Source organism: Pseudomonas sp. B21-040 (genome assembly GCF_024748695.1).
GTDB lineage: Bacteria > Pseudomonadota > Gammaproteobacteria > Pseudomonadales > Pseudomonadaceae > Aquipseudomonas.
In genome coordinates this window covers 3,741,848-3,799,086 of sequence record NZ_CP087176.1, presented here as the reverse complement: position 1 = coordinate 3,799,086, position 57,239 = coordinate 3,741,848, and the positions used below count along the sequence as shown (strand labels likewise).

Genomic DNA, 57,239 nt, shown 5'->3' with positions numbered 1-57,239 from the left:
TCAATGGTGGCGGGTCCGAAGAAGCCATAGAACACAAGAATGGAGGGCAGCATCAAGCACAGAATGGCGCCGCCACCGATTTCCTTCAGGATCGGCAGACGTGAGCCCAGTTGGCCAAAAAACACGCCCATTGTCATGATGATGGCGAGGCCGCCGATCATGTTCTTAGGCAATAAACCCAAGTGGGCTGACAGATAAACGATCACCGCGATGCCGAGAAAAACCGGTAGCGGGATAACACCAATTTCATAGGCACACAGACTGCGCAAGCGCTGACGAAACCCGGTATCGCGGGTGTCCTCGATTTTTAGAGACGGCTCATAAGACTTGTTCATGGTGCTATTTCCTCATGTTGTTTTTATCGAGGATTCAGAAACTCACGGTTAACCAGGTGCTTGTTTCCACTCGGTAGTTCGATGCTATCCTTCGCAAATAACGAGATAAATAGCGGAACTATGAGGCGTATGAACACGAATCGTGATCAATTTCCCTTGCCGGAAGATCTCAAGGTCTTTCTCACCGTCATTCGAAAAAATGGCTTTGCCAGTGCCGCAGAAGAGCTCGGTTATTCACCGGCTTACATCAGCAAGCGTATTTCAGTATTGGAGTCGACGCTGTCTACAAAGCTGTTGCACCGCACGACAAGACGTATCGCGTTGACCGACGATGGCGAAAGAACCCGACTATGGGCAGAAAAGCTGCTGGGTGACCTTGACGATTTTGTGGGTGAAATATCTGAAGCGCGGCATGAACCCACGGGTTCCTTGCACATTTGCAGCAGCTTCGGTTTTGGACGCAACCACGTAGCGCCCGCCCTCTGCAAACTGTCGCAGACCTTCCCGAAACTCGACATCCGCCTAGACGTGTTTGACCGCGTCGTCGATATCGTCGGGGAGGGGTTCGACCTGGAGATCCGTGTGGGGGATGACCTGCCGGGTCAGCACTTGGGGCGAAAGCTTGTGAGCAACCGACGAGTGCTGTGTGCGACACCGGAGTACCTGGCGCGCAGAGGCATGCCTCGCTCACTGGATGACTTGAAAAACCATGATTGTCTGGTCCTGAAAGAGCGCGATAACGCATTTGGCGTCTGGAACCTGACAAAGGACGGACAGGAAGAGTCGGTGCGAGTCAGCGGCCCGTTGTCTTCCAACAATGGCGAGATCGTACTGGAATGGGCGTTGAGCGGAGGAGGGATCCTGTTGCGGTCGATGTGGGACGTAAAGCCGATGCTGGAACAGGGGCGTTTGGTGCAGGTACTTCACGAATACACCCAGAGTGCGAACGTTTGGGCGGTGTACCCCACAAGGCTCAGCCAGTCAGCGAAGTTGAGGGTTTGTGTCGAGTTTCTCGAAGAGTATTTTCGCAAGCTGTCACTTGATTGAGGTGTCGGCGGAGGACCAATTGGCAGTCCACCGCCAGCCCCTGATTGCGATTACAGCCAGGGATTTTCCGACAGGTGCCGGAATTCAAAACTTCTAATTTGCTCTGCACGCTGCAGGGTGGTGCCGATGGCATCAAGCCCCAGCAGCAACGATTGCTTGCGCAGCTGATCGATCTCGAAAGCAACGACCGATCCGTCAGCCAGTCGGATTTCCTGCTCGGGCAAATTCACGCTGATCTTCGCGGTTTCCGCGACGCTGATGCCCCCCGCAATGTGTTTCAGTTGGGCCTCAGACACTTGAATGGCGAGTACGCCATTGCGTTGGCAATTATCGTAAAAAATACCGGCAAAGCTGGTGCCGATAAGCGCGCGGATACCCACCTGCTTCAGGCCCCAAACAGCGTGCTCGCGGCTTGAACCACAACCAAAGTTAGGCCCGACCACTAAAAACGCCGCATCGCTCCACGCCGGTTGGTTGAGGATGAAATCGGGGTTCGGCGCCCCTGACTCAAGGAACCGCAGATCGAAAAACAGGCCTCGGTCCAACCCTTTGCGATCAATGCCTTTGAGGAACTGCTTGGGCATGATCACGTCGGTGTCGATGTTGGAAGCCAGAAACGGCGCGGCGCTGCCACTCACGGTATCGAAAGGTTGCATGTTTCAAGCCTCCAGGGCGAATGAACGAACGTCGGTCAAGTGCCCGGTGATCGCCGCAGCGGCCACCATGGCAGGGCTCATCAAGTGAGTACGAGCCCCCGCGCCCTGACGTCCTTCAAAATTGCGATTGGTACTGGATGCGCAGCGATCACCGGGTGCAAGCACGTCGTCATTCATGGCCAGGCACATCGAGCAGCCCGATTGACGCCACTCAAAACCGGCGTCAAGGAAAATTTGTGCAAGCCCTTCCTCTTCAGCCTGGTTGCGGACCAAGGTTGAGCCGGGAACGATCATCGCGCGTACATGAGTCGCAACACGCTTGCCGCGCACAACGCGAGCGACATCCCGCAAGTCTTCAATTCGAGCGTTGGTGCACGAGCCAATGAATGCGTGGCTGATCACCACATCGCTCAGCGGCATTCCCGGGGTTAGCCCCATGTAGTCCAGCGCTCGTTGCATGCCTTGGCGAAGAATGAAGTCTGGCTGTGCGGCGGGGTCCGGCACATGACCGCCCACGGGCGCGGCCTGGTCCGGACTCGTTCCCCACGTGACCATCGGCTCCAGTGCATTGACGTCGAGCGTCACTTCGCGATCGAAGTGCGCCCCTTCGTCACTGTGCAGCGCTCGCCATTTGACGACTGCCTTTTCCCACAACTCACCTTGAGGCGCGCGTGGCTTGAGTTGCAGGTAGGCAAATACCTTGTCATCTGGTGCCATGAAGGCGCCCCTCGCGCCGGCTTCAACGGCCATGTTGCAGATGGTCATTCTGGCTTCGACGCTGAGGTCTGTGATGGCCGGGCCGGCAAACTCGATCGCGTAGCCGGTGGCACCTGATGCACCGATGTTTTCAATCAGCGCCATGATGATGTCTTTGGATGTCACGCCGGGCCCAAGTATCCCGTTCACCGTGACGCGCAGAGTCTTCAGGCGCTTGTAGACAAGCGTCTGCGATGCCAGCAAGTGCTCGATTTCAGAAGTGCCAATGCCGAAACCGAATGCCCCCAATGCACCATAGGTGGTGGTGTGGCTGTCACCCGCGGCGACCACCATTCCGGGCAATATAAAGCCTTGCTCGGGCGCGACAACGTGTTCGATACCCTGGCGCTTGTCGAGCACGTCAAACAGTTCGATACCGAAGTCACGGCAGTTTTCTTCGAAGTACGACACCTGCTGTGCGCCACCTGAGTCCGGCATGGTCGCAATGCGAACGGGGGTTGTCGGGTTAACGTGGTCGACAACCGCCAGCGTTGCACTCGGGCGCCAGACGCTGCGGCCCGCTTCACGCATGCCGCTGAATGCCTGCGGACTGGTGTATTCGTTGGCGACTTGTCGGTCTATGTACAGGAGCACATGACCTTCATCATCAAGAGGGCAAACGGTGTGGCTGTCGATGTGCTTCTGATAGAGGGTTCTGGGGCTATTCATGGGGACGGGCTCTTTCTCTGTCTTATGCGAGATCACGGATTCAACCTGTGAACAGCATATTCATCGCAGATATTGCATCAAGAGCACTAAAGTGAAGGCGTTACACACGTAATGTGAATAATCAACGCCCCCATCCGACTGGCTACACCCGCTTCGCCATCAACAACACCGAAGCCGCCGCCGACAGCAACCCCGCGCAGCACCGGTTAAACATCCGCTTGCCGGAAGGCTCGGCAAACCAGCGACGCATGTGCAAACCCATGTAGGCGTACGCACTGATCGCGATCCATTCCAGTACCAAAAACAACGCACCGAGCAACGCGAATTGCGGCGTCACTGCGCGGGTCGGATCGACGAATTGGGGCAGGAACGCGGTGAAGATCAGGATGGCCTTGGGATTGCCGGCCGCCACCAGGAACTCCTGCCGCGCCAGGGCCAGTACACCGACGGGCGCGCGGGTGTCGACACGCTCGGCGCCAGGGTCGGCGCGCCACAATTGCCAGGCGAGGTAAAACAGATAGGCCGCGCCGAGAATCTTGATCCCGTAGAACAGCAGCTCGGAGGTTTGCAGCACCACCGCCAACCCGGCGGAGGCGAGGGCGATCATCCCGGCAAACGCCAGCAACCGACCGATCCCGGCCACGCAGGAGGCGCGATAGCCGTAACGCGTCGAGTTGCTGACCGACAGCAGGTTATTCGGGCCGGGCGCCATGTTCAGGGCAAAGCAGGCGGGCAAAAAAAGCGTGAGGGTGGCGAGGTCCATGGCGAGTCTCCGGGAGCGAGAGCGCTATTTTTATCATGGAGGTTGTACGGTTTTCCCCGTACAGCCGTGGACGCAAGCCGCAGTACACTTTCGTTACTTGGCAAATTTTCTCGCGCCCGCCACACAGAAAATCACCGCTACCGTAACCCCGAGCATGCCGATGCTGACCTGTTCGTGCAGTAATGTCGCCGCCAGCGCCAAGCCAAAAAACGGCTGCAGCAGTTGAAGTTGTCCCACCGCCGCAATCCCGCCCTGCGCCAGCCCGCGATACCAGAACACAAAACCGATCAGCATGCTGAACAGCGACACATACGCCAGGCTGAACCAGGCCGGTGTGCTGATGTGGGTGAACGAGGCGGGCAGGCGCCACCAGGTCAATGCCGCCATGACCGGCAACGCCAGCACCAGTGCCCAGCTAATCACTTGCCAACCGCCGAGCGTCCGGGACAGCTTCGCGCCTTCGGCATACCCCAGGCCGCAGGCGAGGATCGCCAACAGCATCAGGATGTCGCCTTGCGGCGAGGCGGTCAGGCCCTGTAACACGGCGAAGCCGACCACCAACAGACTGCCCAACACCGAGAACAGCCAGAATACCGGTCGCGGCCGCTCGCCACCGCGCAAGACCCCGAACACCGCAGTCGCCAGCGGCAGCAGGCCAACGAACACGATGGAATGCGCCGACGTCACGTATTGCAGGGCCAGCGCGGTCAACAGCGGAAACCCGACCACCACGCCCAGTGCCACGATGATCAAGGGCAGTAATTGGCTTCGTGCCGGGCGCTTTTCCTTGAATATCAGCAGCAGGCAGAGCGCCAGAAGGGCGGCGATGGTGGCACGGGCGACCGTGAGGAAAACGGGGTCGAATTCCAGTACCGCCACCCGTGTCGCGGGCAGCGAGCCGCTGAAGATCACGACTCCGATCAGGCCATTGATCCAGCCGCGGGTCTGATTTTCCAGGGGGCGGTTAACCAGCGTCCGGTTTTGCAGCTCAGAAGTGCGTTCCATTTCATTCACGCTCAAGGTCGGGTTGCATGAAACCCATCGTATGACCGAGTATCGATACAATCAAAAAATTGTCATGGATACATCCCGACATGCCGCGCTCCCGATACAAGTCGCTGGTCGACACCTTTGCCGCTGATATTCGCGCTGGCCGTCTACCTCCTGGTACGCGCTTGCCCACGCACCGGCAACTGGCTGCCACCGAAGGGTTGGCATTGGTTACGGCCAGCCGGGTCTATGCAGAGCTCGAAGCCATGGGGCTGGTCAGTGGTGAAACGGGGCGGGGCACGTTCGTCCGGGAAACCTCGCTGTTGCCCGGCCAGGGCATCGAACAACCCGACGTGGCGGCGGGGATGATCGATCTCAATTTCAACTATCCCTCGGTGCCGGGGCAGGCGGACCTGTTGCGCCAGGCATTGCGCCAACTCGCGCTGTCCGGTGACCTGGAGGCGCATTTGCGCTACCAGCCGCATGCAGGCCGCCTGCATGAGCGGGCCTCGATTGCGCGGCACTTGTTGACGCGAGGACTGACGGTCGAGGCCGAGCAGATTCTGATTGTCAGTGGGGCTCAGCATGGATTGGCGGTGACCCTGATGGCGTTGCTCAAACCCGGTGACGTGATCGCGGCTGACGCGTTGACCTACCCCGGGTTCAAGCTGCTGGCCGAGGCGTTGCATCTTGAAGTGGTGCCCATTCCTGTCTCCGATCAGGGGCCTGATCTCGATGCCTTCGCCGGGCTCTGCCGCAGCCGCTCGGTGCGCGCGGTCTACACCATGCCGACGCTGCACAATCCGCTGGGATGGGTGATGCCGGCGGATCAGCGCGCCCGGTTGGTGGCAATTGCGCGTCAGCATGACCTGCTGATCATTGAAGACGCTGCGTACGCGTTTCTCGCAGAAGAGGCGCCACTGCCCATCGTCGAGTTGGCACCGGAAAGAACGGTCTACGTTTCAGGGTTTTCCAAGAACATCGCCACCGGGTTGCGCGTCGGTTTCGTCGCCGCGCCTGCGCACTGGGTGGAGGCATTGAAGCGCACGATCAAGGCCACCACCTGGAACACCCCCGGCGTGATGACAGCCATCGCCTGCGCATGGCTCGACGATGGAACCGTCAGTACGCTGGAAGCGCAAAAACGCGCGGATGCCCAGGCCCGGCAGACTTTGGCCGGTGAGGTGTTGGCGGGGTTGCGCGTGGTCAGCCATCCCTCGTCCTATTTTCTTTGGCTGCCGCTGGCGGAGGATGCAAGGGCGGACCAGATCGCCATGGCCTTGATGCGCGAGCACGTGTCGGTGTCCACCGCCGAGCCGTTTGCCACCTCTGTTCATGTGCCCCATGCGATCCGCCTCGCACTCGGCTCGGTGGGCATGGACACGCTGCGGGAGGCGCTGATGGCGGTGAAGCGAGTAGTGGGGGCTTATACCTGACGAAACTGGCCGAACGGCGTTAGTTTTGCAATTGAGAATGATCTAGACTTCGTTTTCATTTGCCGGAGGTCCGTCGCGCGTGGAAGTTCTGATGTTTTTTTATGATTATTTGTCCCGATGGGTGATTGAGCCGGTCGCCGACCAGTTTTTCGGCATTTTCGATTTGAACGGCCGCTTCGGCCTGCTGTTTCTCATGACTTCCTACAGCGTCGCCTATGGGCTGTTCTGCTACCGCAAATCCCGTGGTTTGACCGACGCCTCTACGTTCTGGCAATTCATCGGTGGCCGCCGGGTTCACCTGCATCGCTCGGCGTTGCTGGATTACCGCTACTACTTCGTCCGCGCCATTTTGAAAGTCATGCTGGTGCTGCCCATCTTCGGCCTGGTGGACGCCTATATCCTGCGCTCCGGCGACTACGTGCATTTTTTCACTGAGCTGTGGGGCGCGCGCCTGCAAGTCGAGGAACACCCCGTGTTGTCGCTGACCTATGGCCTGGGTGTGTTCATGGTCAAGGATTTCGCCAACTATTGGGGCCATCGCGCCTTTCACTCCCGCTGGCTGTGGGACTTTCACAAGGTCCATCACTCGGCGCCGGTGCTGGTCCCGGCAACCGCCAGCCGAATCCACTTCGTGGAAAAAATAGTCGAGAAGGTGACCAATACGCTGTGCATCGGTGCCTTTGCCGGGATCTTCTGGTACGCCTGTGGCGGCGAAATCAGCCGCTACACCTTGTTTGGCGTGACCTGGATGGTGCTGATCCTCAACGGCTTTGCGGCCAACCTGCGCCATACCCATGTCTGGCTGTCGTTTGGGCCGGTGATCGAACATGTGCTGAACAGCCCGGCCCAACACCAGATTCATCACAGCGATGCGCCGAAACACTTCAACAAGAACTTTGGCATCAACCTGTCACTCTGGGACTGGATGTTCGGCACGCTTTACGTCACCACCCCCCAGCCCGAAGCGCTCCGCTTTGGCACTGGCGATGCGGATCACCAGCGTTACCTGACGGTGTACAGCCTGATCGTGACGCCTTTCATGGACATCGCCCGCAAAATCGGCCTGGCGAAGCGTCCGAGGGCCGCTGTGCCAGAGGCTGTCGACGTACCTTAGGGGGGGCCTCTTCGGTAAACGCACACCACCTATCAAAACCATGACCTACGCTTGTTCACAGACGCCTGTTCAGTGAGCAACACTTGCGCTTGGGCGAGAGTTAATCAGCACTCACAAAAACAAGATCAGGAGACCGCTTATGTTTGCTGCGATCCGTCGTTTCAATTATGCCGTTGCCGTGGCTATTACCGCTGCCGCGCTCTCGACACCTGCCATGGCGCTGGACACCGTTAAGTTCATGGCCCCGGGGTCGGTCGGTGGCGGCTATGACCAGACTGCCCGCCAGTTGGGCAAAGCCTTGATCGAAGCCGGTGTCGCCAAAAGCGCCACCTACGAAAACAAGGGCGGCGCCGGCGGTACGCTGGGGCTGGCGCAGTTTGCCAATAGCACCAAGGGTGATGGCGAAGCGTTGCTGGTGGTCGGCGCAATCATGGTCGCGGGCATTGAGCAGAACAAACCGCAAATCACCTTGAAGGACGTGACGCCGATTGCCCGACTGTTCACGGAGTACAACGTGATTGCCGTGCGCAAGGAATCCGAGTTCAAAACCCTTGAAGAGCTGCTTGCAGCCTTTAAAGACAAACCGACCAGCATCACCTGGGGTGGCGGTTCCAAGGGCTCGATCGATCACATCGGGATCGCCGAACTGGCCGGCAAAATGAATATCCCGGTCGATAAGGTCAACTACATCGCTACCGGCGGTGGCGGCGAAGTGGTTGCCCAGGCATTGGGCGGCCAGATCAAAGTGATCACCGGGGGGTATGCGGAGTTGGGCCAATACATCAAGGCCGGTCAGTTTCGTGTGCTCGCCATTGGTGCTCCGGCACGCGTTGCCGGGATCGATGCACCGACCCTCAAGGAGAAAGGCTACGACGTGACGATCGGCAACTGGCGCGGTATCTACGGTGCCGGGGGCTTGAGCCCCGAGCAGCGCCAGACGCTGACCGACGCCGTGGTGGCGGCCGCCAAGAGCAAATCCTGGCAGGACAATATTCAAATCAACGCATGGTCGCCGAGTATTTTGACCGGCGATGAATTCGGCAAGTTTGTTGACGAAGAACACGTGCGCCTACGGGAGATGCTGGTCAAAGTCGGGCTGATTTGACATGAGCGGACCCCGTACCATCGTGGTGCCACAGTTGGCGATTGGCCTTGGCCTCATCGCCATCAGTGGCGTTCTGGCGTTCGGTGCCTGGCGGTTTCCTCCTGAAAGGGGCTTCGTGATTTTGGGCGCTCATGTCTATCCCATGGGGCTGGCGGTGTTCCTCGGTGTCGTCGGTTTGCTCTTGAGTTACCAGGCCAGTACGGGTGGGTTTCGCGAATTGGCGGACCACAATGACGAGTCGGCCAAGGTGCTGCCCGACGGCAAGCTCGGTGCCGCCTGGGTGACGGCGGGGCTGGTGGGGGTTGCGTTGTTGATTAACCTCATCGGCTTCGTCCTCTCGGCCGGGTTGCTGTTTGCCTGTTCGGCACGTGGGTTCGGCAGTCGCCATCCGCTTCGGGACCTGGCCATCGGCATTGCCTTGACGCTACCGATTTACTGGCTGTTCAACGTCGGGCTCGGCGTTTCCCTGCCGCCCCTTATCAACGCCTGGCTCTGATCCGGCCCGAAGGAGTGCAATCCGGTGGATATTCTTGCAAGCCTGGCGATGGGGTTTTCCGCCGCGTTGTCGCCGATCAATTTGATGTGGGGATTTATCGGCTGCCTGCTCGGTACGGCGATCGGCGTGTTGCCCGGTATCGGTCCGGCACTGACGGTGGCGCTGTTGCTGCCGATCACGGCCAAGGTTGATCCCACCGGAGCGTTGATCATGTTCGCCGGTATTTACTACGGCGCACAGTTTGGCGGCTCGACCACCTCCATCCTGCTCAACACGCCGGGGGAGTCGTCCTCCATGGTCACAGCGCTGGAAGGTAACCTGATGGCCCGCAACGGTCGGGCCGGGCCGGCACTCGCCACCGCGGCCATCGGTTCATTTGTCGCCGGAACCATCGCCACCATCCTGCTGACGCTGTTTGCGCCCGTGGTGGCCACGCTGGCGCTGAAATTTGGTCCAGCGGAATATTTTGCGATCCTGGTGCTGTCGTTCACCACCGTGTCGGCGGTACTCGGCGCATCGATGCTGCGCGGTTTTGCCTCACTGGGGGTTGGCCTGACCATCGGGCTGATCGGCCTGGACTCGACCTCTGGCATCGCCCGCTACACGCTGGGCGTGCCGGAACTGGTGGACGGCATCGAAGTGGTGTTGGTGGCGGTCGGTTTGTTTGCGGTGGGGGAGGCGTTGTACAGCCTGCTCTACCAGAGAGAAGAAACCAGCGGCCGGCATCGCATGTCTTCGTTGTGGATGACCCGCGCCGACTGGAAACGCTCGGTTCCGGCCTGGCTGCGCGGCACGTTGATCGGTTTTCCGTTCGGCTCGATTCCGGCGGGTGGTGCCGAGATTCCGACGTTTCTGTCCTATTCGGCCGAGCGCAAGCTGAGTAAATACCCGAAAGAGTTTGCCGGCAGCAAAGGCGAGGGCGCGATTGAAGGGGTCGCCGGCCCAGAAGCGGCCAACAATGCCAGCGCGACCGGTTCGTTGGTGCCGCTGCTGACCCTGGGCATCCCGACCTCCGCCACAGCGGCGATCCTGTTGGCCGCGTTCCAGAACTACAACCTGCAACCGGGCCCGATGTTGTTCCAGACCTCGGGCGACCTGGTCTGGACCCTTGTCGCCTCGCTGTACATCGGCAACGTCATCCTGCTGGTGCTGAACCTGCCGCTGGTGGGGCTATGGGTCAAGTTGCTGCAAATCCCCCGGCCCTATTTGAACGCCGGCATCCTGGTGTTTGCCACCATCGGCGTGTACGGGATGCGCCACTCGTCATTTGATTTGCTGCTGATGCTTGGCATCGGTTGGGGCGGGGTGCTGATGCGCCGTTTCGACTTTCCCGTGGCGCCTGTGATCGTGGGCATGCTGCTGGGGCCGATGGCGGAGAAGCAGTTGCGCAACGCCTTGTCGATCAGTCAGGGCGACTGGACGACCTTCTTTACCCAACCCATCGCCGCGTCGTTCCTCGCATTGACGCTGCTGGTGCTGGTCGTTCCGCATGTGCTCCATGCCCGGGGCATCAAGCTACACGAGGACGATTGAGTCAACGCCCGTCCCTTGTAGCAGCTGCCGAAGGCTGCGTTCGGCGGCGCAGCCGTCGTAAAACCTGAATGCACGTCGTACCTGAAACACCGAGTCGTCGGGTCTGACGACGGCTGCGCCGCCGAACGCAGGCTTCGCCAGCTGCTACAAAAACGTGCCAATGCTTTAGGCAGTTTTCTTCAATACGCAGGGTTGGGTGCTCGTTACCGTGGGCGCTGATTTCCCTGAATTGAAGAAGGTGTGCGATGAGTCTGATTATCTCCATGGCAACGTTTGCCCTGGTCGCGTCGATAACGCCGGGGCCGGTGAACATTGTGGCGTTGAGTTCGGGCGCGCAGTACGGCTTTCGCGCCAGTCAACGGCATGTCGCCGGGGCAACGCTGGGGTTCGTTTTGTTGCTGGTGCTGATGGGGCTGGGGTTGCATGAGGTCTTGCGGTTGTGGCCGGCGCTGACGCGGGTGGTGCAACTGGCGGGCGTGGCGTTCTTGTTGTTCATGGCCTGGAAACTGGCGGCGGACGATGGCCGTCTCGACGCCAACGCGACGGGCCGGGCGCCGTCGATGTTATACGGCGCAGTCATGCAATGGCTCAACCCCAAGGCGTGGCTGGCGTGTGTGGCGGGGATGGGCGCCTTCGTCGCGGACGGTGAGGCACGGTTGGTGTGGCAGTTCGCGGCGGTGTATCTGGTGATCTGTTATGTGTCGGTGGGTTGCTGGGTGTATGCCGGGACATTTTTGCGCGGCTACTTGAGCAACCCGGCGGGCATGCGCCTGTTCAACCGGACCATGGCGGTGCTGTTGGCCGTGTGTGCGGTGTATCTGTTACTGCCCTGATCAGCCGCGATACTGTCCCGGTGTCGCGGCCAGGTGCTGTTTGAATGCCCGCTGAAAATGCGCCTGATCAGCAAACCCGGCTTCCAGCGCGACATCGGCGATCAACTTGCCGTTACGCAATTGATCCCGGGCGAACTGGATACGCCGGTTGACCAGGAACGCGTGAGGCGTCATGCCGTAATGCTGTTTGAAGGCGCGGATCAAGTAGGACGGTGACAACTGCGCCGCTTCGCAGATGTCTTCAAGCTTGAGCAGGTGCGTGCAGTTGTCGCGGATGTAGTCGGCGGCCCGTTCGAGCTTGAAATTGGGTTCGCGCAACGGGAGGTCGAGCGGTTCGAGTCGCTGTTGCACATCGGTAAAAAACTCCACCGCCGCACTGTGTTTTCGCAGCACATCCTGTTCGGGATCGACCAATATTTCGTAGAGCTTTTGCAGGCCGACAAACAGCTGTGGATCGCGGGTATGGGTGGTGGAAAACCGCCGGAACGCCGAGTCCTGGTTGAAGCCGAGCTGATGCTGCAAATCGGTCAGCCACGGCGTCTCGACATACAGCATCAGGTACGACCATGGCTGATCGTCGATTGGATTGCAGGCGTGCACGTCATGGGGATTCATCAGCACCACGGTACCGGCGCTGACCTGAAACGCCGATTGCTCATGGTGGTAAGTGCTGCACCCGGCGGTAATCGCACCGATGGAAAAATGCTCGTGGGCGTGTCGGGTGTAGCAGACTTCGCGGCCGTCGGCGATCGCGCGGGCCTCGATGAAAGGCAGGGCTTCATCACGCCAGAAGCGCGGGGCTTTGTCGGCGTTTTTGGCAGCAGCGTGCTTCATCTTCGGCGTCCTCGACAGGTCAGCCCTGGAGTGTATTAGCTCTCGCCGTCAAAGGCTCGTTGCAGCTCGGCAATGTCGAGTTTTTTCATCTGCATCATGGCCTGCATGGCGCGCTGGGACTTGGTCGTGTCCGGATTATTCAGCATCTCCATGAACGGAATCGGCACGATTTGCCAGGACAGGCCGAATTTGTCCTTGAGCCAGCCACACTGCTGGGCCTGTGAGTCGCCGCCGTTGGAGAGCTCACCCCAGTAGTAGTCGATTTCCTCCTGGGTCTGGCAATTGACCTGGAAGGACACCGCTTCATTGAACTTGAAATGCGGGCCGCCATTGAGGCCGGTAAAAGGTTGCCCGTCGAGCTCGAAGCTGACCGTCAGCACCCACCCTTCGGGCATGCCGTGAACCTCCTGGCCGGCCTTGCCGTAATGGGTGGTGCCGGTGATTTTTGAATGATCGAAGATCGAGCAGTAATACTTCGCCGCCTCTTCGGCCTGAGTGTCGAACCAGAGGCACGGAGTCAGTTTTTGCACGCGATGCATGGTGGCGCTCCTCTACGGGTTACTCATGCTGGACTATCAGCGTAGTCAGCCTGTCGCCACTTGGTTGGACCGTAGATCGACAACTGGCTGAAAAAATGAAGTCATATTGACTTGGATCATGGTCATATCGACTAATTTGTGCCGTGGTCGATATGACTCGTATTTCTTCAAGTCATTGATTTTAAATGGGTCACTACTTGGCGCGAGACTTGATACGTCCTACGTACAACTGATCTGATTCAGGAGTACGACAAAATGTTCGATTTTTTCAATAACCCGCTGAACGTTCTGCACCTGTCGAGCAAAGTGCTGGGTGCTGGCCTGACCATGCTGTTTGCCGGTATCTACGGCGCCTATCTGTACGCCGGTCCGATGTCGATTGTGCTGCTGGTGTCGATGCATGCCATGACCATCATCGGGCCTACGTTCCTCAAGATTGGCTACGTCATGCGCCTGCTGGCCCAATATCGGTTGAGCAAAGGCCTGACTCCTGCGGTGGTTTGAGGCCGGCTGGCAAGCCCGAAACTAGCGGTTGAGGACACGCTGGTCGGCGATCCACCGGGTGGCCAGATCGAAGAAGGCGCGCAGTTTTGGCTGTGTCTGCGTACGGCTCGGAAAGTACAGGTACAAGGCCGTGCTCAGAGGGATAAACGGTTGCAGCACGCGCTCCAACTGACCCATCGCCAATTCGTCGATGATCTCCAGATCGCAGGCATACGCCAATCCCTGGCCATTGCGGGCGGCAGAGATCAGCAGCCGGCGATCATTGACCGTCAACCCGCCCTCGACGCCTACCGTAAAATCTCGTTCGTTACGGCGAAACTCCCAGCGGTGAGCGCTGCCGGAGGTCGAGAAGCGAAATCCTATGCATTCATGTCCGGTCAGTTCTTCGGGGCTGAGTGGTTTTCCAGCCTTGGCGAAATAGTCCGGCGAGCCCACCACCGACCACTGCAAATCCGATGTCAGGCGCACGGCGATCATGTCTTTCTCTATGGACTCACCGAGTTAGATCCCCGCGTCGAAACCGCCGGTCATCAAGTCGACGGTGGCATCGTCCAGGGAGATATCGAGGCTGACTTGCGGATACGCCTGGCGAAACAGCGGAATCAGCGGCTCGATCAATAAAGCGCCGGACAACCGTGGCGCGGTGATGCGCAGCGTGCCCATCGGTTGATCGCGGAAACCGCCGAGCATCGCCAGCGCTTCATCGATCTCGTTGGCCGCCGGACGCAAGCGAGCAAACAGATTGGCACCGGCCTCGGTCAAGGCGACCCGGCGTGTGGTGCGCTGAAACAACAGCACACCGGTACGACGTTCCAACAGCTTGATCGCATGGCTGACTGCCGTCGCCAATACCGCCATTGAACACTTCGGGCGCATTGACGTGCTGGTCAACAACGCCGGTTACGGATTGCTCGGAGCGGTCGAGGAAGCCAGTGCCGATGAAGTCCGGCGCCTGTACGAAACCAATGTGTTCGGCCTGTTGAATGTCACCCGTGCCGTTCTGCCCCACATGCGCGCCGCTCGCAATGGACATGTGATCAATCTCTCGTCCGTGGGTGGCTACGCGTCGGGGCCGGGTTTCGGCGTGTATTGCTCGACCAAATTTGCCGTCGAAGGCTTGAGCGAGGCGTTGCATGCCGAGTTGGCGCCGCTGGGCATCAAAGTGACCGTGGTGGAGCCCGGCTACTTCCGTACTGAATTCCTCGAAGGTAATTCATTGGTCGAATCCCCGTCCTCGATTGGCGACTACGACGGCACGGCGGGTCAGGTGCGCCAAATCGCCAAGGCTGTGACCCTCAATCAGCCGGGTGATCCGGACAAACTCGCGCAGACCATGATCACCTTGGTGGAATCACAAAATGCGCCGCTGCGCCTGCCGCTGGGCAGTGACTGTGTGGCGGCGATTGAAGCCAAAAAAACCTTTGTTGCCGCAGAGCTGCAGGCATGGCGTGAAGTGTCGGTGTCCACTGACTTCTAAACCCCCCGTAGCAGCTGCCGAGCCCGCGAGGCTGCGTTCGGCGACGAAGTCGTCGTGAAGCCAGACACTGCGGTGTATCAGTTACACCGTGCTCGCAGTGATTACGACGACTGCGTCGCCGGACGCAGCCTCGCGGGCTCGACAGCTGCTACAGAGCCGGATACTTCGGTCTTACTGCGTGACCGGTGGTCGATGAACCGGTCTCGCCCGGCAATTTGCGCTTAGCTGAAGGGATAACCCAAAGGCGCGCGTAGACAGTCGACCGTCACAGCGACGCCCTTCAGGACACCGTGAGTCTGAGGAACTTCGCCATGTTGACCCTCAACATCAATGGTCAGGATCAGGAACTGGATGTCCCGGCGGACATGCCGCTCCTCTGGGTCCTGCGTGATGTCGCGCATCTGACCGGCACCAAATTCGGCTGTGGAATGGCCCAGTGCGGCGCTTGTACCGTGCACGTCGACGGTGCGCCGTTGCGTTCCTGCATCACACCCGCCACCGCTGTGGCCCATGGGCAGAAAATCCTCACCATCGAAGGCCTGTCCACCGACGGTTCGCACCCGGTGCAGCAAGCGTGGGCCGAGCTTGATGTGGTCCAGTGCGGGTACTGCCAGTCCGGGCAGATCATGTCCGCCGCTGCATTGCTGGCGAAGATCCCCAAACCCACTGACAGCGACATCGATCAGGCGCTCTCCGGCAACATCTGCCGTTGCGGCACGTACCCAAGGATCCGCGCGGCAGTCAAACGCGCCGCCGAGATAGGTTGATGCCAGGCTAGGGGAGTCCGAACAATGAACAGCATCCTGGAGAGTTCACGTCGCGGTTTTCTCAAGGGCAGTGCCCTGTTGGGCGGTGGTCTGGTGGTGGCGTTTGTCATCCCCGGTGCCCATCGTTTTGCCTTGGGTGCGGAGAATCAAGGCGATGTATTTGCGCCCAATGCCTTTTTGCGGATCGGCAACGACAACAGCGTCACGGTGCTGCTGGGTCACTCGGAAATGGGCCAGGGTATCTGGACCGGCCTGACCATGTTGATCGCCGAAGAACTGGACGCTGATTGGTCGAAAATCCGCGTCGAACACTCACCGGCCTCTGCGGCCGAGTACGGGATGCCCGCTTTCGGTGGCATGCAAATCACCGGCGGTTCGACCTCGACGTGGATGGAGTTCGACCGCTATCGGCAGGCCGGCGCAGCCGCCCGCCTGATGCTGGTTGAAGCGGCGGCCAAGCGCTTCGACGTCGCGCCTTCGCAAATCCGTACCGAGTCCGGTGTGGTCTTTGCCGGCGATCAGCAAGCAACCTACGGCGAACTGGCCGATGACGCCGGCAAGTTGCCAGTGCCGGACCCTGCCTCGATCAAGTTCAAGGAAGCCAAGGACTGGAAGGTCATCGGCAAACCCACCAAGCGCCTGGACACGCCAGAAAAAATCACCGGCCGCGCCAAGTTCGGCATGGACGTGCAGTTCGACGGCTTGATGACGGCCATGGTTGCGCGTTCGCCGTACTTCGGCGGGAGCGTCAAATCCTTTGAAGGCGCCGAAGCGCTGGCGGTGCCCGGCGTGCATAAAGTGGTGCAAGTGCCCACGGGCGTCGCGGTGATTGCCGATCACTACTGGGCTGCAAAGCTGGGGCGCGACGCACTGAAGATCGACTGGAACCCGGGGCCGAACACGGGGCTCGACAGCCAGAAGCTGCTGGAAAGCTTCCGCAAACTGGCGGCCACGCCCGGTATTTCCGCCAGCAAGGCCGGCGATGCCAGCGCGGCGTTGAGCAAAGCGGTCAAGTCTGTCGACGCCGAATACAGCGTGCCGTACCTGGCCCATGCGCCGATGGAACCGCTCAATTGCACGGTGAAAATAACCAAGGACAAATGCGAGATCTGGACCGGCACGCAGTTTCAGACGCTGGACCAAATGATCGCCGGCAAAATTACCGGGCTCAAACCCGAACAAGTTGAGATTCATACCGAGTTCCTCGGTGGCGGCTTCGGGCGTCGGGCCAATCCGACCTCGGATTTTGTCGCCGAAGCGGTGCAGGTCGCGAAAGCCGCAGGCGCACCGGTGAAAACCGTGTGGGCGCGCGAGGATGACATTCGCGGCGGTTACTACCGTTCGATGTTCCTGCATCAGGCAAAAATCGGTCTGGATGCCGACGGCATGCCGATCGCCTGGAAACACGCGATGGTCGGGCAATCGATCATGGCCGACACCCTGCTTGAAGCCACCATGGTCAAGGACGGCATCGACAAAACCTCGGTCGAAGGTGTCGCCGACAGCCCGTATATCGAAGACCTGGCCAATCACCAGGTGGATTTGCACTCGCCGAAAACCGGAATCAGCGTCTTGTGGTTACGGTCGGTGGGGCACACCCACACGGGGTTCGTCATGGAGTCATTGATCGATGAACTGGCCGACGCAGCGGGCAAGGACCCGGTGGAATACCGACGGACCTTGCTGAAAAACCACCCGCGGCACTTGGGGGTGCTGAACCTGGCGGTCGAGAAAGCCAACTGGAAGGCACCATTGCCGGACGGCCACGCCCTGGGCGTGGCGGTGCATGAATCTTTCGGCAGTTACGTTGCGCACGTCGCCGAGGTGTCTCAGGACAACCTGGCCATCCGGGTCCACCGCGTGGTGTGCGCGGTGGACTGCGGGATTGCCGTCAACCCGATGAGCATCGCGGCGCAAATGGAATCCTGCGTCACCTTCGGCCTGAGCTTCGCCTTGCACAGCAAACTCACGCTCAAGAACGGGCAAGTGGTGCAGTCCAATTTCCACGACTATCAGGTGCTGCGGCTCAACGAAATGCCGGTGGTCGAAGTGCATATCGTGCCGAGCACCGAACGCTCTGGCGGCATCGGCGAGACCGGTGTGCCGCCCGTTGCACCGGCGGTGGCCAACGCGGTGTTTGCCCTGACCGGGCAGCGTCTGCGGGAATTGCCGTTGCAGTTGTCGGGGGTGTGAGATGAAACGACATCATTGGTTGCTTGGGACGGCGATCCTTATCTGTCTCGTAGCCTACGCCTCGCACGTGTTCGCCGATGACCGCGAGGCCTTGCAGGCGTTTGAAACCGTGCAAAAAGTCTTCCAGAGCCCCCGCTGCCAGAATTGTCATATCCCTGGGGATTCCCCATTGCAGTTCGACGCGGGTACGCCTCACGCGATGAATGTGGTGCGCGGGATGGATGGTAAAGGCGCCGCCGGGTTGCCCTGTGCGACCTGTCATGCCGAAACCAATGCGCCCGCCAGTTACGGGCCGCATACGCCACCGGGGGCGCCGCACTGGAGCCTGCCGCCCGCCGCGCACAAAATGGCCTGGATCGGGCTGCCGGCCGACAGGCTCTGCGCATTGATCAAGGATCGCGCGAGCAATGGCGACCGTGATTTTACGGCACTGATTAAACATGTCAGCGAAGACAAACTGGTGCTTTGGGGCTGGAATCCGGGAATGGGGAGGCCGCCGGTGCCGGTGCCTCACGATATTTTCGTCACACAGTTCAAACTGTGGGCGGAGGCTGGAGGGCCGTGTCCGCTGGTGGGCAGTTGACCGGCGGTCCGTAACGGGGAGTCAATGCCGGTATGGCCGACTCTAAAGACCATACCCGCCAACGGAGTGAGTCATGCTAATTCCAGGCAAACCGGTCAAGCCAGGTGCTGGCGCCGTTCCCGTACGCTCGCCGCAGCAAGAACGCGAATGGCTGCGTGACCTGGCCCGCAAGGCCGAGCAAGAGCTGACGGGCGTGCAGATGGCGAGCATGGACGAGCTGACCTTGCTCCCCAATCGCCACGGGTTTACCGCGCTGGCCCAACAAGGGCTGGACGCTTGCCAACAACTGGAGAAACCGGCCACGTTGTTGCTGTTCAACCTTGATGACTTCAAACGCACCCACTACCTGTATGGCCGGGCCGCGAGCGATAAAGCGCTGAAAATCTTCGCTGATGTGCTGCGCATTGCCTTCCGCGAAAGCGATGTGATCGGTCGCCTCGGCAGCGATAAGTTTGCTGCGTTGCTCACCGGTTCAGGCGCGGTCGACAGGGAAGCGATCGAGGCCCGTCTTGAAGAAATCCTTGCCGAGCGCAATGCCGCGGCCCATCGCGCCAACGACATGCGTTTCAGTATCGGCCAGATCGAATACGACGCCCTGCGTCACGGCTCAATCGAAGGGCTGCTGGCCGAGGCGGACGTATTCACTTGGCAAACAACTGACTCAGGTCCTTGAATGCCTTGAATTCCAGCGCATTGCCGCAAGGGTCGAACAAAAACATCGTCGCTTGCTCGCCCACCAGCCCCTGAAAGCGAATGCCGGGTTCGATCACGAACTGCGTGTCCAACGCCGTCAAACGCTGCGCCAGCGCCTCCCATTCACCCATGCTCAACACCACGCCGAAATGCGGAACCGGCACGTTATGGCCGTCCACGGCGTTGGTGTGCGCCGCTTCCTGAGAGGCGTTTTTCGGCGCAAGGTGAATCACCAATTGATGGCCGAAAAAGTTGAAATCGACCCAATGATCGCTGGAGCGACCTTCTTCCAGACCAAACACTTCGCCGTAGAAAGAGCGCGCAGCGCTCAGGTCATACACTGGAATCGCCAAGTGAAAAGGGGACAGTTGCATCGCACAGGCCTCAGATAGTCAGGAGTTGAGGCAGAGTTTAGCGCTGTGCTTTTTCATTGAAAGACGATAGTTTTTGCGTCGAGCTCAAATTATTTCGATCAATCGAGACTGCCATGCTGCGGGAATTGAGAACCTTTATTGCCGTCACGCGTTACGGCACTTTTGCGGCGGCCGGCATGCACATTGGCCTCACCCAATCAGCGGTCAGCGCGCAAATGCGCAATCTTGAGCAGGCGTTGGGTATCCGTTTGTTCGACCGTACCGGTCGTCAGGCGATTCTCAATGCCGCCGGGCAACGGGCATTGCCGATGGCTAAGGAGATGCTGGACACGTTCAACCGCATGGCGGTCAGTGACGATGTGAGCGAGTTTCGCGGTGAGTTGAAAATCGGTGCGGTGGCCACCGCCCAGACTGGATTGTTGCCCCAGGCACTGTTGCGATTGCGCCAGCAAGCGCCGCTTTTGGAGCCGAAACTGGTGCCGGGTGTGTCGTTGAATCTGTTGAGTCAGGTGGACACCGGTGAAGTGGATTTGGCCATTCTGATCAAGCCGCCGTTTGAGCTGCCCAAGGAACTGTCGGCACAGGTCATTCGCCGGGAGCCGTTTGTGTTGATCGTGCCGACGGCGCTGGAGGGCGATGACCCGTTGCAGATCCTCGCGAGCCATCCCCATGTGCGCTATGACCGTAACTCGTTCGGCGGTCGCCTGGTGACGCGGTTTTTGCGCGAACAGCAGATTGACGTGCAAGTGGCGCTGGAACTGGATGAGCTGGAAGCGATCGTGAAAGTGGTCGAGTGCGGGCTGGGCGTATCGCTGCTGCCGGAGGCGGGGCTGTGGCTTGAGTATGGGGCGAAGGTCCGGATCATCCGGTTGGGCGAACTGACGTTCTATCGGGAGATGGTGTTGTTGCAGCGTTACAGCCAGCGGATGCAGCCGATTCAGCAGTTGTTTGCCGATTGCCTCACTAACGACTAAACACATAACCCCTGTGGGAGCGGGCTTGCCCGCGATAGCAGTGTGTCAGTTGGCATCCATTTTGATCGTGAGTCCGCCTTCGCGGGCAAGCCCGCTCCCACAGGGGATTCATCAACCCTGAAATCCCAGGCATAAAAAACCCGCCGGGGCAGGCGGGTTTTTCAATGGCTAAACAAAGTGCAGTTGTTTGCGCATGGCTGCATCAGGTTACAACTATATCCCCTGTGAGAAACTGATTTACTAAATCGAAAATTAAAATTTAAAGCCTGTCTACTGTTATTTATGACAGTAGACGGCGTTGCTGCTCAGTGCTCAGATGTGACCTGTACCAATACTTCCCATATTGCCTAGGTTGGTAGTCTTTCTGACTGAAGTTCCAGCTAACTTTCCAGAGGATTGAAAGATGGCTCAATCAGAAAAACACACACCTAAAAAAGCAGGGGATCTGGATCCAGACTTCGCCAATAACGGCAGGATTATAGTTTCCGACTTAGGACACGCAAAAGTAGCCATAGAAGATGAAGGTGGCATTGTCTATGTTGTAAACGTATCAAAGGAATGTCGTTTGCGTCGCGCCTTTGCGGATGGTTCACCTGATCTGAGCTTCGGGGTCAACGGTGCTGTGACCTGGCAGTTTGAACGTGGCGAGACGTCATTGGCGTTTCAGCTGTTACGGCAGCAAGATGGAAAATTGTTGGTGATGGGTATCTCACAAAAGACAATTTTTATGTGGCGTACCGCTATCACGCGATTTCACCCCAATGGCAGTCCTGATTTGATCTTCGGTACGAGATTTCTTCCATTTCCCGAAGACCCAGAGCACGTTCGCATGGGTCTTTTCGAACCCACTGCGCGCCTGCAGGTCGACGGCAGGATCTTGCTGGTATCCAATTATCAGGTAGTTGACGAACACGGGGATTCCATCTATCAAGCGGGACGACTGCATCGCCTCAATGACGACGGTTCGCCAGATCTGACATTCGGTGTTCGGGGTTATATTGACGTAAGAGTTAATGGCCAAGACACGGAAGTAAGAAGCATAGCCGTTCTGCAGGACCAGAAAATAATCGTCGGCACAACCCTTAACCGAGTCTTGGGCCATGAGGCGAACTCAAGAGCATCGTTGGCATGTTACATGCCTAATGGCAGACTTGATCAGGGTTTTGGCAAGAGTGGTTATTGGGAGGAGTCCATCTTTAGCCAAGCTTATAAAATGATTGTGCATGAAAACAGAATCATCGTGTTAGGAACACATCTTCGCCCATCCGAGAAAAGTCTTGTCTTGGTAACCAGGTTGACAGCCGAAGGTTTGCTGGATCCGACATTTAACAATGCGACTACCCTGTTGATCGATCTTGATCAAGTAGCGAATTACCCAGAGGTTCTCTCGGTTCAGTCAGATGGGAAAATTATCCTGGCTGTTACGACATATGAGGGGCAATGGTGGCCTCATCTTATACGTGTAAAAAATGAAGGAGTCCTTGATGAAGAGTTTGGCGATCAGGGCATCGTCAAATATGGTGAAGGTTCGGTAGGAGACGGCTTTATACAAAGTAACACTCAAAGAATTATCATGGTTCATATGGCGGACGCCTATAGTTCCTTTATTCTTGGGATTCAAAGTTGACAGTTATTTAACTCATGTGTCTAGCCGCATGGGGTATTACTCTGGGAGAAGGGTTGACGTTGGGTATCGCGCATAAAAAAGTGCCCGTATCTAGCGATACGGGCGCTTTCTTTAACCAGCCAACAAATCACCAGACTTTCACACAGCCTGATTGTTGGCGAGCCTTTGAGTGGCTAGCCGAAGATTACTCTTCGAGGCTACCCATTGCAGTGGTGTTGAAGCCACCGTCAACGTACATGATTTCGCCGCTGATGCCGGACGCCAGGTCCGAGCACAGGAAGGCGCCGGCGTTGCCGACTTCGTCGATGGTGACGTTGCGACGCAGCGGGGTTTGCGCTTCGTTGGCGGCCAGCATCTTGCGGAAGTTCTTGATGCCGGAAGCGGCGAGGGTGCGGATCGGGCCAGCCGATACGCAGTTGACGCGGGTGCCGTCCGGGCCCAGGGAGCCGGCCAGGTAACGCACGCCTGCTTCCAGCGAAGCCTTGGCCATGCCCATTACGTTGTAGTTCGGCATGGTGCGCTCGGCACCCAGGTACGACAGGGTCAGCAGGCTGCCATTGCGGCCCTTCATCATTTCGCGACCGGCCTTGGCCAGGGCCACGAAGCTGTAGGCACTGATATCGTGAGCGATGCGGAAACCTTCGCGGGTGGTGGCTTCGGTGAAGTCGCCGTCCAGTTGGTCGCCCGGGGCGAAGCCGACGGAGTGCACGATGCAGTCCAGGCCGTCCCACTTCTTGCTCAGTGCTTCGAAGACCTTGGCGATTTCTTCATCGCTGGCCACGTCGCACGGGAAGCACAGTTCAGGGCTCGAGCCCCAGCCTTGTGCGAATTCTTCGACACGACCTTTCAGCTTGTCGTTCTGATAAGTGAAGGCAAGCTCAGCGCCCTCGCGATGCATGGCGGCAGCGATGCCGGATGCGATGGACAGCTTGCTGGCGACACCGACGATCAGTACGCGCTTACCGGCGAGAAAACCCATGTGTTGCTCCTCTTTCAGGTTATTGCGCAGTGGCTGGTGCCAAAAAAGCGGCTTCCAGCAACTGCTGTGTATACGGATGTTGGGGGGCGGCAAAGATACTTTGCGCGTCTCCCTGTTCGACCACTTGGCCATGCTTGACCACCATCAACTGGTGGCTCAGCGCTTTAACGACAGCCAGGTCATGGCTGATAAACAAATACGTCAGGTTGTACTTGGTTTGCAGTGAACGCAGCAGCTCCACCACTTGGCGTTGTACGGTGCGGTCGAGGGCCGAGGTCGGCTCGTCCAGCAAAATCAACGCCGGTTTTAACACTAATGCCCGGGCAATGGCGATTCTCTGCCGTTGCCCGCCGGAAAATTCGTGGGGGTAGCGGTGCCGGGTTTCCGGGTCCAGACCTACCTCCTTGAGCGCTTCAATAATCGCTTGTTCCTGTTGCGCCTCGGTGCCCATCTTGTGGATCCGCAGGCCTTCGCCGACGATCTGGCTCACGCACATCCGTGGGCTCAGGCTACCAAACGGGTCCTGGAACACCACCTGCATCTCCCGCCGCAGCGGCCTGACCTGTTGCTGCGTCAGGCAGTCTAGCTGCTGGCCTTCAAAACGGATGGCGCCTTTGCTGCCGATCAGCCGCAAAATCGCCAGACCGAGCGTCGACTTGCCCGAACCGCTTTCACCGACAATCCCCAGGGTCTGCCCCTGCGGCAAGCTGAAATTGATCCCGTCCACTGCCTTGATGTGGTCGACGGTCTTTTTCAGCAAACCTTTCTTGATCGGGAACCAGACTTTCAGGTCCTCGACTTGCAGCAATGGCGGCCCGACTATATTGGTCGCCGGCGTGCCGCTGGGCTCCGCTGCCAGCAGTAACCGAGTGTACGGATGCTGCGGCGCGCGGAACAACTCTTCGCACGATGCCTGTTCGACGATGCAACCGCGCTGCATGACACATACGCGATGCGCAATTCTTCGCACAAGGTTCAAATCATGGCTGATCAGCAGCAGCGCCATGCCCAATCGGGCCTGTAATTCCTTGAGCAATTCGAGGATTTTCAGCTGAACGGTCACGTCCAGTGCGGTGGTCGGCTCGTCGGCGATCAGCAGTTCCGGCTCGTTGGCCAGGGCCATGGCGATCATGACCCGCTGGCGCTGGCCGCCGGACAATTCGTGGGGCAGGGCCTTGAGGCGTTTATGCGGTTCGGGGATGCCGACCATCTCCAGCAGTTCCAGAGTGCGTTTGGTCGCCACTTTGCCAGTCAGGCCTTTGTGAATGCCCAGCACTTCATTGATCTGCTTTTCGATGGAGTGCAACGGGTTGAGCGAGGTCATCGGCTCCTGGAAAATCATCGCGATCCGGTTGCCACGGATATGGCGGATGGACTTTTCGCCCATGTTCAGCAGGTTTTTGCCAGCGTACTCGATGGTCCCGGATGGATGCCGGGCGAGCGGGTAGGGCAGCAGTCTCAGGATCGAGTGGGCGGTGACCGATTTACCGGAACCGCTTTCACCGACCAGCGCCAGGGTTTCGCCACGCTTGATATCAAAGCTAACGCCTTCGACCACGCGCTGTACCCGTTCGCCGATACCGAACTCGACGGCCAGGTCGCGCACTTCGATCAGATTGTCCTGATTCATTTCACTTCCTCGGGTCGAAGGCATCGCGAGCGGACTCGCCGATAAACACCAGCAAACTCAACATCAGCGCCAGCACCGCGAACGCGCTGATGCCCAGCCACGGCGCTTGCAGGTTGGATTTGCCCTGGGCCACCAGTTCGCCCAGTGACGGGCTGCCTGCCGGCAGGCCGAAACCGAGGAAATCGAGCGCCGTCAGGGTGCCGATGGCGCCGGTCAGGATGAACGGCATGAACGTCATGGTCGAGACCATGGCGTTGGGCAGGATATGGCGGAACATGATCGCACCGTTCTGCATGCCCAACGCCCGCGCCGCGCGCACGTATTCAAGGTTGCGGCCACGCAGGAACTCGGCGCGCACCACGTCCACCAGGCTCATCCATGAAAACAGCAGCATGATCCCCAGCAGCCACCAGAAATTCGGCTGTACGAAGCTGGCGAGGATGATCAGCAGGTACAGCACCGGCAGCCCGGACCAGATCTCCAGGAAACGCTGCCCGGCCAGATCCACCCAGCCGCCGTAAAAGCCCTGCAAGGCCCCGGCGATCACGCCAATGATCGAGCTGAAAATGGTCAGGGTGAGGGCGAACAACACCGAAATCCGGAAGCCGTAAATCACCCGCGCCAGCACGTCCCGACCCTGGTCGTCCGTGCCAAACAGGTTATCCGCCGACGGCGGTGCCGGGGCCGGGACCTTCAGGTCGTAGTTGATGCTTTGATAGCTGAACGGAATCGGTGCCCACAGCACCCAGGCGTCCTTGGCCTTGAGCAGTTCGCGGATGTACGGGCTCTTGTAGTTGGCTTCGAGCGGGAATTCGCCGCCGAACGTGGTTTCCGGGTAGCGCTTGAGCGCCGGGAAGTACCAACTGTTGTCGTAATGCACCGCCAGCGGTTTGTCATTGGCAATCAGTTCGGCGCCAAGGCTCAGGCCAAACAGCAGCAGAAACAGCCACAGCGACCACCAGCCGCGCTTGTTGGCCTTGAACAGTTCGAAGCGTCGTCGATTGAGCGGGGACAGGTTCATCTCAATGCTCCCGGCTTTCGAAGTCGATGCGCGGATCGACAAAGGTGTAGGTGAGGTCGCCGATGAGTTTCACCACCAGGCCCAGCAAGGTGAAGATAAACAGCGTGCCGAACACCACCGGGTAATCGCGGTTGATCGCGGCTTCAAAGCTCATCAAACCGAGGCCGTCGAGGGAGAAAATCACTTCCACCAGCAACGAGCCGGTAAAGAAGATGCCGATGAAGGCCGACGGGAACCCCGCGATCACCAGCAACATCGCATTGCGGAACACATGGCCGTAGAGCACGCGATGACGGGTCAGGCCTTTGGCTTTGGCGGTGACCACGTACTGCTTGTTGATTTCATCGAGAAAGCTGTTTTTGGTCAGCAGGGTCATGGTCGCGAAGTTGCCGATCACCAGCGCCGTGACGGGGAGCGCCAGGTGCCAGAAGTAATCGAGGACCTTGCCGCCCATGCTCAGCTCATCGAAATTGTTCGACGTCAGGCCGCGCAACGGGAACCAGTCAAAATAGCTGCCGCCGGCGAACACCACGATCAGCAGGATCGCAAACAGGAAGGCCGGGATTGCGTAGCCGACGATGATCGCCGAACTGGTCCAGACGTCGAAGTGGCTGCCATGCCGGGTGGCCTTGGCGATCCCCAGCGGGATCGACACCAGGTACATGATCAGCGTGCTCCATAACCCGAGCGAGATCGACACCGGCATCTTTTCCTTGATCAGGTCGATGACCTTGGCGTCGCGAAAGAAGCTGTCGCCGAAATCCAGTGAGGCGTAGTTCTTGACCATGATCCACAAGCGTTCCGGCGCCGACTTGTCGAAGCCGTACATGTGCTCGATTTCCTTGACCAGCGCCGGGTCCAGGCCTTGGGCGCCGCGATAGGCGGAACCGGCCACCGACACTTCGGCACCGCCACCAGCGATGCGGCTGGTGGCGCCTTCGAAGCCTTCGAGCTTGGCGATCATCTGCTCTACCGGGCCGCCGGGCGCGGCCTGGATGATCACGAAGTTGATCAGCAAAATGCCGAACAAGGTCGGAATGATCAGCAGCAGTCGCCGAAAAATATACGCCAGCATCTGATTACTCCGTGCCCACAGGGTCGGCTTGCAGTTTGATTTCGACTTCTATTGCCGGTTTCGCATCCGGCTTGATCCACCAGGTGTTGATGCCGATGTCGTACTTGGGTGAAATTTTTGGATGACCGATGTGGTTCCAGTACGCCGCGCGCCACGTCTTGATATGCCAGTTGGGGATCACGTAATAACCCCATTGCAGGACGCGGTCCAGTGCGCGGGCATGGGCCACCAGGCTTTTGCGCGAATCGGCGTTGATCAGTTGCTCGACCAACTGGTCCACCACCGGGTCTTTGAGGCCCATCGAATTGCGACTGCCGGGTTTGTCGGCGGCGGCCGACATCCAGAATTCACGCTGTTCATTACCCGGAGAACCGGACTGCGGGAAGCTGCCGACGATCATGTCGAAGTCGCGTGAGCGCACGCGGTTGATGTATTGCGAGACGTCGACCCGGCGGATGACCAGGTCGATCCCCAGATCGCTCAAATTGCGCTTGAACGGCAGCAGTACACGCTCGAACTCGGTCTGGGCCAGCAGGAATTCGATTTTCACCGGTTTGCCCGTGGCATCGACCATTTTGTCATCGACGATCCGCCAACCGGCCTCTTGCAGCAGTTGATAGGCTTCGCGCTGGTGATCGCGAATCATGCCGCTGCCATCCGTCTTCGGGTTCTCAAAGGCTTCGTTGAACACTTGTGCGGGGATCTGGCTGCGAAACGGATCGAGGATCGCCAGTTGGTCGGCATCCGGCAGGCCGGTGGCGGCCATTTCCGAGTTTTCGAAATAGCTGCGGGTGCGCGCATAGGCGCTGTTGAACAACTGCTTGTTGGTCCATTCAAAGTCCAGCAGCAGCGCCAGGGCCTTGCGCACCCGTACATCCTGGAACAGTGGGCGGCGCAGGTTGAACACAAAACCCTGCATGCCGGTGGGGTTGCCGTTGGGGATTTGTTCTTTGATCAGTCGGCCCTCGGTGACGGCCGGGACGTTGTAGGCGTTGGCCCAGTTCTTCGCGGTCATTTCCAGCCAGTAATCGAACTGCCCGGCCTTGAGCGCTTCGAGCGCGACGGTGTTGTCGCGGTAGTACTCGGTGAGCATCACGTCGAAGTTGTAGAACCCGCGATTGACCGGCAAGTCCTTGCCCCAGTAATCCTTGACCCGCTCATAGCGAATGGAGCGCCCGGCCTTCACTTCGCTGACTTTGTACGGGCCGCTGCCCAATGGCATTTCGAGGTTGCCCTTGTTGAAATCGCGGTCCGCCCACCAATGTTTCGGGAGCACCGGCAACTGGCCGAGAATCAAGGGCAGCTCGCGGTTGTTGGAGTGTTTGAACTTGAACAGCACGGTCAGCGGGTCTTCGGCGACCGCTTCCGCAACGTCGTTGTAGTAACCGCGATAGAGCGGCGCGCCGTCCTTGGTCAGCATCTGGAAGCTGAACACCACGTCTTCGGCGCGGATCGGGTGGCCGTCGTGGAAGCGCGCTTCGGGGCGCAGGTAGAAACGCACCCAGCTGTTATCCGGGGCTTTCTCGATCTTGCCGGCCACCAGTCCATATTCGGTGAATGGCTCGTCCAGCCCTTGTTTGGCGAGGGTGTCATAGATGATGCCGATGTCGTCGGCCGGAACGCCCTTGCTGATAAACGGGTTGAGACTGTCGAAGCCACCGAAACCGGCCTGACGGAAGATCCCGCCCTTGGGCGCATCCGGGTTCACGTAGTCGAAATATTTAAAGTCGGCCGGGTACTTCGGCGGCTCGTTGTAGAGGGTCACGGCATGTTGCGGGGCGGCGCAGGCCAGCCCGGCGAACAGCAGACCGCTGGCCTGCAACAGCAGGGCGCGTACGGGTTTCATTGATCTTTCTCCGAAGATTTCAGCCACCACGCGCTCAGGCCCAGGGTGTAGGGCGGCGTGGTCACGAAGGCCAGGCGATTACGGTAGGCCAGGCGGTGATAATTGAGGTACCAGTTGGGAATACTGTAGTGCTGCCACAGCAATACGCGGTCCAGCGCTTTGCCCACGGCCACTTGTTCGTCGCGGCTTTGAGCGGCGAGCAATTGTTCAAGCAAATGATCGACCACCGGGTTGGCGATACCGGCATAGTTTTTACTGCCCTTGATTCCGACCTGGCTGGAGTGGAAATACTGCCACTGCTCCAGACCCGGGCTGAGGGTCTGGTTGAGCGTCATCAGAATCATGTCGAAATCGAACTGATCGAGGCGCTGTTTGTACTGGGCGCGGTCGACGGTGCGAAGTCGCGCGTCGATACCCATGCTGGCGAGGTTCTCGACGTAGGGCTGGAGGATGCGCTCCAGGTTCGGGTTGACCAGCAGGATCTCGAATCGCAGCGGTTGGCCAGCGGCGTTCTGTATGCGCTGGCCATTGAGTTTCCAGCCGGCCTCAGCAAGCAGCCCAAGGGCTTTGCGCAGGGTTTCCCGGGGAATGCCGCGGCCGTCGGTCTGCGGCAGGCTGAACGGCTCGGTGAAGAGTTTGGCGGGCAACTGCTCGCGATACGGCTTGAGCATCAGCCATTCGTGACCAACGGGCAGCCCGGTCGCAGAAAACTCGCTGTTGGGGTAATAACTCAAGGCGCGCTTGTAGGCCCCGCTGAACAGCGTTCGGTTGGTCCACTCGAAGTCAAACATCAGGCCCAGCGCTTCCCGGACCTTGACTTCGGCCAAGGTCGGCCGTCGGGTATTCATGAACAGGCCTTGGCTCTGGGTCGGGATCTGATGCGGGATCTGCACCTTGATCACCTCGCCGCGACGCACCGCCGGGAAGTTGTAACCGTTGTCCCAGTTCTTCGCCTGATGCTCGATGTAAACGTCGAACTCGCCGGCCTTGAAGGCTTCGAAGGCGACATCGCTGTCACGGTAGAACTCGACTTCCATACGATCGAAGTTGTACTTGCCGCGATTGACCGCCAGGTCTTTGCCCCAGTAATCCTTGACCCGCTCAAACACGATCTGCCGCCCGGGGGTTACCGAGGTGATGCGATACGGCCCGCTGCCCAGTGGTGGTTCGAAGGTGGTGGCCTTGAAGTCGCGACCTTTCCAGTAGTGCCGGGACATCACCGGCAATTCGCCCAGCCTCAGGATCAACAACGGATTGCCGGCGCGCTTGAAGACGAAACGAACGCGGTGCGGGTTGAGGATGTCGACGCGCAACACTTCCTGAAGGCTGGTGCGGTACAGCGGATGACCTTCCTTGAGCAGCATGCGGTAGGAGAACGCGACGTCGTACGCGGTGATTGGCGAACCATCGTGGAACCGCGCTTCGGGGCGCAGGTTGAACACCACCCAACTGCGGTCCTCGGTGTATTCCAACGACTGGGCGATCAGGCCATAACTGGAAGTCGGCTCGTCGCCGGACGGTGCGTACTGGCCGGTGCCGACCATTAGCGGTTCATTCAGCTCATTGATCCCGTATTGCAGGAAATTCGGCGTGGTCACCGGGCTCGTGCCCTTGAAGGTGTAAGGATTGAGCGTATCGAAGGTGCCAAACGCCATCACCCGCAATGTACCGCCCTTGGGCGCTTGCGGGTTGACCCAGTCGAAGTGGGTAAATCGGGCCGGGTACTTGAGCGTGCCGAACTGCGCATAACCGTGGCTTTCGCTGATCGTCGCGCTTGCGGTGGAGCTCAAGGCCAGGCTGATCAGGAGCAGGAGGAGGGGACGCTTCAAGTCAGAGATCCGATCCAGGCGGCTTGGGCTTTGTGGGCCGTACAGTAACAGCTTGTATCGACAGGAAAAAGACAGAGGGTAATGCCGGGTTAATTGGACTTACGGGTCCCTTGTAGCAGCTGGCGAAGCCTGCGTCCGACTGCGCAGCAGTCGTAATCCGGCAATCACAGTCTTCCAGTCATACCGCGCCGTTTGAATTTACGACTGCTGCGCCCGAACGCGGACCGGCCGACGCAGGCTGCTACAAGAGATTGGTTCGTTTTTCGGGCAAAAAAAAGCCCCTGATTTCAGGGGCTGTTTTTTAGCGTGGTGAAGACACCGTCAGCATCTGTCCAGGCTTCAACGCCTGGCCGACGCGCGGGTTCCAGCGCTTGAGATGCTGCATCTCGACATTGAAACGTTTGGCAACGATGTACAACGAGTCGCCTTGCTGAACCTTGTATTGGGTCTGCGGTTTCTTCTTGTCGGCTTTGCTGTTCGCGGCGATGACCGTGTTGACGCGGCCGCTATTGCGCTTGGTGGTGTCCTGCATCACCAGCGTCTGGCCTGTCTTGAGATTTTTACCGGAGAGTTTGTTCCAGCGCTGCAGGTCTTTGACGTCAACGTTGTTGGCCTTGGCAATGGAGCCCAGGCTATCGCCGCGTTTGACCCGGTAGGCGCGCTTGATGCTGGCGACTTGAGTCTCGTCGGCGCCTTCGAAGACCGGTTTGAACGACTTCTTGCTGATCAACTCTTCCGGACGCATGGTCGACAGGCTGGTAGTCAGCAACTGCGCTTTGGACGTTGGCACCAGCAGATGCTGGGGGCCGTCGATCGTGGTGCGCTGCTTGAAGGCCGGGTTGAGCTGGAACAGTTCGTCTTCGTCGATGTTGGCCACCGCGGCAACCTTGGACAGGTCCATGCGCTGGTTGATTTCGACGACCTGGAAGTACGGTTCGTTGGCGATCGGGTTGAGGTTCACGCCGTAGGCTTCGGGAGCCAGCACCACTTGCGACAAGGCCAGCAGTTTTGGCACGTAGGCCTGGGTTTCCGACGGCAACGGCAGGTTCCAGTAATCGGTCGGAAGGCCGAGCCTTTCATTGCGCTCGATCGCCCGGCTGACCGTGCCTTCACCGGCATTGTAAGCGGCGAGGGCGAGCATCCAGTCACCGTTGAACATGTCGTGCAGGCGGGTCAGGTAGTCCAGCGCCGCTGTGGTCGAGGCGGTGATGTCGCGACGGCCGTCGTAGAAACGGGTCTGGCGCAGGTTGTAGTAGCGCCCGGTAGACGGGATGAATTGCCAGAGACCCACTGCGTCGGACCGGGAGTAGGCCATCGGGTTGTAGGCGCTTTCAATCACCGGCAACAGCGCCAGTTCAAGCGGCATGTTGCGTTCTTCAAGGCGTTCGATGATGTAGTGAATGTAGAGACTGCCGCGTTCGCCGGCGTTTTCGAGGAAGGAAGGGTTGCTGGCGAACCACAGGCGCTGTTGCTCGATGCGCGGGTTGACGCCCAGACCATCCTGCAACTGGAAGCCCTGGCGCATGCGCTCCCAGACATCCTGAGGGACTTGCGGCGAGGGCTTTTCGCTGAGCCAAATGGGTTTCTGTTTGGCTCGGGCGGCAATATTGGGGGTGTGTGACGCGTCGGTCTGCGGCACATGACTGGAACAACCCGCCAGAGTGGCGGACACAGCCACCGCTATGGCTTGAGCCAAGCGGGTCAATGCGTCTGAATTGATGGCTTTACGAATAGATGACGACATTGGCTGGAAGTAAGTTCCGGGCAAAAATGTCGAGAGATTCTAGAAAGGGTACCCCCTGCGGTCAACCATTCAGAATTTTCATTGCAATAGGATGACGGCTTAGAACGTATCCTTCCAAGCCCGCAAGGCCGCAAAAACCGCACTCGGAGCCCGGTTATTGGGGCCGATCCGTTCGTCCACTTTTTCTTTAACAGATGTTTCAGCGGACCGTAAAAAAGGGTTGGTGAGCTTTTCCAGGGCCAGTGTCGAAGGCAGCGTGATGATCCCGGCTTCACGCTGTCGGGTGACTTTGGCCAGGCGTTCGGCGGTATCCGGATTGTCAGGTTCGACAGCTGCCGCAAATTTCAGGTTGCTCAGGGTGTATTCATGAGTGCAATAGACCAGCGTGTCTTCCGGCAATTCGGCCAGGCGTGACAGCGAGGCGTGCATCTGTTCGGGCGTGCCTTCGAACAACCGTCCACACCCGGCGGCAAACAGCGTGTCACCGCAGAACAGCAGGCCATGATGGTAGTAGGCAATGTGCCCCAGGGTATGACCGGGCACGGCGAAAACATCGAAGTCCCAGCCCAGCACGCTGACCTTGTCGTTGTCCTTGAGCGCGACATCCCGGGCCGGGATGGATTCGCTGGCCGGACCGTAGACTGTCGCGTCTGTCGCCTTTTTCAGCGACTCGACGCCGCCGACGTGGTCATGATGGTGATGAGTGATCAGAATATCGCTCAAGACCCACCCCGGATGCGCCGCAAGCCAGGCCTGCACGGGCGCGGCATCGCCCGGATCGACCACGGCGCAGCGCTGGGTGCGGTGGTCTTGTAACAACCAGATGTAGTTGTCGGTGAAGGCGGGCAGGGCACTGATCTGTATCATCGTCGGATTCGCCAAGCGGAAAACAATGGCGCATCTTAGAACTTCCTGGCGCGTTGGAGAATGCAATGACCGATAAAGCGTTCGCTCAGGCTGATCCCGAGTGGCTGGCCTTGATCAGCGCGGCCCGTGAATGGCTGTCCGGCCCTATCGGGCAATTTTTGCTGGATGAAGAGCGGCGCATGCTCGAAGACGAGTTGGGGCGCTTCTTTGGCGGCTATCTGGTGCATTACGGTCCGTCGGCCCAGACCCCGCCGGCGGCACCCCAGGTGCAGCGCAACGTGCGGCTCGGGGCGCCGTTGCCCGGTGTCGAAATCGTCTGTGAAGAACAGGCGTGGCCGTTGAGCGAGCACGCCGCCGATGTGGTGGTGTTGCAGCATGGCCTGGATTTCTGTCTGTCACCCCACGGGTTACTGCGGGAAGCGGCGAGCAGTGTGCGGCCCGGCGGGCACTTGCTTATCATCGGGATCAATCCCTGGAGCACGTGGGGCTTGCGTCATGTGTTCGCCCATGACGCCATGCGCAAGGCGCGTTGCATCTCGCCTTCACGCGTTGCCGACTGGTTGAACCTGTTGGGTTTCGCGCTGGAGAAACGCCGCTTCGGGTGCTATCGTCCGCCGCTTGCGTCACCTGCCTGGCAGGCTCGTCTGGCCGGTTGGGAACGCAAGGCCGGTGATTGGCAACTGTCGGGTGGCGGTTTCTATTTGTTGGTGGCGCGCAAGATCGTGGTCGGCCTGCGTCCACTTCGTCAGGAGCGGCGCGAACCGATGGGCAAGCTGATTCCTTTGCCGATGGCCAAGGTCAATCGACGCCGTATCGACCCGTAATCCCCTTTTATATTCCCGGCCGGGTCAATCCCCGGCCTCGGGCATCGTCGGTCACTGATCGACGAGCCACCGCATTTTCTGGATAGATTGGCATGAGCGATAGCGTAGAACTCTTTACCGATGGCGCCTGCAAAGGCAACCCTGGTCCTGGTGGCTGGGGTGCATTGCTGGTGTGCAAAGGGGTTGAAAAGGAACTGTGGGGCGGCGAGGCCAACACCACCAACAACCGCATGGAGCTGATGGGGGCGATCCGTGGCCTTGAAGAACTCAAGCGATCCTGCGACGTGCTGCTGGTGACCGACTCCCAGTACGTGATGAAAGGCATCAACGAATGGATGGACAACTGGAAGAAACGCGGCTGGAAAACAGCAGCGAAGGAGCCGGTTAAAAACGCCGACCTGTGGAAGTTGCTGGATGAGCAGGTCAATCGCCACAACGTCACCTGGAAATGGGTGCGCGGGCACATCGGTCACCACGGTAACGAGCGGGCGGACCAGTTGGCCAACCGTGGCGTGGATGAAGTGCGCGGGTTCAAGCAGGCTTGATGATTCCATCGTTCACCTGTGGGAACCGGGCTTGCCCGCGATGAACGATGACGCGGCTTTACTGAAAGTCCGCAGCGTCTGCATCGCGGGCAAGCCCGGCTCCCACAGGGCATCGCAGCATCAAGCTGGCGGTGCGCGCCTGATCCCGCGAGCGTGTTAACATCGCCGCTTTTGCACGATTGACCCGTTGAGAGCTGAACACTGATGGCCACCAGATCCGTTGTACTCGATACCGAAACCACCGGCATGCCGGTGACCGACGGCCACCGGATTATCGAAATCGGTTGTGTCGAGTTGATCGGTCGGCGCCTGACGGGCCGGCATTTTCACGTTTATCTGCAACCCGATCGCGAGAGTGACGAAGGCGCCATCGGCGTCCACGGCATCACCAACGAATTCCTGGTGGGCAAGCCGCGTTTCACTGAAGTGGCCGATGAGTTCTTCGAATTCATCAAGGGCGCCCAGCTGATCATCCATAACGCGGCGTTCGACGTTGGCTTCATCAACAACGAATTCGCCCTGATGGGCCAGCACGATCGCGCGGACATCACGCAACACTGCTCGATCCTGGACACCCTGATGATGGCCCGGGAACGTCACCCCGGGCAGCGCAACAGCCTCGACGCCTTGTGCAAACGTTATGGCGTCGATAACTCTGGCCGTGAACTGCACGGCGCCTTGCTCGACTCCGAGATTCTCGCTGACGTCTACCTGACCATGACCGGCGGCCAGACCAGCCTGTCACTGGCCGGTAATGCGTCCGACGGTAATGGTTCCGGTGAAGGTGCGGACAATTCCGCCACCGAAATCCGTCGCTTGCCGGCCGACCGCACCCCCGCCCGAATCATCCGCGCCAGCGAAGATGACCTGGCCCAGCATGTGGCACGACTGGAAGCCATCGCTAAAGCCGCCGGCGCGCCGTCGCTGTGGCAGCAACTGGCGGATGCCAAGGCCCAGGCCTGAGTCCGTAGCAGCTGCCTCGCGGTGCTCGGCAGCTGCTACAGGTCGTGCATGTATCGACACTCGCCACATCCGCTTCAACCCTCTACCCTGAGGTTATTGGCAGACCATGGTCTGCCGCCTCAGGACACTGAGCCCCATGTATAAAGACTTGAAATTCCCGGTCCTGATCGTCCATCGCGACATCAAGGCCGACACCGTCGCCGGTGACCGCGTACGGGGCATCGCCCGTGAGCTGGAGCAGGAAGGCTTCAGCATTGTTTCGGCGGTGGATTACACCGAAGGGCGGCTAGTTGCGTCGACCCATCACGGCCTCTCGTGCATGTTAATTGCAGCTGAAGACGCCAGCGCCCATTCCCATTTATTGCAGAACATGGCCGAACTGATTGGCCTGGCGCGAGTGCGTGCGCCGGATCTGCCGATCTTTGCCCTGGGTGAGCAGGTGACCCTGGAAAACGCCCCGGCTGATGCCATGGCCGAACTCAATCAGCTGCGCGGGATTCTTTACCTGTTCGAGGACACCGTGCCGTTCCTGGCCCGGCAAGTGGCGCGGGCTGCGCGCAAGTACCTGGACGGACTGTTGCCACCGTTTTTCAAGGCACTGGTGCAACACACCGCCGACTCCAATTATTCCTGGCACACACCGGGCCACGGCGGTGGCGTGGCGTATCACAAGAGCCCCGTCGGGCAAGCGTTTCACCAGTTTTTCGGGGAAAATACCCTGCGTTCGGATTTATCCGTGTCGGTTCCCGAATTGGGTTCCTTGCTCGATCACACAGGGCCGCTGGCCGAAGCAGAAGCACGAGCCGCGCGCAATTTCGGCGCCGATCACACCTTTTTCGTGATCAATGGTACCTCGACCGCCAACAAAATCGTCTGGCATTCGATGGTCGCGCGTGATGATCTGGTGCTGGTGGATCGCAACTGCCACAAGTCGGTATTGCATTCGATCATCATGACCGGCGCCATCCCGTTGTACCTGTGCCCTGAGCGCAATGAACTGGGAATCATCGGCCCGATTCCGTTGAGCGAGTTCAGCCGCGAGTCGATCCAGGCCAAGATCGACGCCAGCCCGCTGACCAAGGGGCGAGCGCCGAAGGTCAAATTGGCGGTGATCACCAACTCGACCTACGACGGCCTTTGCTACAACGCCGAATTGATCAAGCAAAACCTGGGCAACAGCGTCGAGGTGCTGCATTTCGACGAGGCTTGGTATGCCTACGCGGCGTTCCACGAGTTTTTCGCCGGGCGTTACGGCATGGGTACTTCACGCAGCGAAGACAGCCCGCTGGTGTTTACCACGCACTCCACGCACAAGTTGCTGGCAGCGTTCAGCCAGGCGTCGATGATTCATGTCCAGGACGGTGGCGCACGGCAACTGGATCGCGACCGGTTCAACGAAGCGTTCATGATGCACATCTCCACTTCGCCGCAGTACAGCATCATTGCATCGCTGGACGTGGCCTCGGCGATGATGGAAGGGCCGGCCGGGCGTTCGCTGTTGCAGGAAATGTTCGACGAAGCCCTGAGCTTTCGTCGCGCCCTGGCCAATCTACGCCAGCACATCGCGGCGGACGACTGGTGGTTTTCCATCTGGCAGCCGCCATCGGTGGAAGGCATTGATCGCGTGGTCACCGAGGATTGGCTGCTGCAACCCGACGCCGACTGGCATGGCTTTGGCGGTGTGACCGACGATTACGTGCTGCTCGATCCGATCAAAGTCACTCTGGTGATGCCAGGCTTGACGGCAGGTGGCGCGCTAAGTGAGCGCGGGATTCCGGCGGCCGTGGTCAGTAAATTCCTCTGGGAGCGTGGGCTGGTGGTCGAGAAGACCGGGTTGTATTCGTTCCTCGTGCTGTTCTCGATGGGCATCACCAAAGGCAAGTGGAGCACGTTGTTGACCGAGTTGCTGGAGTTCAAGCGCAGCTACGACGCCAACGTCAGCCTGGCAGCCTGCCTGCCGTGCGTGGCACAACAGAGCGGCGGGCGCTATCAAGGCATGGGTTTGCGCGACTTATGTGATCAATTGCACGCCTGTTATCGCAGCAATGCCACGGCCAAGCACCTCAAGCGCATGTACACCGTGCTGCCGGAAGTCGTCATGAAGCCCGCTCACGCCTATGATCATTTAGTGAGAGGCGAGGTGGAGGCGGTGTCCATCGATGCTCTGGACGGACGAATCGCTGCGGTCATGCTGGTGCCGTATCCGCCAGGTATTCCGCTCATCATGCCTGGCGAGCGGTTCACCGAGGCGACCCGGTCAATCATTGACTACCTTTCATTTGCGCGTACTTTTGACAGTAGCTTCCCAGGATTTATCGTCGATGTGCATGGCTTGCAACACGAAGACGAGGGCAATGGACGGCACTACACCGTCGATTGCATCAAGGAGTGAGGACCTTTCCCAGCATGCAACCTGTGATCAATCCCAAGTTCCCGGGCCTGTCGGTGCGTGTCGCCGATGACGGCTTTGCGGCCTATATCTGGGGCAGTGACTTCAGTTTTGAAGTCGCCGCCTATGGTGCTGCCGAAATTGGCAAACCGGTCGAACAGTGGTCGGTGACGCCGATCATCCCTTATCGAAAGTGCTACGGCATTGACCCGGAGGAGTTCAGCAGTTTCCGTGATGCCGCTGACAGCGCGATTTTCATGGCGTATCTCGACGATGAGCCGGTCGGCCATCTGGTGGTCAGCACCAACTGGAACGGTTTTGCGCATATCGACGAGTTAGCGGTGCATGCCCCGGCGCGGCACCATGGCGTGGCCAAAGCGCTGCTGGATGTGGCCCAGTTCTGGAGCCGCAAGAAAAAACTGCCCGGCATCATGCTCGAAACCCAGAACAACAATCTGGGCGCCTGTCGGCTCTATGAGCGGTGCGGGTATGTGATTGGCGGGATCGATCATTTGCGTTATCGCGGGATTGACCCGAACACCGCCGAAGTGGCGCTGTTCTGGTATCGGTTGTTCGATAACTCGCTGGAAGACTCGCTCAGTTCGCCAGCATCGCCGCGGCTTGTTCCGTAATGATGTCCAGCAGTGTCTGAATAGCGGCGTTGGGTTCGCCGTTTTTCAGGGTCAGGGCGTAGAGGCTGATCGGTACTGCCGGGGCCAGCGGACACACATCCAGTCCGCTGGATTTGGCGCCGAGGGCGGTAAACGGGTCGACAATCGCCAGACCTTCACCGGCCTCGACCATGCTGCGCATCATCTGATGCGTCTGGACCCGGATATGTACGACCGGGGCAGGGCGCAAGGCCTGCAGTTTGTTCTCCAGTGCCGGGCTTAGCGGGTCATGACCTTCCAGACCGACCATCGACTGACCTGCCAGATCCTGCAACGAAATGTATTTCTGCTTGGGTTGCAGCCAGCCGTGGGGCGCCAGAAGCTGGAGCTTGCCTTGGGCAATGACCTGGCAATGGATGTCCGCGTGATCGGGATCATGCAGGCTCAACCCCAGGTCGCTTTCGCGCAACAACAAGGTCTTGATGATCTCGCGGGTCGGTTGGCTCAGCAGGTTGCACGGCGCATCGGGCAAGCGTCGGCGCAGGGCAGCGATGCCTTGAGGCAACAATTGTTGGGCCAGGGGCGGGGTGCAGATAATGCGAAGGGGGGCTGCCTGGTAATGCTTGAGGCTGGAGGCCAGCCGCTGGACGGGCTCAAGCGCTTCGTAAACGTGGGCAATTTCGACCTGGAGTTCCCGCGCTTCGCGGGTCGCCTGCAAGCGTCCACGCACGCTGGAAAACAGCATGAAACCCAACTGACCCTCGGCCTCACGCAAAAGGCGTTCAACCTCGGCCACCGGCAACTGCAGCCATTCGGCGGCGGTGCCCAGGTGGCCAGTCTGCACAAGCGCGTGGATCACTTCGATATGGCGTAAACGCATGCGTGAAGTCCATGTTCAGCAGGTGAGAGGATCAGTGACTGAATCCTAACTCAAGTGCGCGCATATGACTTCTGCTCATAACACGCGGTTATGAGGCGACGTTGACTTCTGGCAGGCTGCCGACATACGTGTCGGGTTCACGGACGATGGTCACGTCCGCTTGCACCAGCAGGAATTGGTTTTCATCGAGCTTCTTGACACGATCGCCAATGGCCAGTTTGTAGGTGGTGACAGGCTCCGTGCCGCCAAGGCCGTCCGCCGACAGGGTGGATTCCTGGAACTCATGCACTGAATAAACACGGCCTTCCGCATCTCTTGCATGGAACTGACCGACAAGTACTGCTGCCATCTGTTTAGAACCTCTGGAGATAAATCACTCAATTTTCGGTTCTGTAGACCGTGGTTGGGTGAAGTAAGTTTTCCTACAGGAAAAAAATAGTCAGGGGCGATGAAATTCAGGGCCCGCTGGGTAATTCGTCATCTATAACTACAAGTTCTTTCCATCGCACAGTCGAGACATCTTCCATGAGCAACGTCTACAAGATCGCCGTTGTGGTCGGCAGCTTGAGAAAGGCATCGATCAATCGCAAGGTGGCGCTGGCCCTGGCCGATCTCGCACCGGCCAATCTCAGGCTTGAAATCGTTGAAATCGGCGACCTGCCGCTCTACAACGAAGACATCGATGGTGCTTCACCGCCGGCAGCCTACAGCACTTTCCGCCAACAGGTGCGTTCATCCGACGCAGTGCTGTTCGTCACCCCGGAATATAACCGTTCGGTACCGGCGCCTTTGAAGAATGCCATCGATGTGGGTTCGCGGCCCTATGGCCAGAGCGCCTGGAGCGGCAAACCGGGTGCGGTAATCAGTGCTTCGCCGGGTGCTGTCGGCGGATTCGGCGCGAACCACCACTTGCGCCAGTCCATGGTGTTTCTGGATGTGCCATGCATGCAGCAACCCGAAGCCTACCTTGGAGGCGCCGGCGCGGCGTTCGACGAGGCGGGCAAGCTGTCCGAGTCGGTCAGGCCGTTCCTGCAGAGTTTTATCAACGCTTATGCAAAATGGGTCGAGCAACACAAAAAAGAGTGACAACACCGTCCCCCTGTAGGAGTGAGCCTGCTCGCGATAGCGGTATGTCAGTTGGCATTGATTTGCCTGACACACTGCTATCGCGAGCAGGCTCGCTCCTACAGGGTATTGGGGGTTAGGGGGTGTGCAGCAATCGGCCACGGATCATCGACTCGATCTCCGCCAGCCACGCAGCCGTTTGCGCTGCCGCCGGTTGTGCGGTAACGCAATAACGGCGGCCACCCCAGGCGGTGATCAGCCAGGCATCGATGGTTGTTTCTGATGGCTGCTCAGGTAAATCGCTACACGCCGCAAACGCTTCGCGCCACTTCTGCGACAGCTCCTGGAACACCCGCCGGTGGTGTTTGGGTTCGGCGATCTGGTGTTCATGGGTCATCAGCTCATAGTCGAACAACGGCTGATCAGCATCGGTCGGGTCGCAGGTCATACGGATCAAACGATTGATTCGCGCTTGCCAGTCCAGATGCGTGGGCCGTACAACCTGGTCATCGATGTGCTGCAACAGATTCTCCAGGCAATGGCGGACATAACCGGACAGCAGCGCTTCCTTGCTCGGGAAATAATCGTACAACGTACCGATGGCAACGCCGGCTTCCAGCGCCACCGCGCGCGTGGTCAGCCCCGACCAGCCATCACGTCGCCAAATCCGAACAAACGCCTCGTAAATCGCATCCACGGTGAAGATCGCCCGAGACTGGCTCGGCCGTTTCAGCGGTTTGGCGCGGGGATTGAGGGTAGGCGCAGTGCCCTTGGTGTTTCCGAACCCGCTCTTCATCGGCTGCCACTACTCTGGTGCTACCCGCCACTCACTCGCAGCAGGAGTCTGAAAGATGCAAAGTCCGATCACGGTAACACGGCTGATCACCCGCAAAAACGCCCTCGACCAGAGTCGAATCGAGCAGGAGCAGCGCAGTCTGACTCCGTCTGAAGGGGAGGTGATTGTGAAAATCGACCGCTGTGCGCTGACCACCAACAACATCACTTATGCCGCGTATGGCGATTCGATGAATTACTGGGGTTTTTTCCCTACCGGGAATGCGGAAATGGGGCACATTCCGGCCTGGGGCTTCGCCGATGTGATCGCTTCGACGGTTGAAGGGGTTGCGGTGGGGGAGCGCTTCTACGGCTATTTTCCGATTGCCAGTCACCTGTGGATGCGCCCCGAGCGGGTCACCGAGCGAGGTTTCTATGATGGCGCCGAACACCGGCAGGCACTGACCTCGGCCTATAACCAGTACACCCGGTGCAGTTGGGATCCGTACTACAGCCATGACACCGAAAACCTGCAGATCTTGCTCAAACCGCTGTTTCTGACCTCATCAATGCTGGCGGATTTCCTGCAAGACAACCAATTCTTCGGTGCGACCCGGCTGGTGTTTTCCAGCGCTTCGAGCAAAACCGCCTATGGCACCGCTGTGTGTCTGGAAAACTACCCCGATATCGAGCGGGTTGCGCTGACCTCGGCCGGTAACACGTCCTTCGTCGAAGCGCTCGGCTGTTATGAGCGAACAGTGTCTTACGAGGAGCTGCCGAGCCTGGCCAATGACCGTCCTGTTCTGTACGTGGATTTTTCTGGCGACCTGGGTTTGCGTGATCGTGTGCATCAGCAATTCGCCGGACAACTGGTTTACAGCTGCTTCGCCGGTTCGGCACAAAGCACGGATGAAGCACAACTGAGCGCCATCGAGGGCCCGCAACCGGTGTTCTTTTTTGCGCCGATCCAGTTGCGCAAGCGCAATGCCGAGTGGGGGCCAGAGCGAGTCAGCCAACATATCGGCGATGGCTTGCAGCGGTTTTATGGGCAAGTGACCGCATCCGCCAACCCGCTGCTTGAGGTGGTGCAAAGCGACGGTTATGAGGCGGCGCAGACGGTGATTACGCGGTTGTTCAACGGCCAGGTCGCGCCAGTGCAAGGGCATGTCATCCGTTTGTAACCTGTGTAGCAGCTGACGAGCAGCGCGAGGCTGCGTCCGGCTCGGTCCGCGCTCGGACGCAGCCTCGTGCTGCTCGACAGCTGCTACGGGATTCGTTGTGTAGAAAATGGGGGCTTTACTCTGTTCGTGTGTTGCGGCTGAATCGCGGTTTGTTTTTTGCGCACAAGGTTGCTTTGCATGCTGACTGCTTCACTGATTTTCCTGCTGACCATCACGCTGGTGATCTGGCAACCCAAAGGCCTGGGTGTCGGCTGGAGTGCAGTCTTCGGGGCGGTGCTGGCACTGATATTTGGTGTCGTGCAGCTAAGCGATATCCCCATTGTGTGGCAGATCATCTGGAACGCCACCGGCACCTTCGTCGCGCTGATCATCATCAGCCTGTTGCTGGACGAGGCGGGCTTTTTTGCCTGGGCTGCCTTGCATGTGGCCCGCTGGGGGCGGGGCAGTGGACGCAAGCTTTTTGCTTATATGGTGCTGCTTGGTGCGTTGGTGTCGGCATTGTTCGCCAATGATGGCGCGGCGTTGATTCTCACACCCATCGTGATCTCGATGCTGTTGGCATTGCGATTTTCTCCGGCGGCGACGCTGGCGTTCGTGATGGGCGCCGGTTTCATCGCCGACACGGCGAGCCTGCCGCTGGTGGTGTCGAACCTGGTGAACATTGTGTCCGCCGACTTCTTCCATATCACCTTCAATCGGTATGCGGCGGTGATGATCCCGGTCAACCTGGTGAGCGTCGCGGCAACGTTGGCGATGCTGATGTGGTTCTTTCGCAGAGACATTCCCAGGAATTACGACCCCGAGCAATTGGATCATCCCGCCACTGCGATCCATGACAAGGCGACGTTTTACGCCGGATGGGCGGTGCTGGTGATTCTGTTAGTGGGGTGTTTTGCCCTGGAACCGCTGGGCATTCCGATCAGCGCCATTTCTGCGGTGTGCGCCGCGCTGCTGCTGGCAATCGCTGCCCGTGGCCACAAAATTTCCACGCGCAAGGTGATGAAAGAAGCACCGTGGCAGATCGTGATTTTCTCGCTGGGCATGTACCTCGTGGTGTATGGCTTGCGAAATGCCGGGCTGACCGGGTATCTGGCGGGCTGGCTGGACGGGTTTGCACAGTACGGTGTCTGGGGCGCGGCCCTGGGCACGGGTGTGCTGACGGCAATTTTGTCGTCGATCATGAACAATTTGCCGACGGTACTGATCGGTTTGCTGTCGATCGATGCGAGCCAGGCCAGCGGCGTGGTGAAGGAGGCGATGATTTATGCCAACGTCATTGGTAGCGATCTGGGGCCGAAAATCACGCCGATTGGCAGTCTGGCGACGTTATTGTGGCTGCATGTGCTGGAGCGCAAGAGTATCCGGATCGGCTGGGGTTATTACTTCAAGGTCGGGATTGTTCTGACGGTGCCGGTGTTGTTGGTGACGTTGGCGGCGCTGGCGGTGCGGTTGACGATTTAAATCGAGTTGGCCTCATCGCGGGCAAGCCTTGCTCCTACAGGATCGGGTCGATCACGAATTTTGCGATTGACACACGACCCGTACGAGCAAGGCTTGCCCGCGATGGGGCCATATCTGCCACTACCAATCTCAACCACTGCCCGGCACATTCGGCCAAAGATCCGCCACCAGAAACAACCGTTCCGCTTCCTCCCAATCCCCTTCGGTATTTTCGGTCAGGCGCACCATCAACTGCGCCGGGGCCTGGGGTTGGAGGTCGCTCAGCCAGGCGCTCAGTTGTTCCGGGCTCCATGTCTGTTCTGCGGGATAATGCGCCGGCGCCAGCCAGGCATGGCGGGGCAGGGGTTGCCATCGGCCGTAAGGCCGTCGCACGACAAAGTCTGCCCAGTCTTTCTGATGCAGCCAGCTACCGCGCAAATGCTGCGGATGCGCACCGTCGGGTGGCTCGGCGTGTCCGGGCCACGGATACAACAGGTAACCGCCGAGCCACAAGTGCGCACTGAACTGCTGGATATCGAGGGCCGCGAGCACTTCGCGACTGTCGGTACGGGCAGAAATGGGCAGTTGATGCTGAGTCAGGTGCGCCAGTTTGCGGTCCAGCCGATCATGACAACCGGGACCGAGCCACTGCGCGGTGTCTTGCCCGTTACCATTTTGCGGTCCGAGATAGAGCTTGATCGCCAGTTCCAGGTGATGCACACCGTCGCGGTCGCGCAGCAACATGTCCAGCTCGCCCAGCGTATGCCCTTCACGTCTGATCGGCAGGTTGGCGGCAATCAGCTCGATCCCCGGGGCGTGCCGCACCGCGTATTGCCATAACCGTTCGTAGTACAGGCCTAAACGCCGGGTTCGGGCCTGGGACAGCCAGTGCAACAAGTCATAACTGTCGCGGTCCAGTTGCCGCAACCAGCGCTCCAGGTGTTCCGGTTGTTGCACCCACTCGCTGCCGGCCAGCGGATGACGTTGCGGCCACGGCGTATCGAGGAGCATCGGCGGTGCGAGGATGACCCACGCCAGGTCGCGCACTTCGGGGTGGCGCAACTGATGGGGCAACGTGAGCAAATCGGGAAATAGGATCATCTTGCGAGCATAGCCCTAAACATGAGTACACCCTTGTGGCTGAAAGGATTTTGTCTATCCCGCGCTTTCGCCCATAATCGCCTTTTTCGCCGTCCTTGCAGGAACACCATGGAGCAATTTCGTAATATTGGCATCATCGGTCGCCTGGGCAGTTCTCAGGTGCTGGATACCGTCCGCCGACTGAAACGGTTTCTGCTCGATCGTCACTTGCACGTGATCCTTGAGGACACCATCGCCGAAGTCCTTCCGGGGCATGGCCTGCAAACCTCGTCACGCAAGATGCTCGGCGAAGTCTGTGACATGGTGATTGTGGTCGGCGGTGACGGCAGCCTGCTGGGCGCCGCCCGGGCGCTGGCCAAGCACAATATCCCGGTGCTTGGCATCAACCGTGGCAGCCTCGGTTTCCTGACCGATATTCGCCCTGATGAACTGGAAGTCAAAGTCGCCGAAGTGCTCGACGGGCACTACCTGGTGGAAAACCGCTTCCTGCTGCAAGCCGAAGTCCGCCGTCACGCTGAAGCCATCGGCCAGGGTGATGCGCTGAACGACGTGGTGCTGCACCCCGGCAAATCGACGCGGATGATCGAGTTCGAGCTGTACATCGACGGCCAGTTCGTTTGCAGCCAGAAGGCCGACGGCCTGATCGTCGCGACGCCTACCGGTTCGACCGCCTACGCGCTGTCAGCGGGTGGACCGATCATGCATCCCAAGCTTGACGCTATTGTGATTGTGCCGATGTACCCCCATACCTTGTCGGGTAGGCCGATAGTGGTCGATGGCAACAGTGAGCTGAAAATCGTCGTGTCCAAAGATATGCAGATTTACCCGCAAGTCTCCTGTGACGGGCAGAACCACTTCACCTGCGCACCGGGTGACACCATCACCATCAGCAAAAAAGCGCAGAAGTTGCGGCTGATCCACCCCCTTGACCACAATTACTATGAAGTCTGCCGGACCAAGCTCGGTTGGGGCAGCCGATTGGGTGGTGGAGGCGACTGATGCTCGATCCCGCGCGTAGCTACGACCTGATCGGTGACGTGCACGGTTGCGCTCTGACCCTTGAGCACTTGCTCGACCGGCTCGGTTATCACAAACAAGGTGGCGTCTGGCGGCATCCATCGCGCATGGCCGTGTTCGTCGGCGACATCATCGACCGCGGCCCGCGCATTCGCGAGGCGCTGCACATCGTCCATGACATGGTCGAGGCCGGCCAGGCGCTGTGCATCATGGGCAACCATGAATTCAACGCGCTGGGCTGGAGCACCCCGGCGCCACCGGGCAGCGGCAAACAGTTTGTCCGTGAGCACACGCCGCGCCATGCCCGGTTACTGGGCGAAACCCTCAGCCAGTTCGAAGATCATCCCGGCGACTGGCATGACTTCCTGCAATGGTTCTACGAGTTGCCGTTGTTTATCGATGCCGGGCGCTTCCGGGTGGTGCATGCCTGCTGGGATTCGGGCCTGATCGAGCCGTTGCGCGGGCTGTTCCCCAATGGCTGCGTCGATGAGCATTTCCTTCAGGCATCGGCCGTGCCCGGCAGTTTCGCCTGCACCGTGTTCGACCGGCTGCTGCGCGGCACCGACATGCGCTTGCCCCATGGCTTGACCATGACCAGCGGCGACGGTCTGGTGCGTTCGTTCTTTCGCACCAAGTTCTGGGAAGACGACCCGCAAACCTACGGAGACATCGTGTTCCAACCGGACGCATTGCCTGAGCCGGTGGCGCAGACGCCACTGTCTTCCACGGAAAAGAACACGTTGCTGCGCTATGGGATCGATGAGCCACTGTTGTTCGTTGGCCACTACTGGCGCAGCGGCAAACCGGCACCGATTCGCCCGAACCTGGCCTGTCTGGATTACAGCGCAGTGCTCTACGGCAAACTGGTCGCCTATCGCCTGGATCAGGAGACCCGTCTCGATCCGCACAAATTTGTCTGGGTCGATGTCGAACGGCCGGAGGTGCTGCAATGAGTGCTGTTGCCGTATTGCGTCTGCCACTGGCGGTGGACTTGAGCGGGTTCGTCAAATTGCTGCAGCGCATGCAGGTGCCGCATCGCGTCAGCGAAGAGTCGGGCGAACAGGTGCTCTGGGTGCCGGCCAATATCAGCGAAGACGTGCGCTCGTTGTACGAACGCTTTCCGGCCGGTGATCCCGATCAGCAACTGGACATTCCGGTGGCGCAAACGACCCAACGCCCCGGTTTCGTCGAACAACTTCGCTATGCCAAGGCCACCGCGGCGGTTTTGCTGCTGAGCATCCTCGTCGGCGCGGTGACGTTGTTGGGCGAAAACCTCGACACGATGCGCTGGCTGACCTTCCTCGATTTCCGCGTGGTGGGCGAATACATCCATTTCGTCCCGTTGGCCGACAGCCTGGCGGCGGGGCAGTGGTGGCGCCTGATGACGCCGATGCTGATCCACTTCGGCATCTTGCACCTGGCCATGAACGGCATGTGGTACTGGGAACTGGGTCGGCGTATCGAATCGCGACAGGGCAGCATCAACCTGATCGGCCTGACGCTGCTGTTCAGCCTGGTGTCCAACTACGCGCAGTATTTTTTCAGCGGCCCGACCTTGTTCGGCGGCTTGTCCGGCGTACTGTACGGCCTGCTCGGGCATTGCTGGATCTTCCAGTTGTTGTCGCCGAACCCGGCTTATCGCCTGCCGCGTGGTGTGTTGGTGATGATGTTGGTGTGGCTGGTGCTGTGTATGTCCGGGCTGATCTCGATGATCGGTTTCGGTGAGATCGCCAATGCGGCCCACGTCAGCGGGTTGCTCGTCGGATGCCTGACCGGTTTGTTGGGTGGTTTGTACAACCGCCGTAAACTGGCCGTCTAAACAAGTTACGTATTCAATCGCGCGGAGACCCTGATGTCCTCTTTTAACGAAATGATCAAAAACATCACCCCCGATATCTACCAGAGCCTGAAACTGGCGGTGGAAATCGGCAAATGGTCCGACGGTGGCAAACTCACCGCCGAACAACGCGAGCTGTCGTTGCAAGCGATGATCGCCTGGGAAATCCAGAACCTGCCCGAAGAAGAGCGGACGGGCTTCATGGGGGTGCAGGAATGCGGCTCCAAATCGATTGAAATACCCAATATTCTGTTCAAATCGGATGCCGTCCATTGATCGAGATTGGCCGTGGTGCAATCAGTAAAATGTCGGCGCGTCTTGACGGGTCCGACGTGCAGTACGCATTGCGTCTGGGTGATGTCGAGGTGCCGGTCAATCCATTGATCGGCACTACCGTGCGCCTGGAATACCTGGGGGCGATTCATTGCACCCATTGCGGACGCAAGACCAAAACCAGTTTCAGCCAAGGGTATTGCTACCCGTGCATGACCAAACTGGCGCAGTGCGACCTCTGCATCATGAGCCCGGAGCGTTGCCATTACGACGCTGGTACTTGCCGTGAGCCGGCATGGGGCGAACAGTTCTGCATGACCGATCACATCGTGTACCTGTCCAATTCGTCGGGGGTGAAAGTCGGGATTACCCGCGCTACCCAACTGCCGACCCGCTGGATCGATCAGGGCGCCCGTCAGGCGTTGCCGATCATGCGCGTGTCGACCCGTCAGCAGTCGGGGTTCGTCGAAGACCTGTTCCGCAGTCAAGTGGCGGACAAAACCAACTGGCGTGCGTTGCTCAAGGGCGAGGCGGCGTCGGTGGACCTGGCCGAGGTTCGCGACCAACTGTTTGATAGCTGCGCCGAGGGCTTGAAAACATTGCAGGAACGATTTGGCCTGCAAGCGATCCAGACCATTGCCGACGTAGAAACGCTCGAGATCCGTTATCCGGTCGAGCAGTACCCGGCCAAGATCGTCAGCTTCAACCTGGACAAGAACCCGATTGCCGAAGGCACGCTGCTGGGGGTCAAGGGCCAATACCTGATCTTCGACACTGGCGTGATCAATATTCGTAAATACACGGCTTATCAGCTCGCCGTGCATCAGTAAGGACTCCAGCATGCGCACCGAACAACCGAAGATGATTTACCTGAAAGACTATCAGGCGCCCGAGTACCTGATCGACGAGACGCACCTGACCTTCGAGTTGTTCGAGGACCACAGCCTGGTCCATGCGCAACTGGTGATGCGCCGCAATCCCGAGCGCGGCCCGGGCCTGCCGCCGCTGGTACTGGACGGCCAGCAGTTGGAGCTGCTATCGGTGACCCTGGCTGATCGCGAGCTGAGCGAAAGCGACTATCAGTTGACGGAAAATCATCTGACCCTGCACCCGACCAGCACCACCTTCACGGTCGATACCAGCGTCAAGATCCACCCGGAAACCAACACCGCGCTGGAAGGTTTGTATAAATCCAGCGGCATGTTCTGCACCCAGTGCGAAGCCGAAGGCTTCCGCAAGATCACCTATTACCTCGACCGCCCGGACGTGATGAGCAAGTTCACCACCACGGTCGTCGCCGAACAACACAGCTATCCGGTGCTGCTGTCCAACGGCAATCCAATTTCCAGCGGTCCCGGCGAAGACGGCCGGCACTGGGCGACCTGGGAAGACCCGTTCATGAAACCGGCGTACCTGTTCGCGCTGGTGGCCGGTGATTTGTGGTGCGTCGAAGACACCTTCACCACCATGACCGAGCGTTCCGTGGCATTGCGTATCTACGTCGAGCCGGAAAACATCGACAAGTGCCAGCACGCCATGAACAGCCTGAAGAAGTCGATGCGCTGGGATGAAGAAGTGTACGGTCGCGAGTACGACCTGGACATCTTCATGATTGTCGCGGTCAACGACTTCAACATGGGCGCCATGGAGAACAAGGGCCTCAACATCTTCAACTCCAGCGCCGTGCTGGCCCGCGCCGAAACCGCAACCGACGCCGCGCACCAGCGCGTCGAAGCCATTGTCGCCCACGAATACTTCCACAACTGGTCGGGCAACCGCGTGACCTGCCGCGACTGGTTCCAGTTGTCGCTGAAGGAAGGCTTCACCGTGTTCCGCGATGCCGGGTTCTCCTCGGACATGAACTCGGCCACGGTCAAGCGCATCCAGGACGTGGCTTACCTGCGCACGCACCAGTTCGCCGAAGACGCAGGCCCCATGGCTCACGCCGTGCGGCCGGACAGCTTCATCGAAATTTCCAACTTCTACACCCTGACCGTGTACGAAAAGGGTTCGGAAGTGGTCGGCATGATCCACACCTTGCTCGGCGCCGAAGGTTTCCGTAAGGGCAGCGACCTGTATTTCGACCGCCACGACGGCCAGGCCGTGACCTGCGACGACTTCATCAAGGCGATGGAGGACGCCAACGGTGTCGACCTGACCCAGTTCAAGCGCTGGTACAGCCAGGCCGGTACCCCGCGTCTGGTCGTTAGCGAGTCGTACGATGCGGCGGCGAAAACCTACAGCCTGACGTTCCGTCAAAGCTGCCCGGCGACCCCGGACAAGGTTGAAAAACTGCCGTTCGTGATTCCTGTGGAATTGGGCCTGCTGGACGCCAAAGGTGCGGCGATTGCCTTGCGCCTGTCCGGCGAAGCCTGCGCTCAGGGCACGTCGCGGGTGATCTCGGTGATTGAAGCCGAGCAGACCTTCACCTTCGTCGACATCGCTGAACAGCCGTTGCCTTCATTGCTGCGTGGTTTCTCGGCGCCGGTCAAACTGAGCTTCCCGTACAACCGCGATCAACTGATGTTCCTGATGCAGCATGACAGCGACGGCTTCAACCGCTGGGATGCGGGCCAGCAATTGTCGGTGCAAGTGCTGCAAGAGCTGATCGCCCAACACCAGGCCGGCGAAGCCTTGGTGCTGGATCAGCGCCTGGTGTCGGCGTTGCGCACCGTGCTGTCCGACGAGACGCTGGACCAGGCCATGGTCGCGGAAATGCTTTCGTTGCCGGGTGAGGCGTACCTGACTGAAATCAGCGAAGTGGCTGATGTCGATGCGATTCACATTGCCCGTGAGTTTGCTCGCAAGCAATTGGCTGAAGGGTTGTTCGAGGCGTTGTGGCTGCGTTATCAGGCCAATCGCGAGCTGTCGAAGAAAACCCCGTACGTGGCCGAGGCCGAGCACTTCGCTCGTCGCGCGTTGCAGAACATTGCGCTGTCGTACCTGATGTTGAGCGCTAAACCGCAAGTGTTGGCGGCGACGCTTGAACAGTTCGAGGCGAGCGACAACATGACCGAGCGCCTGACGGCGTTGGCGGTGCTGGTCAATTCGTCGTTTGAAGCAGAGAAAGCCAAGGCGCTGGCGAGTTTTGCCGAGCACTTCAAGGACAATCCGCTGGTCATGGATCAGTGGTTCAGCGTTCAGGCGGGCAGTGCGTTGCCGGGTGGTCTGGAGCGTGTGCGTCAGTTGATGCAGCATCCGGCGTTCAACATGAAGAACCCGAACAAGGTGCGGGCGCTGGTCGGTGCGTTTGCCGGGCAGAACCTGATCAACTTCCATGCGGCGGATGGTTCGGGGTATCGCTTCCTCGCGGATCTGGTGATCGAGTTGAACGGGTTTAATCCGCAGATCGCTTCGCGCCAGTTGGCGCCGCTGACTCGCTGGCGCAAGTATGACGATGCGCGTCAGGCGTTGATGAAAGGTGAGCTGGAGCGCATTCGTGCTTCGGGTCAGCTGTCCAGCGATGTGTTTGAAGTGGTCAGCAAAAGCCTGGCTTGAGGCTGGCTTTGATCCCACGGGTTCACTCGGAACCTGTGGGGCTGGCTTTTCTGCCGTGGCGGCCTTTGGGCCGACCATGTTCTTGTTCGTTGTGTACATATCCGTTGCTGCGGTAACGGCCACTTAGGGTTTCGCCCTTACGGCGACTCACTTTTTTTTCAAACGCCAAAAAAAAGTAAGCAAAAAAAGGCTCGCCCCGAGCGTCCGGCCCCTCGCTAAAGCTCGGCGTTCCTTCGCTCCGGTATCCCTCCGGGGACACTGCCCTCCGGTCTGCTTCGCTACGACCTACATGCAGCGTGTTCGACTGCGTCGAACGGCGCTACGCGCCACTCCCCGGATGAACACCTCCACTCAGCCTCCCGAAGGGGCGGGTGGATCAAGATCAAAAGCTGCAGGCGAGCTAACGCTCGGCCTGGTGAGTGGTGAGGGGCAAGAGCGGGTGTGGGGTGTTTTGCTTTTTGTGGGAGCGGGCTTGCCAGCGATGGCGGCCTGCCAGCCGACCGATCTATTACCCGCGGACTCATTCCCTGTAGGAGCCTGGCTTGCCAGCGATGGCGGCCTGACAGCCGACCAATCTCTTCCAGATGTACCCAGTCCCTGTAGGAGCCTGGCTTGAACTGGTCAAGTAATCTCGGACACCGATTACGGTGTTTATGCCGCTTTTTGCTCCATGGCTATTGGCGACAGGTAGTCGTTATAGCTATGGAGTCTGGTGCGGTTGTAGTACATGAAGAAGCGCACGATATCGGTTTTGGCTTCCTCGATCAGGCTGTAACCGCCACGAGGCACCCACTCTGACTTGAGCGTGCCGAAAAAGCGTTCTGTCGGCGCATTATCCCAGCACTGCCCGCGATGACTCATGCTTTGCAAAATGTCGTGTTGCAGCAGCTCTTCTTGAAACTTGCGACTGGTGTACTGACATCCCTGATCTGAGTGAAACATCAGCCCAGGAGGACACGTTCGTACCTCTGTCGCCATACGCAGCGCTTTGCTGACCAAGTTGGCGTCATTGACCAGAGAAAATGCCCAGCCAATAACCCTTCGGGCATACAGATCGATCACGATGGCCAGATGAACCCAACGTTTGCCCACCATCAAACTGGTGACGTCGCCACACCAAACCTGATCGATTGCAGTCGGTTTGAAGTTGCGCTTGAGCCGATTGGGCGCGACAAATGCTTCCACTCCTTTGGATCTGAAAGGGTGAGGCTGGCGTTGTTTACTGACGATATTGGCCTCTCTCATCAGCGCTCTGACAAGACTCCTTCCAGCTGTAATGCTTTGGGATTTCAGGCCTTTACTGATCATTCTGGAGCCCATGGCTTCGCGGCTTTCGCTGTGCAGCTCAACTACTTTCAGCTTGAGCTCTTCGCGTTTGCGCCTCGGTTTGGCGCGTCGCTGAATCCACTCATAAAAGCTGCTGCGCTTCACACCGAAAACACGACACACCACAGCCGTCGGGAATGACTCTCTTAGCTCTGCGATCATCGAAAACGATCGGGATCCGACATCAAGAGAGCGGTAGCCTTTTTTAGGATATCGGCTTCCATCTCCATGCGCTTGATCTTGGCTTTTAGTTCCTGGATCTGGCGCTGATCTTCGGTGATTGCCTTGGTGCCTTTGACTGGCTGCCCTTCACGTTCCTTACGAACCTGATCGACCCAGCGCCGTAAAGCGGTGGGCCCGATATCCAGCGATGCACAAACATCTGAAACCGGGCAGTTATCATCAAGCACCATGCTGGCAGCATGAAGCTTGAACTCGCGCGTATAGACCTTTCTTTCGTTCATGGAGCCTCCAAGTTGGCGAAATCATATCGCCCTTAAGAGGTGTCCGAAATTATTAGGCCAGTTCAGGCTTGCCAGCGATGGCGACCTGCCGGCAGACCAGTCTCTAACAGACGACCCCCGGTCCAATTGTAGGAGCGAGCCTGCTCGCGATGCTTTTGGCTTTTGGCTTTTGATCTTGATCTTGATCTTGATCTGCTTTTGATCTTTCGCCCCTTCGGCAGGCCGAGCGTAGGTGTTCATCAGGGGGTTAGGCGCGTAGCGCCGTGCGGCGAAGCCGCACACATCGAGAGGAGGTCGTCGCGAAGCAGACCGTAGGCGATGCCCCCTGATGGACATCGTAGCGAGGGAACACTGAGCTTTAGCGAAGTGCCGTACGCCGGGACGAAGCCTTTTGCTTACTTTTCGGCGTCTGGAAAAGTGAGTCGCTGTAAGAGCGAAACCGCCAGAAGCCGTTACCGCAGCAACGGATATGTACACACATCGAAATCACGCATCCGAATGCTTTGCTATTCAGCAGCCACCCATCCCCCTCAGGTTAACAAAACATAACGTGGCGTCGATTGTCAGACCTTTCCAAACCCCGATAGGATAAGCCAGCTTCCGAAGGGGCTCTAGATTGCGCGTTTCAGGACTCAACTCCAAAACAGCCAATCGCAACAAGCACCCTTACGGCGCCCTGAAAGGTTGAATGACCTAACAATAATAATGGGGGAAGGTCTATGAGTGAGCCTGTCATGGGTGTGGGTATCTGCCGCCCGCCGGCATTACGCAAAATCGCGTTGCTGGCTACAGCGCTCTCGCTGTTGGGCTGTGCCGTGTTGTCGGCACCAGTGCTGGCCGCCGCAGCGCCAGCATCCGATACCGTATATGCCATCGAATCGGCCAAGGCTGCCAAAAGTCTGATGCTCGATGTCGTCCACGCCGGCAAGCGCCTGGTGGCGGTCGGGGATCGTGGGCATATTTTGTATTCCGATGACCAGGGCGCGACCTGGGCTCAAGCCAAGGTGCCGACCCGCGCACTGCTGACGTCGGTGTTTTTCGTCGATGACAAACACGGTTGGGCCGTCGGTCATGACGCACAGATCCTCGCCAGCGAGGACGGCGGCGTCACCTGGACCAAGCAATTCGAAGATTTGAAACGCGAAGCGCCGTTGCTCGACGTCTGGTTCAAGGACGTCAACAGCGGCTTTGCCGTGGGCGCGTATGGCGCACTGCTGGAAACCACCGACGGCGGCAAACACTGGGAAGACGCCAGTGACCGCCTGGATAACGAAGACCAGTACCACCTCAATGGCATCGCATCTGTAAAAGATGCCGGGCTGTTCATCGTAGGCGAACAGGGCAGCATGTTCCGCTCCGCCGATTGGGGCCAGACCTGGGAAAAACTTGAAGGCCCGTACCAAGGCTCGCTGTTCGGCGTGATCGGTACGGCGCAAGCCAATACGCTGCTGGCTTACGGCCTGCGCGGCAATCTCTACCGCTCCACGGATTTCGGCAGCACCTGGGAACAGGTTGAGCTGAAAGCCGCTCGCGGCGCGCTGGAGTTCGGGTTGTCGGGCGCAACGCTGCTCGACGACGGCTCCATCGTGATCGTCGGCAACGGCGGCTCGGTGATCCGCAGCAACGACAACGGCGAAACCTTCAGCGTGTTCAACCGTCCGGATCGCATTTCCGTTTCGGCAGTCACGGCGGCGGGCAACGGTAATCTGATTCTGGCAGGACAGGGCGGCGTTCGCGCTACTTCGCCAACCGGCTCAGAGCTGGGCAAATAATAAGAAGGGCGGAGCTATGACATCCATGACAAGTCATCACCAAGACAAGGCGACGTTTCTTGAGCGCCTGATTTTCAACAACCGCCCGGCAGTGATCACGATCTGCCTGTTGGTCAGCATTTTCCTGTTCTGGCAGGCGACGCTGATCCGGCCATCCACCAGTTTCGAAAAAATGATCCCGCTGGAGCATCCCTTCATTCAAAAGATGATGGAGCACCGCAACGATCTGGCGAACCTGGGCAACACGGTACGAATTTCCGTAGAAGCCACTGACGGCGATATCTTCTCCAAGGAGTACATGGAGACCCTGCGTCAGATCAACGACGAGGTGTTCTACATTTCCGGCGTCGACCGTTCCGGCCTCAAGTCGCTGTGGAGTCCGAGCGTGCGCTGGACCGAGGTGACAGAGGAGGGCTTCGCCGGTGGTGAAGTGATCCCGCAGAGCTATAACGGGTCGCAGCAAAGCCTTGATCTGCTGCGCAATAACGTCCTCAAGTCCGGTCAGGTCGGGCGTCTGGTGGCCAACGACTTCAAATCGAGCATTGTCGATATCCCGCTGCTGGAGTCCTACCCGGACCCGCAGGACCAGGGCAAGTTGCTGGCACTGGACTACCGTCAGTTCTCCCACCAGCTGGAAGAAAAGATCCGCGACAAGTTTGAAAAGCAGAACCCTAACGTGCAGGTCCACATCGTCGGTTTCGCCAAGAAAGTCGGCGATCTGATCGATGGCCTGGTCATGGTGGTGATGTTCTTTGGCGTTGCCTTCATCATCACGCTGATCCTGCTCTACTGGTTCACCAACTGCATGCGCAGCACCGTGGCGGTACTCAGTACCACGCTGGTGGCGGTGGTCTGGCAGCTTGGGTTGATGCACTTCTTCGGCTTCGGGCTTGACCCGTATTCGATGCTGGTGCCGTTCCTGATCTTCGCCATTGGTATTTCCCACGGCGTACAGAAGATCAACGGTATTGCCTTGCAATCCAGCGAGGCCGACAACGCGCTGACCGCTGCGCGACGCACGTTCCGTCAACTGTTCCTGCCGGGGATGATCGCGATCCTTGCGGATGCGGTGGGTTTCATCACGCTGCTGATCATTGATATCGGTGTGATTCGTGAACTGGCCATCGGCGCGTCCATCGGCGTGGCGGTGATCGTGTTTACCAACCTGATCCTGCTGCCGGTGGCGATTTCCTACGTCGGTATCAGCAAGCGCGCCGTTGAACGTAGCAAGAAAGACGCACACCGCGAGCACCCGTTCTGGCGCCTGCTGTCGAACTTTGCCAGCCCGAAAGTTGCGCCGGTGTCCATCGTGCTGGCCTTGCTGGCCTTTGGTGGCGGCCTCTGGTACAGCCAGAACCTGAAAATCGGTGACCTCGATCAGGGCGCACCTGAACTGCGTCCGGATTCGCGCTACAACAAGGACAACAACTTCATCATCAGCAACTACTCCACCAGTTCCGACGTGTTGGTGGTGATGGTCAAGACCAAGGCTGAAGGCTGCTCGCGCTACGAAGCCATGAGGCCCATCGACGAGCTGATGTGGAAGATGCAGAACACCGAGGGCGTGCAGTCGGCGATCTCTCTGGTGACCGTGTCCAAGCAGATGATCAAGGGCATGAACGAGGGCAACCTGAAATGGGAAACCCTGTCGCGTAACCCGGACGTGTTGAACAACTCCATCGCCCGTGCCGATGGCCTGTACAACAACAGCTGCTCCCTGGCACCCGTGCTGGTGTTCCTCAACGATCACAAGGCGGCGACCCTTGATCGCGCCGTCCATGCGGTGCAGGACTTCGCCAAGGAGAACAACAAGGACGGCCTGGAATTCATCCTCGCCGCCGGTAACGCAGGGATCGAAGCGGCCACCAACGAGGTGATCAAGGAGTCCGAGCTGACCATCCTGATCCTCGTCTACATCTGCGTTGCGACCATGTGCATGATCACCTTCCGCTCGTGGGCGGCGACCTTGTGCATCGTCTTGCCTCTGGTG

At 59.0% G+C, this 57,239-nt stretch carries 53 protein-coding genes and 1 pseudogene (2 of these 54 running past the window's edge); 31 read left to right on the top strand and 23 right to left on the bottom strand.

The window, feature by feature from the left end; all coding sequences use genetic code 11:
• A protein-coding gene (locus tag LOY55_RS17370; protein ID WP_046032085.1) for a 2-hydroxycarboxylate transporter family protein crosses the window boundary here: on the bottom strand, window positions 1-335 show its beginning. It extends 1,012 nt beyond the left edge of the window; only the first 335 of its 1,347 coding nucleotides appear in the window; it begins with the start codon at window positions 333-335; its stop codon lies beyond the left edge, outside the window.
• Window positions 336-464: 129 nt separating this feature from the next.
• Here LOY55_RS17370 and LOY55_RS17365 point away from each other — a divergent pair, with 129 nt between their 5' ends.
• Window positions 465-1,382: a LysR substrate-binding domain-containing protein gene (locus LOY55_RS17365; protein ID WP_046032086.1), complete on the top strand. Its 918-nt coding sequence runs from the start codon at window positions 465-467 to the stop codon at window positions 1,380-1,382.
• Between the two features lie 50 nt (window positions 1,383-1,432).
• Here LOY55_RS17365 and leuD read toward each other — a convergent pair whose 3' ends face one another.
• The 4 genes from leuD to LOY55_RS17345 all read right to left on the bottom strand — a co-directional run bounded on the left by leuD (window position 1,433) and on the right by LOY55_RS17345 (window position 5,231).
• Window positions 1,433-2,038 carry a 3-isopropylmalate dehydratase small subunit gene (gene leuD, locus LOY55_RS17360; RefSeq protein ID WP_258665944.1) on the bottom strand — a complete coding sequence of 202 codons (606 nt, stop codon included), beginning with the start codon at window positions 2,036-2,038 and terminating at the stop codon, window positions 1,433-1,435.
• Between the two features lie 3 nt (window positions 2,039-2,041).
• Window positions 2,042-3,463: a 3-isopropylmalate dehydratase large subunit gene (gene leuC / locus LOY55_RS17355; RefSeq protein ID WP_258665942.1), complete on the bottom strand. Its 1,422-nt coding sequence runs from the start codon at window positions 3,461-3,463 to the stop codon at window positions 2,042-2,044.
• A 142-nt stretch (window positions 3,464-3,605) separates the two neighbouring features.
• Window positions 3,606-4,226 carry a LysE family translocator gene (locus LOY55_RS17350; RefSeq protein WP_223523592.1) on the bottom strand — a complete coding sequence of 207 codons (621 nt, stop codon included), beginning with the start codon at window positions 4,224-4,226 and terminating at the stop codon, window positions 3,606-3,608.
• A gap of 93 nt (window positions 4,227-4,319) precedes the next feature.
• Complete coding sequence (locus LOY55_RS17345) at window positions 4,320-5,231, bottom strand: DMT family transporter (protein WP_258665939.1); 912 nt, start codon at window positions 5,229-5,231, stop codon at window positions 4,320-4,322.
• A gap of 89 nt (window positions 5,232-5,320) precedes the next feature.
• Between LOY55_RS17345 and LOY55_RS17340 the strand changes: the two genes are divergently transcribed.
• The 6 genes from LOY55_RS17340 (at window position 5,321) to LOY55_RS17315 (ending at window position 11,733) form a co-directional block, all read left to right on the top strand.
• Window positions 5,321-6,652, top strand: coding sequence for a PLP-dependent aminotransferase family protein (locus LOY55_RS17340; protein ID WP_258665938.1), 1,332 nt, complete (start codon window positions 5,321-5,323; stop codon window positions 6,650-6,652).
• 91 nt (window positions 6,653-6,743) lie between these two features.
• Window positions 6,744-7,766 carry a sterol desaturase family protein gene (locus tag LOY55_RS17335; protein ID WP_258665936.1) on the top strand — a complete coding sequence of 341 codons (1,023 nt, stop codon included), beginning with the start codon at window positions 6,744-6,746 and terminating at the stop codon, window positions 7,764-7,766.
• A 139-nt stretch (window positions 7,767-7,905) separates the two neighbouring features.
• Window positions 7,906-8,871 (top strand): tripartite tricarboxylate transporter substrate binding protein, encoded by a 966-nt coding sequence (locus LOY55_RS17330; protein ID WP_223523586.1) that lies wholly within the window; start codon window positions 7,906-7,908, stop codon window positions 8,869-8,871.
• Between the two features lies 1 nt (window position 8,872).
• Complete coding sequence (locus LOY55_RS17325; protein ID WP_223523584.1) at window positions 8,873-9,367, top strand: tripartite tricarboxylate transporter TctB family protein; 495 nt, start codon at window positions 8,873-8,875, stop codon at window positions 9,365-9,367.
• A 24-nt stretch (window positions 9,368-9,391) separates the two neighbouring features.
• Entirely contained in the window at window positions 9,392-10,900 is a 1,509-nt protein-coding gene (locus LOY55_RS17320) for a tripartite tricarboxylate transporter permease (protein WP_046032095.1), read from the top strand.
• A 245-nt stretch (window positions 10,901-11,145) separates the two neighbouring features.
• Window positions 11,146-11,733, top strand: a complete 588-nt coding sequence (locus tag LOY55_RS17315) for a LysE family translocator (protein ID WP_077432059.1) — start codon at window positions 11,146-11,148, stop codon at window positions 11,731-11,733.
• Here the strand turns inward: LOY55_RS17315 and LOY55_RS17310 are convergent, their stop codons facing one another.
• Both LOY55_RS17310 and LOY55_RS17305 read right to left on the bottom strand, forming a co-directional pair.
• Window positions 11,734-12,567: an AraC family transcriptional regulator gene (locus tag LOY55_RS17310; protein WP_223523581.1), complete on the bottom strand. Its 834-nt coding sequence runs from the start codon at window positions 12,565-12,567 to the stop codon at window positions 11,734-11,736.
• Window positions 12,568-12,602: 35 nt separating this feature from the next.
• Window positions 12,603-13,106, bottom strand: coding sequence for a VOC family protein (locus tag LOY55_RS17305; RefSeq protein WP_223523579.1), 504 nt, complete (start codon window positions 13,104-13,106; stop codon window positions 12,603-12,605).
• A 255-nt stretch (window positions 13,107-13,361) separates the two neighbouring features.
• On the opposite strand from LOY55_RS17305, the gene LOY55_RS17300 reads away from it, so the two are divergent.
• Window positions 13,362-13,610: a hypothetical protein gene (locus LOY55_RS17300; protein WP_046032099.1), complete on the top strand. Its 249-nt coding sequence runs from the start codon at window positions 13,362-13,364 to the stop codon at window positions 13,608-13,610.
• 21 nt (window positions 13,611-13,631) lie between these two features.
• Here the strand turns inward: LOY55_RS17300 and LOY55_RS17295 are convergent.
• A pseudogene (locus tag LOY55_RS17295) lies at window positions 13,632-14,468 on the bottom strand (LysR substrate-binding domain-containing protein); the annotation flags it as partial.
• Between LOY55_RS17295 and LOY55_RS17290 the strand changes: the two are divergent.
• The 5 genes from LOY55_RS17290 (at window position 14,431) to LOY55_RS17270 (ending at window position 19,303) form a co-directional block, all read left to right on the top strand.
• Entirely contained in the window at window positions 14,431-15,087 is a 657-nt protein-coding gene (locus tag LOY55_RS17290) for an SDR family NAD(P)-dependent oxidoreductase (protein ID WP_258665930.1), read from the top strand. The pseudogene LOY55_RS17295 and the gene LOY55_RS17290 sit on opposite strands and share 38 nt — an antisense overlap.
• A 311-nt stretch (window positions 15,088-15,398) precedes the next feature.
• Complete coding sequence (locus LOY55_RS17285) at window positions 15,399-15,854, top strand: (2Fe-2S)-binding protein (protein WP_109786554.1); 456 nt, start codon at window positions 15,399-15,401, stop codon at window positions 15,852-15,854.
• Between the two features lie 24 nt (window positions 15,855-15,878).
• A complete protein-coding gene (locus tag LOY55_RS17280; protein ID WP_109786553.1) occupies window positions 15,879-18,047 on the top strand; it encodes a xanthine dehydrogenase family protein molybdopterin-binding subunit in 2,169 nt (722 codons plus the stop codon).
• Between the two features lies 1 nt (window position 18,048).
• Complete coding sequence (locus tag LOY55_RS17275; protein ID WP_258665927.1) at window positions 18,049-18,630, top strand: hypothetical protein; 582 nt, start codon at window positions 18,049-18,051, stop codon at window positions 18,628-18,630.
• 73 nt (window positions 18,631-18,703) lie between these two features.
• The gene (locus tag LOY55_RS17270) at window positions 18,704-19,303 is read left to right on the top strand and encodes a GGDEF domain-containing protein (protein WP_077432065.1); all 600 of its coding nucleotides are present in this window, start codon (window positions 18,704-18,706) and stop codon (window positions 19,301-19,303) included.
• On the opposite strand, the gene LOY55_RS17265 is transcribed toward LOY55_RS17270, so the two are convergent.
• Entirely contained in the window at window positions 19,272-19,697 is a 426-nt protein-coding gene (locus LOY55_RS17265; protein WP_046032106.1) for a VOC family protein, read from the bottom strand. The two genes, LOY55_RS17270 and LOY55_RS17265, sit on opposite strands and share 32 nt — an antisense overlap.
• Before the next feature lie 113 nt (window positions 19,698-19,810).
• Between LOY55_RS17265 and LOY55_RS17260 the strand changes: the two genes are divergently transcribed.
• Together LOY55_RS17260 and LOY55_RS17255 are read left to right on the top strand one after the other, a co-directional pair.
• The gene (locus LOY55_RS17260) at window positions 19,811-20,671 is read left to right on the top strand and encodes a LysR family transcriptional regulator (RefSeq protein WP_258665924.1); all 861 of its coding nucleotides are present in this window, start codon (window positions 19,811-19,813) and stop codon (window positions 20,669-20,671) included.
• A gap of 403 nt (window positions 20,672-21,074) precedes the next feature.
• Entirely contained in the window at window positions 21,075-22,298 is a 1,224-nt protein-coding gene (locus tag LOY55_RS17255; RefSeq protein ID WP_258665922.1) for a hypothetical protein, read from the top strand.
• A gap of 184 nt (window positions 22,299-22,482) precedes the next feature.
• Here the strand turns inward: LOY55_RS17255 and fabI are convergent, their stop codons facing one another.
• The 8 genes from fabI to gloB form a co-directional block, all read right to left on the bottom strand.
• Window positions 22,483-23,277, bottom strand: coding sequence for an enoyl-ACP reductase FabI (fabI, locus tag LOY55_RS17250; RefSeq protein WP_046032108.1), 795 nt, complete (start codon window positions 23,275-23,277; stop codon window positions 22,483-22,485).
• A gap of 19 nt (window positions 23,278-23,296) precedes the next feature.
• Window positions 23,297-24,907, bottom strand: a complete 1,611-nt coding sequence (locus LOY55_RS17245; protein ID WP_109786548.1) for an ABC transporter ATP-binding protein — start codon at window positions 24,905-24,907, stop codon at window positions 23,297-23,299.
• 1 nt (window position 24,908) lies between these two features.
• On the bottom strand, window positions 24,909-25,928 hold the full coding sequence (locus LOY55_RS17240) for an ABC transporter permease (protein WP_109786547.1): 1,020 nt from the start codon (window positions 25,926-25,928) through the stop codon (window positions 24,909-24,911).
• Window position 25,929: 1 nt separating this feature from the next.
• Window positions 25,930-27,003: a microcin C ABC transporter permease YejB gene (locus LOY55_RS17235; RefSeq protein ID WP_046032111.1), complete on the bottom strand. Its 1,074-nt coding sequence runs from the start codon at window positions 27,001-27,003 to the stop codon at window positions 25,930-25,932.
• Window positions 27,004-27,007: 4 nt separating this feature from the next.
• Window positions 27,008-28,849 carry an extracellular solute-binding protein gene (locus LOY55_RS17230; protein WP_046032112.1) on the bottom strand — a complete coding sequence of 614 codons (1,842 nt, stop codon included), beginning with the start codon at window positions 28,847-28,849 and terminating at the stop codon, window positions 27,008-27,010.
• Complete coding sequence (locus tag LOY55_RS17225; RefSeq protein WP_408981001.1) at window positions 28,846-30,660, bottom strand: extracellular solute-binding protein; 1,815 nt, start codon at window positions 30,658-30,660, stop codon at window positions 28,846-28,848. Before LOY55_RS17225 ends, LOY55_RS17230 begins: the two co-directional genes overlap by 4 nt.
• Before the next feature lie 319 nt (window positions 30,661-30,979).
• Window positions 30,980-32,422: a transglycosylase SLT domain-containing protein gene (locus tag LOY55_RS17220; RefSeq protein WP_109786544.1), complete on the bottom strand. Its 1,443-nt coding sequence runs from the start codon at window positions 32,420-32,422 to the stop codon at window positions 30,980-30,982.
• Window positions 32,423-32,521: 99 nt separating this feature from the next.
• Window positions 32,522-33,289 (bottom strand): hydroxyacylglutathione hydrolase, encoded by a 768-nt coding sequence (gene gloB, locus LOY55_RS17215; protein WP_046032115.1) that lies wholly within the window; start codon window positions 33,287-33,289, stop codon window positions 32,522-32,524.
• 65 nt (window positions 33,290-33,354) lie between these two features.
• Here gloB and LOY55_RS17210 point away from each other — a divergent pair, with 65 nt between their 5' ends.
• The 5 genes from LOY55_RS17210 (at window position 33,355) to LOY55_RS17190 (ending at window position 38,642) form a co-directional block, all read left to right on the top strand.
• The gene (locus tag LOY55_RS17210; protein ID WP_046032116.1) at window positions 33,355-34,113 is read left to right on the top strand and encodes a methyltransferase domain-containing protein; all 759 of its coding nucleotides are present in this window, start codon (window positions 33,355-33,357) and stop codon (window positions 34,111-34,113) included.
• 92 nt (window positions 34,114-34,205) lie between these two features.
• A complete protein-coding gene (gene rnhA, locus LOY55_RS17205) occupies window positions 34,206-34,658 on the top strand; it encodes a ribonuclease HI (RefSeq protein ID WP_007944583.1) in 453 nt (150 codons plus the stop codon).
• Window positions 34,659-34,862: 204 nt separating this feature from the next.
• The gene (gene dnaQ, locus LOY55_RS17200) at window positions 34,863-35,621 is read left to right on the top strand and encodes a DNA polymerase III subunit epsilon (protein ID WP_046032117.1); all 759 of its coding nucleotides are present in this window, start codon (window positions 34,863-34,865) and stop codon (window positions 35,619-35,621) included.
• A 136-nt stretch (window positions 35,622-35,757) separates the two neighbouring features.
• Window positions 35,758-38,013, top strand: a complete 2,256-nt coding sequence (locus tag LOY55_RS17195) for an Orn/Lys/Arg decarboxylase N-terminal domain-containing protein (protein WP_109786541.1) — start codon at window positions 35,758-35,760, stop codon at window positions 38,011-38,013.
• A 14-nt stretch (window positions 38,014-38,027) separates the two neighbouring features.
• A complete protein-coding gene (locus tag LOY55_RS17190) occupies window positions 38,028-38,642 on the top strand; it encodes a GNAT family N-acetyltransferase (protein ID WP_223523557.1) in 615 nt (204 codons plus the stop codon).
• On the opposite strand, the gene LOY55_RS17185 is transcribed toward LOY55_RS17190, so the two are convergent.
• Window positions 38,608-39,501 (bottom strand): LysR family transcriptional regulator, encoded by an 894-nt coding sequence (locus LOY55_RS17185; protein ID WP_223523555.1) that lies wholly within the window; start codon window positions 39,499-39,501, stop codon window positions 38,608-38,610. The two genes, LOY55_RS17190 and LOY55_RS17185, sit on opposite strands and share 35 nt — an antisense overlap.
• An 88-nt stretch (window positions 39,502-39,589) precedes the next feature.
• Complete coding sequence (locus LOY55_RS17180; protein ID WP_046032121.1) at window positions 39,590-39,850, bottom strand: hypothetical protein; 261 nt, start codon at window positions 39,848-39,850, stop codon at window positions 39,590-39,592.
• 176 nt (window positions 39,851-40,026) lie between these two features.
• Between LOY55_RS17180 and LOY55_RS17175 the strand changes: the two genes are divergently transcribed.
• Window positions 40,027-40,587 (top strand): NADPH-dependent FMN reductase, encoded by a 561-nt coding sequence (locus LOY55_RS17175; protein WP_046032122.1) that lies wholly within the window; start codon window positions 40,027-40,029, stop codon window positions 40,585-40,587.
• Window positions 40,588-40,702: 115 nt separating this feature from the next.
• Here LOY55_RS17175 and LOY55_RS17170 read toward each other — a convergent pair whose 3' ends face one another.
• Window positions 40,703-41,362, bottom strand: a complete 660-nt coding sequence (locus tag LOY55_RS17170; protein WP_109786539.1) for a TetR/AcrR family transcriptional regulator — start codon at window positions 41,360-41,362, stop codon at window positions 40,703-40,705.
• A gap of 55 nt (window positions 41,363-41,417) precedes the next feature.
• Between LOY55_RS17170 and LOY55_RS17165 the strand changes: the two genes are divergently transcribed.
• Window positions 41,418-42,521: a DUF2855 family protein gene (locus tag LOY55_RS17165; RefSeq protein ID WP_046032124.1), complete on the top strand. Its 1,104-nt coding sequence runs from the start codon at window positions 41,418-41,420 to the stop codon at window positions 42,519-42,521.
• A gap of 177 nt (window positions 42,522-42,698) precedes the next feature.
• Window positions 42,699-43,982: an arsenic transporter gene (locus tag LOY55_RS17160; protein WP_046032125.1), complete on the top strand. Its 1,284-nt coding sequence runs from the start codon at window positions 42,699-42,701 to the stop codon at window positions 43,980-43,982.
• A 129-nt stretch (window positions 43,983-44,111) separates the two neighbouring features.
• Here LOY55_RS17160 and LOY55_RS17155 read toward each other — a convergent pair whose 3' ends face one another.
• Complete coding sequence (locus LOY55_RS17155) at window positions 44,112-45,062, bottom strand: DUF1853 family protein (protein ID WP_046032126.1); 951 nt, start codon at window positions 45,060-45,062, stop codon at window positions 44,112-44,114.
• A gap of 108 nt (window positions 45,063-45,170) precedes the next feature.
• Between LOY55_RS17155 and LOY55_RS17150 the strand changes: the two genes are divergently transcribed.
• From LOY55_RS17150 to pepN, 6 genes are read left to right on the top strand one after another with little or no spacing between them, the layout of a single operon-like run.
• On the top strand, window positions 45,171-46,061 hold the full coding sequence (locus tag LOY55_RS17150; RefSeq protein ID WP_027923400.1) for an NAD(+) kinase: 891 nt from the start codon (window positions 45,171-45,173) through the stop codon (window positions 46,059-46,061).
• Entirely contained in the window at window positions 46,058-47,032 is a 975-nt protein-coding gene (locus tag LOY55_RS17145; protein WP_408981000.1) for a metallophosphoesterase, read from the top strand. The genes LOY55_RS17150 and LOY55_RS17145 overlap by 4 nt, the downstream gene beginning before the upstream one ends.
• Window positions 47,029-47,898, top strand: a complete 870-nt coding sequence (locus LOY55_RS17140; RefSeq protein ID WP_046032128.1) for a rhomboid family intramembrane serine protease — start codon at window positions 47,029-47,031, stop codon at window positions 47,896-47,898. Before LOY55_RS17145 ends, LOY55_RS17140 begins: the two co-directional genes overlap by 4 nt.
• A 33-nt stretch (window positions 47,899-47,931) precedes the next feature.
• On the top strand, window positions 47,932-48,192 hold the full coding sequence (locus LOY55_RS17135; RefSeq protein WP_046032129.1) for a YeaC family protein: 261 nt from the start codon (window positions 47,932-47,934) through the stop codon (window positions 48,190-48,192).
• A complete protein-coding gene (locus LOY55_RS17130) occupies window positions 48,189-49,019 on the top strand; it encodes a DUF2797 domain-containing protein (protein ID WP_258665911.1) in 831 nt (276 codons plus the stop codon). Before LOY55_RS17135 ends, LOY55_RS17130 begins: the two co-directional genes overlap by 4 nt.
• A gap of 10 nt (window positions 49,020-49,029) precedes the next feature.
• A complete protein-coding gene (pepN, locus tag LOY55_RS17125) occupies window positions 49,030-51,687 on the top strand; it encodes an aminopeptidase N (protein WP_258665909.1) in 2,658 nt (885 codons plus the stop codon).
• A gap of 651 nt (window positions 51,688-52,338) precedes the next feature.
• On the opposite strand, the gene LOY55_RS17120 is transcribed toward pepN, so the two are convergent.
• Window positions 52,339-53,175, bottom strand: a complete 837-nt coding sequence (locus LOY55_RS17120; protein WP_223525384.1) for an IS3 family transposase — start codon at window positions 53,173-53,175, stop codon at window positions 52,339-52,341.
• Entirely contained in the window at window positions 53,172-53,477 is a 306-nt protein-coding gene (locus LOY55_RS17115; protein WP_046033372.1) for an IS3 family transposase, read from the bottom strand. Before LOY55_RS17115 ends, LOY55_RS17120 begins: the two co-directional genes overlap by 4 nt.
• Before the next feature lie 719 nt (window positions 53,478-54,196).
• Between LOY55_RS17115 and LOY55_RS17110 the strand changes: the two genes are divergently transcribed.
• Window positions 54,197-55,249 (top strand): YCF48-related protein, encoded by a 1,053-nt coding sequence (locus LOY55_RS17110; RefSeq protein WP_046032133.1) that lies wholly within the window; start codon window positions 54,197-54,199, stop codon window positions 55,247-55,249.
• Between the two features lie 25 nt (window positions 55,250-55,274).
• Window positions 55,275-57,239, top strand: partial view of an RND family transporter gene (locus LOY55_RS17105; RefSeq protein ID WP_046032134.1) — the 5' portion only. 411 nt of this gene lie beyond the right edge of the window; the window shows 1,965 of its 2,376 coding nt (coding positions 1-1,965); its start codon is at window positions 55,275-55,277; its stop codon lies beyond the right edge, outside the window.

Coding starts and splice junctions, on each gene's coding strand:
- LOY55_RS17365 (WP_046032086.1), top strand. CDS start 465: ATGAACACGAATCGTGATCAATTTCCCTTGCCGGAAGATCTCAAGGTC.
- leuD (WP_258665944.1), bottom strand. CDS start 2,038: ATGCAACCTTTCGATACCGTGAGTGGCAGCGCCGCGCCGTTTCTGGCT.
- leuC (WP_258665942.1), bottom strand. CDS start 3,463: ATGAATAGCCCCAGAACCCTCTATCAGAAGCACATCGACAGCCACACC.
- LOY55_RS17350 (WP_223523592.1), bottom strand. CDS start 4,226: ATGGACCTCGCCACCCTCACGCTTTTTTTGCCCGCCTGCTTTGCCCTG.
- LOY55_RS17345 (WP_258665939.1), bottom strand. CDS start 5,231: ATGGAACGCACTTCTGAGCTGCAAAACCGGACGCTGGTTAACCGCCCC.
- LOY55_RS17340 (WP_258665938.1), top strand. CDS start 5,321: ATGCCGCGCTCCCGATACAAGTCGCTGGTCGACACCTTTGCCGCTGAT.
- LOY55_RS17335 (WP_258665936.1), top strand. CDS start 6,744: ATGTTTTTTTATGATTATTTGTCCCGATGGGTGATTGAGCCGGTCGCC.
- LOY55_RS17330 (WP_223523586.1), top strand. CDS start 7,906: ATGTTTGCTGCGATCCGTCGTTTCAATTATGCCGTTGCCGTGGCTATT.
- LOY55_RS17325 (WP_223523584.1), top strand. CDS start 8,873: ATGAGCGGACCCCGTACCATCGTGGTGCCACAGTTGGCGATTGGCCTT.
- LOY55_RS17315 (WP_077432059.1), top strand. CDS start 11,146: ATGAGTCTGATTATCTCCATGGCAACGTTTGCCCTGGTCGCGTCGATA.
- LOY55_RS17310 (WP_223523581.1), bottom strand. CDS start 12,567: ATGAAGCACGCTGCTGCCAAAAACGCCGACAAAGCCCCGCGCTTCTGG.
- LOY55_RS17305 (WP_223523579.1), bottom strand. CDS start 13,106: ATGCATCGCGTGCAAAAACTGACTCCGTGCCTCTGGTTCGACACTCAG.
- LOY55_RS17300 (WP_046032099.1), top strand. CDS start 13,362: ATGTTCGATTTTTTCAATAACCCGCTGAACGTTCTGCACCTGTCGAGC.
- LOY55_RS17285 (WP_109786554.1), top strand. CDS start 15,399: ATGTTGACCCTCAACATCAATGGTCAGGATCAGGAACTGGATGTCCCG.
- LOY55_RS17280 (WP_109786553.1), top strand. CDS start 15,879: ATGAACAGCATCCTGGAGAGTTCACGTCGCGGTTTTCTCAAGGGCAGT.
- LOY55_RS17275 (WP_258665927.1), top strand. CDS start 18,049: ATGAAACGACATCATTGGTTGCTTGGGACGGCGATCCTTATCTGTCTC.
- LOY55_RS17270 (WP_077432065.1), top strand. CDS start 18,704: ATGCTAATTCCAGGCAAACCGGTCAAGCCAGGTGCTGGCGCCGTTCCC.
- LOY55_RS17265 (WP_046032106.1), bottom strand. CDS start 19,697: ATGCAACTGTCCCCTTTTCACTTGGCGATTCCAGTGTATGACCTGAGC.
- LOY55_RS17260 (WP_258665924.1), top strand. CDS start 19,811: ATGCTGCGGGAATTGAGAACCTTTATTGCCGTCACGCGTTACGGCACT.
- LOY55_RS17255 (WP_258665922.1), top strand. CDS start 21,075: ATGGCTCAATCAGAAAAACACACACCTAAAAAAGCAGGGGATCTGGAT.
- fabI (WP_046032108.1), bottom strand. CDS start 23,277: ATGGGTTTTCTCGCCGGTAAGCGCGTACTGATCGTCGGTGTCGCCAGC.
- LOY55_RS17245 (WP_109786548.1), bottom strand. CDS start 24,907: ATGAATCAGGACAATCTGATCGAAGTGCGCGACCTGGCCGTCGAGTTC.
- LOY55_RS17240 (WP_109786547.1), bottom strand. CDS start 25,928: ATGAACCTGTCCCCGCTCAATCGACGACGCTTCGAACTGTTCAAGGCC.
- LOY55_RS17235 (WP_046032111.1), bottom strand. CDS start 27,003: ATGCTGGCGTATATTTTTCGGCGACTGCTGCTGATCATTCCGACCTTG.
- LOY55_RS17230 (WP_046032112.1), bottom strand. CDS start 28,849: ATGAAACCCGTACGCGCCCTGCTGTTGCAGGCCAGCGGTCTGCTGTTC.
- LOY55_RS17220 (WP_109786544.1), bottom strand. CDS start 32,422: ATGTCGTCATCTATTCGTAAAGCCATCAATTCAGACGCATTGACCCGC.
- gloB (WP_046032115.1), bottom strand. CDS start 33,289: ATGATACAGATCAGTGCCCTGCCCGCCTTCACCGACAACTACATCTGG.
- LOY55_RS17210 (WP_046032116.1), top strand. CDS start 33,355: ATGACCGATAAAGCGTTCGCTCAGGCTGATCCCGAGTGGCTGGCCTTG.
- rnhA (WP_007944583.1), top strand. CDS start 34,206: ATGAGCGATAGCGTAGAACTCTTTACCGATGGCGCCTGCAAAGGCAAC.
- dnaQ (WP_046032117.1), top strand. CDS start 34,863: ATGGCCACCAGATCCGTTGTACTCGATACCGAAACCACCGGCATGCCG.
- LOY55_RS17195 (WP_109786541.1), top strand. CDS start 35,758: ATGTATAAAGACTTGAAATTCCCGGTCCTGATCGTCCATCGCGACATC.
- LOY55_RS17190 (WP_223523557.1), top strand. CDS start 38,028: ATGCAACCTGTGATCAATCCCAAGTTCCCGGGCCTGTCGGTGCGTGTC.
- LOY55_RS17185 (WP_223523555.1), bottom strand. CDS start 39,501: ATGCGTTTACGCCATATCGAAGTGATCCACGCGCTTGTGCAGACTGGC.
- LOY55_RS17180 (WP_046032121.1), bottom strand. CDS start 39,850: ATGGCAGCAGTACTTGTCGGTCAGTTCCATGCAAGAGATGCGGAAGGC.
- LOY55_RS17175 (WP_046032122.1), top strand. CDS start 40,027: ATGAGCAACGTCTACAAGATCGCCGTTGTGGTCGGCAGCTTGAGAAAG.
- LOY55_RS17170 (WP_109786539.1), bottom strand. CDS start 41,362: ATGAAGAGCGGGTTCGGAAACACCAAGGGCACTGCGCCTACCCTCAAT.
- LOY55_RS17165 (WP_046032124.1), top strand. CDS start 41,418: ATGCAAAGTCCGATCACGGTAACACGGCTGATCACCCGCAAAAACGCC.
- LOY55_RS17160 (WP_046032125.1), top strand. CDS start 42,699: ATGCTGACTGCTTCACTGATTTTCCTGCTGACCATCACGCTGGTGATC.
- LOY55_RS17155 (WP_046032126.1), bottom strand. CDS start 45,062: ATGATCCTATTTCCCGATTTGCTCACGTTGCCCCATCAGTTGCGCCAC.
- LOY55_RS17150 (WP_027923400.1), top strand. CDS start 45,171: ATGGAGCAATTTCGTAATATTGGCATCATCGGTCGCCTGGGCAGTTCT.
- LOY55_RS17140 (WP_046032128.1), top strand. CDS start 47,029: ATGAGTGCTGTTGCCGTATTGCGTCTGCCACTGGCGGTGGACTTGAGC.
- LOY55_RS17135 (WP_046032129.1), top strand. CDS start 47,932: ATGTCCTCTTTTAACGAAATGATCAAAAACATCACCCCCGATATCTAC.
- pepN (WP_258665909.1), top strand. CDS start 49,030: ATGCGCACCGAACAACCGAAGATGATTTACCTGAAAGACTATCAGGCG.
- LOY55_RS17120 (WP_223525384.1), bottom strand. CDS start 53,175: ATGATCGCAGAGCTAAGAGAGTCATTCCCGACGGCTGTGGTGTGTCGT.
- LOY55_RS17115 (WP_046033372.1), bottom strand. CDS start 53,477: ATGAACGAAAGAAAGGTCTATACGCGCGAGTTCAAGCTTCATGCTGCC.
- LOY55_RS17110 (WP_046032133.1), top strand. CDS start 54,197: ATGAGTGAGCCTGTCATGGGTGTGGGTATCTGCCGCCCGCCGGCATTA.